Source organism: Paenibacillus sp. p3-SID867 (assembly GCF_025142895.1).
GTDB lineage: Bacteria > Bacillota > Bacilli > Paenibacillales > Paenibacillaceae > Paenibacillus_AQ.
The window spans coordinates 115,344-169,456 of the sequence record NZ_JAMBDM010000015.1; the positions used below are offsets into that span (position 1 = coordinate 115,344).

At 49.4% G+C, this 54,113-nt stretch carries 42 protein-coding genes, 1 other RNA gene, 1 pseudogene and 1 other annotated feature (1 of these 45 only partly in view); of the genes and pseudogenes, 28 read left to right on the top strand and 16 right to left on the bottom strand.

The window, feature by feature from the left end:
* Together pdxA and metG are read left to right on the top strand one after the other, a co-directional pair.
* Nucleotides 1-463, top strand: partial view of a 4-hydroxythreonine-4-phosphate dehydrogenase PdxA gene (pdxA, locus tag M4D81_RS26145; protein WP_260068549.1) — the 3' portion only. 542 nt of this gene lie to the left of the window's left edge; 463 of the gene's 1,005 nt are visible here — the last part of the coding sequence; its start codon lies off the left edge, out of view; it ends in the stop codon at nt 461-463.
* A 324-nt stretch (nt 464-787) separates the two neighbouring features.
* Nucleotides 788-1,056: a binding site (T-box leader), on the top strand.
* Between the two features lie 46 nt (nt 1,057-1,102).
* Nucleotides 1,103-2,743, top strand: a complete 1,641-nt coding sequence (gene metG, locus M4D81_RS26150) for a methionine--tRNA ligase (RefSeq protein ID WP_260068550.1) — start codon at nt 1,103-1,105, stop codon at nt 2,741-2,743.
* A 927-nt stretch (nt 2,744-3,670) separates the two neighbouring features.
* On the opposite strand, the gene M4D81_RS26155 is transcribed toward metG, so the two are convergent.
* Nucleotides 3,671-4,525 carry an alpha/beta fold hydrolase gene (locus M4D81_RS26155; RefSeq protein ID WP_260068551.1) on the bottom strand — a complete coding sequence of 285 codons (855 nt, stop codon included), beginning with the start codon at nt 4,523-4,525 and terminating at the stop codon, nt 3,671-3,673.
* Between the two features lie 353 nt (nt 4,526-4,878).
* A complete protein-coding gene (locus M4D81_RS26160; RefSeq protein ID WP_260068552.1) occupies nt 4,879-6,003 on the bottom strand; it encodes an ATP-binding protein in 1,125 nt (374 codons plus the stop codon).
* A gap of 165 nt (nt 6,004-6,168) precedes the next feature.
* Here M4D81_RS26160 and M4D81_RS26165 point away from each other — a divergent pair, with 165 nt between their 5' ends.
* Nucleotides 6,169-7,125: a GNAT family N-acetyltransferase gene (locus M4D81_RS26165; protein ID WP_260068553.1), complete on the top strand. Its 957-nt coding sequence runs from the start codon at nt 6,169-6,171 to the stop codon at nt 7,123-7,125.
* A 187-nt stretch (nt 7,126-7,312) separates the two neighbouring features.
* Here the strand turns inward: M4D81_RS26165 and M4D81_RS26170 are convergent, their stop codons facing one another.
* Nucleotides 7,313-8,371, bottom strand: a complete 1,059-nt coding sequence (locus M4D81_RS26170; RefSeq protein ID WP_260068554.1) for a hypothetical protein — start codon at nt 8,369-8,371, stop codon at nt 7,313-7,315.
* A 311-nt stretch (nt 8,372-8,682) separates the two neighbouring features.
* Nucleotides 8,683-9,447, bottom strand: a complete 765-nt coding sequence (locus M4D81_RS26175) for a DeoR/GlpR family DNA-binding transcription regulator (RefSeq protein WP_071219535.1) — start codon at nt 9,445-9,447, stop codon at nt 8,683-8,685.
* A gap of 252 nt (nt 9,448-9,699) precedes the next feature.
* On the opposite strand from M4D81_RS26175, the gene M4D81_RS26180 reads away from it, so the two are divergent.
* The 5 genes from M4D81_RS26180 (at nt 9,700) to phnX (ending at nt 15,273) form a co-directional block, all read left to right on the top strand.
* Entirely contained in the window at nt 9,700-10,452 is a 753-nt protein-coding gene (locus tag M4D81_RS26180) for an ABC transporter ATP-binding protein (protein ID WP_260068555.1), read from the top strand.
* The gene (locus tag M4D81_RS26185; protein ID WP_260068556.1) at nt 10,445-12,061 is read left to right on the top strand and encodes an ABC transporter permease subunit; all 1,617 of its coding nucleotides are present in this window, start codon (nt 10,445-10,447) and stop codon (nt 12,059-12,061) included. Before M4D81_RS26180 ends, M4D81_RS26185 begins: the two co-directional genes overlap by 8 nt.
* 284 nt (nt 12,062-12,345) lie before the next feature.
* Nucleotides 12,346-13,341, top strand: a complete 996-nt coding sequence (locus tag M4D81_RS26190; RefSeq protein ID WP_260068557.1) for an extracellular solute-binding protein — start codon at nt 12,346-12,348, stop codon at nt 13,339-13,341.
* Nucleotides 13,342-13,363: 22 nt separating this feature from the next.
* Nucleotides 13,364-14,458, top strand: a complete 1,095-nt coding sequence (gene phnW / locus M4D81_RS26195; protein ID WP_260068558.1) for a 2-aminoethylphosphonate--pyruvate transaminase — start codon at nt 13,364-13,366, stop codon at nt 14,456-14,458.
* Nucleotides 14,455-15,273, top strand: a complete 819-nt coding sequence (gene phnX, locus M4D81_RS26200) for a phosphonoacetaldehyde hydrolase (protein ID WP_260068559.1) — start codon at nt 14,455-14,457, stop codon at nt 15,271-15,273. The genes phnW and phnX overlap by 4 nt, the downstream gene beginning before the upstream one ends.
* Before the next feature lie 284 nt (nt 15,274-15,557).
* Here the strand turns inward: phnX and M4D81_RS26205 are convergent, their stop codons facing one another.
* Complete coding sequence (locus tag M4D81_RS26205; RefSeq protein WP_260068560.1) at nt 15,558-16,385, bottom strand: alpha/beta fold hydrolase; 828 nt, start codon at nt 16,383-16,385, stop codon at nt 15,558-15,560.
* Nucleotides 16,386-16,531: 146 nt separating this feature from the next.
* Between M4D81_RS26205 and M4D81_RS26210 the strand changes: the two genes are divergently transcribed.
* Complete coding sequence (locus M4D81_RS26210; protein ID WP_071219542.1) at nt 16,532-17,005, top strand: Lrp/AsnC family transcriptional regulator; 474 nt, start codon at nt 16,532-16,534, stop codon at nt 17,003-17,005.
* Nucleotides 17,006-17,145: 140 nt separating this feature from the next.
* On the opposite strand, the gene M4D81_RS26215 is transcribed toward M4D81_RS26210, so the two are convergent.
* Complete coding sequence (locus tag M4D81_RS26215) at nt 17,146-18,093, bottom strand: alpha/beta hydrolase (RefSeq protein WP_260068561.1); 948 nt, start codon at nt 18,091-18,093, stop codon at nt 17,146-17,148.
* Between the two features lie 215 nt (nt 18,094-18,308).
* Here M4D81_RS26215 and M4D81_RS26220 point away from each other — a divergent pair, with 215 nt between their 5' ends.
* Nucleotides 18,309-18,752: a DUF3888 domain-containing protein gene (locus M4D81_RS26220; protein ID WP_260068562.1), complete on the top strand. Its 444-nt coding sequence runs from the start codon at nt 18,309-18,311 to the stop codon at nt 18,750-18,752.
* Nucleotides 18,753-18,890: 138 nt separating this feature from the next.
* Here M4D81_RS26220 and M4D81_RS26225 read toward each other — a convergent pair whose 3' ends face one another.
* The gene (locus M4D81_RS26225; protein ID WP_260068563.1) at nt 18,891-20,639 is read right to left on the bottom strand and encodes a M28 family peptidase; all 1,749 of its coding nucleotides are present in this window, start codon (nt 20,637-20,639) and stop codon (nt 18,891-18,893) included.
* Between the two features lie 168 nt (nt 20,640-20,807).
* Nucleotides 20,808-21,569 (bottom strand): kanamycin nucleotidyltransferase C-terminal domain-containing protein, encoded by a 762-nt coding sequence (locus M4D81_RS26230; protein ID WP_260068564.1) that lies wholly within the window; start codon nt 21,567-21,569, stop codon nt 20,808-20,810.
* Nucleotides 21,570-21,708: 139 nt separating this feature from the next.
* Between M4D81_RS26230 and M4D81_RS26235 the strand changes: the two genes are divergently transcribed.
* Nucleotides 21,709-21,840 (top strand): hypothetical protein, encoded by a 132-nt coding sequence (locus M4D81_RS26235; RefSeq protein WP_260068565.1) that lies wholly within the window; start codon nt 21,709-21,711, stop codon nt 21,838-21,840.
* Nucleotides 21,841-22,055: 215 nt separating this feature from the next.
* Nucleotides 22,056-22,769 (top strand): class I SAM-dependent methyltransferase, encoded by a 714-nt coding sequence (locus M4D81_RS26240; protein WP_260068566.1) that lies wholly within the window; start codon nt 22,056-22,058, stop codon nt 22,767-22,769.
* Between the two features lie 97 nt (nt 22,770-22,866).
* Here M4D81_RS26240 and M4D81_RS26245 read toward each other — a convergent pair whose 3' ends face one another.
* On the bottom strand, nt 22,867-23,496 hold the full coding sequence (locus M4D81_RS26245; RefSeq protein ID WP_260068567.1) for a GyrI-like domain-containing protein: 630 nt from the start codon (nt 23,494-23,496) through the stop codon (nt 22,867-22,869).
* 88 nt (nt 23,497-23,584) lie between these two features.
* A complete protein-coding gene (locus M4D81_RS26250) occupies nt 23,585-24,568 on the bottom strand; it encodes a helix-turn-helix transcriptional regulator (RefSeq protein WP_260068568.1) in 984 nt (327 codons plus the stop codon).
* Between the two features lie 187 nt (nt 24,569-24,755).
* Here M4D81_RS26250 and M4D81_RS26255 point away from each other — a divergent pair, with 187 nt between their 5' ends.
* Both M4D81_RS26255 and M4D81_RS26260 read left to right on the top strand, forming a co-directional pair.
* Nucleotides 24,756-25,397, top strand: a complete 642-nt coding sequence (locus tag M4D81_RS26255) for a TetR/AcrR family transcriptional regulator (protein ID WP_260068569.1) — start codon at nt 24,756-24,758, stop codon at nt 25,395-25,397.
* Between the two features lie 308 nt (nt 25,398-25,705).
* On the top strand, nt 25,706-26,449 hold the full coding sequence (locus tag M4D81_RS26260; RefSeq protein ID WP_260068570.1) for an SDR family oxidoreductase: 744 nt from the start codon (nt 25,706-25,708) through the stop codon (nt 26,447-26,449).
* 156 nt (nt 26,450-26,605) lie between these two features.
* Here the strand turns inward: M4D81_RS26260 and M4D81_RS26265 are convergent, their stop codons facing one another.
* The gene (locus tag M4D81_RS26265; protein ID WP_260068571.1) at nt 26,606-27,184 is read right to left on the bottom strand and encodes an LOG family protein; all 579 of its coding nucleotides are present in this window, start codon (nt 27,182-27,184) and stop codon (nt 26,606-26,608) included.
* A gap of 217 nt (nt 27,185-27,401) precedes the next feature.
* Here M4D81_RS26265 and M4D81_RS26270 point away from each other — a divergent pair, with 217 nt between their 5' ends.
* On the top strand, nt 27,402-27,725 hold the full coding sequence (locus M4D81_RS26270; RefSeq protein WP_260068572.1) for a MazG-like family protein: 324 nt from the start codon (nt 27,402-27,404) through the stop codon (nt 27,723-27,725).
* Between the two features lie 172 nt (nt 27,726-27,897).
* Here M4D81_RS26270 and M4D81_RS26275 read toward each other — a convergent pair whose 3' ends face one another.
* The 3 genes from M4D81_RS26275 to M4D81_RS26285 all read right to left on the bottom strand — a co-directional run bounded on the left by M4D81_RS26275 (nt 27,898) and on the right by M4D81_RS26285 (nt 30,555).
* The gene (locus tag M4D81_RS26275) at nt 27,898-28,875 is read right to left on the bottom strand and encodes an electron transfer flavoprotein subunit alpha/FixB family protein (RefSeq protein WP_260068573.1); all 978 of its coding nucleotides are present in this window, start codon (nt 28,873-28,875) and stop codon (nt 27,898-27,900) included.
* Between the two features lie 283 nt (nt 28,876-29,158).
* Nucleotides 29,159-29,926, bottom strand: a complete 768-nt coding sequence (locus M4D81_RS26280) for an electron transfer flavoprotein subunit beta/FixA family protein (protein ID WP_260068574.1) — start codon at nt 29,924-29,926, stop codon at nt 29,159-29,161.
* A gap of 38 nt (nt 29,927-29,964) precedes the next feature.
* Complete coding sequence (locus M4D81_RS26285; RefSeq protein WP_071219554.1) at nt 29,965-30,555, bottom strand: fatty acid metabolism transcriptional regulator FadR; 591 nt, start codon at nt 30,553-30,555, stop codon at nt 29,965-29,967.
* Nucleotides 30,556-31,022: 467 nt separating this feature from the next.
* On the opposite strand from M4D81_RS26285, the gene M4D81_RS26290 reads away from it, so the two are divergent.
* The 11 genes and pseudogenes from M4D81_RS26290 to M4D81_RS26340 all read left to right on the top strand — a co-directional run bounded on the left by M4D81_RS26290 (nt 31,023) and on the right by M4D81_RS26340 (nt 48,126).
* Complete coding sequence (locus M4D81_RS26290) at nt 31,023-33,203, top strand: (Fe-S)-binding protein (protein ID WP_260068575.1); 2,181 nt, start codon at nt 31,023-31,025, stop codon at nt 33,201-33,203.
* On the top strand, nt 33,200-35,641 hold the full coding sequence (locus tag M4D81_RS26295; protein ID WP_260068576.1) for a 3-hydroxyacyl-CoA dehydrogenase/enoyl-CoA hydratase family protein: 2,442 nt from the start codon (nt 33,200-33,202) through the stop codon (nt 35,639-35,641). The genes M4D81_RS26290 and M4D81_RS26295 overlap by 4 nt, the downstream gene beginning before the upstream one ends.
* Nucleotides 35,642-35,873: 232 nt before the next feature.
* Nucleotides 35,874-37,064 (top strand): acetyl-CoA C-acyltransferase, encoded by a 1,191-nt coding sequence (locus M4D81_RS26300; protein WP_260068577.1) that lies wholly within the window; start codon nt 35,874-35,876, stop codon nt 37,062-37,064.
* A 570-nt stretch (nt 37,065-37,634) separates the two neighbouring features.
* The gene (locus M4D81_RS26305; protein WP_113061485.1) at nt 37,635-39,425 is read left to right on the top strand and encodes an acyl-CoA dehydrogenase family protein; all 1,791 of its coding nucleotides are present in this window, start codon (nt 37,635-37,637) and stop codon (nt 39,423-39,425) included.
* 101 nt (nt 39,426-39,526) lie between these two features.
* Nucleotides 39,527-41,202, top strand: a pseudogene (locus tag M4D81_RS26310) (long-chain-fatty-acid--CoA ligase).
* A 98-nt stretch (nt 41,203-41,300) separates the two neighbouring features.
* Nucleotides 41,301-41,750, top strand: a complete 450-nt coding sequence (locus M4D81_RS26315; RefSeq protein ID WP_260068578.1) for a PaaI family thioesterase — start codon at nt 41,301-41,303, stop codon at nt 41,748-41,750.
* 265 nt (nt 41,751-42,015) lie between these two features.
* Nucleotides 42,016-42,246 carry a preprotein translocase subunit SecG gene (secG, locus tag M4D81_RS26320; protein ID WP_009593367.1) on the top strand — a complete coding sequence of 77 codons (231 nt, stop codon included), beginning with the start codon at nt 42,016-42,018 and terminating at the stop codon, nt 42,244-42,246.
* Between the two features lie 195 nt (nt 42,247-42,441).
* The gene (gene rnr / locus M4D81_RS26325) at nt 42,442-45,087 is read left to right on the top strand and encodes a ribonuclease R (protein WP_260068589.1); all 2,646 of its coding nucleotides are present in this window, start codon (nt 42,442-42,444) and stop codon (nt 45,085-45,087) included.
* Nucleotides 45,088-45,235: 148 nt separating this feature from the next.
* A complete protein-coding gene (gene smpB, locus M4D81_RS26330; protein WP_071219562.1) occupies nt 45,236-45,715 on the top strand; it encodes an SsrA-binding protein SmpB in 480 nt (159 codons plus the stop codon).
* A gap of 338 nt (nt 45,716-46,053) precedes the next feature.
* Nucleotides 46,054-46,418, top strand: a transfer-messenger RNA (tmRNA) gene (gene ssrA, locus M4D81_RS26335).
* A 178-nt stretch (nt 46,419-46,596) separates the two neighbouring features.
* A complete protein-coding gene (locus M4D81_RS26340; protein ID WP_260068579.1) occupies nt 46,597-48,126 on the top strand; it encodes an Eco57I restriction-modification methylase domain-containing protein in 1,530 nt (509 codons plus the stop codon).
* Nucleotides 48,127-48,175: 49 nt separating this feature from the next.
* On the opposite strand, the gene M4D81_RS26345 is transcribed toward M4D81_RS26340, so the two are convergent.
* A complete protein-coding gene (locus tag M4D81_RS26345) occupies nt 48,176-49,243 on the bottom strand; it encodes a BsuBI/PstI family type II restriction endonuclease (protein WP_260068580.1) in 1,068 nt (355 codons plus the stop codon).
* A 468-nt stretch (nt 49,244-49,711) separates the two neighbouring features.
* Here M4D81_RS26345 and M4D81_RS26350 point away from each other — a divergent pair, with 468 nt between their 5' ends.
* The gene (locus M4D81_RS26350) at nt 49,712-50,947 is read left to right on the top strand and encodes a putative phage abortive infection protein (protein ID WP_260068581.1); all 1,236 of its coding nucleotides are present in this window, start codon (nt 49,712-49,714) and stop codon (nt 50,945-50,947) included.
* A gap of 108 nt (nt 50,948-51,055) precedes the next feature.
* Here M4D81_RS26350 and M4D81_RS26355 read toward each other — a convergent pair whose 3' ends face one another.
* Nucleotides 51,056-52,825 (bottom strand): hypothetical protein, encoded by a 1,770-nt coding sequence (locus M4D81_RS26355; protein WP_260068582.1) that lies wholly within the window; start codon nt 52,823-52,825, stop codon nt 51,056-51,058.
* 550 nt (nt 52,826-53,375) lie between these two features.
* Here M4D81_RS26355 and M4D81_RS26360 point away from each other — a divergent pair.
* Nucleotides 53,376-54,098 carry a helix-turn-helix domain-containing protein gene (locus M4D81_RS26360; protein ID WP_260068583.1) on the top strand — a complete coding sequence of 241 codons (723 nt, stop codon included), beginning with the start codon at nt 53,376-53,378 and terminating at the stop codon, nt 54,096-54,098.
* The last annotated feature ends 15 nt before the right edge of the window (nt 54,099-54,113 follow it).

Sequence of the window (54,113 nt, forward strand, 5' to 3'; positions counted from 1 at the left end):
GATTAACCCTGAGCGCGTGTACCATGTTATTAAGCTTGCTCATGAGACGCTGCAGAAGTCCGGCATCGCCGCTCCGCGGATTGCCGTTTGCGGAATTAATCCTCATGCAGGCGAGAACGGACTGTTCGGATATGGTGAAGAGGAAGAGAAAGTTATACCGGGCGTCGAAAAGGCGCAGGCGGAAGGAATCCAGGTCGTAGGCCCGCTGCCGGCCGATACGCTGTTCTTCCGGACGGTTCGCGGTGACTTTGACATTGTAGTGGCCATGTATCATGATCAGGGACATGGTCCCGTCAAAGTGCTCGGCTTGGACGCAGGCGTCAACATTACCGTTGGCCTTCCGATTATCCGCACCAGTGTCGATCACGGTACGGCGTTCGACATTGCCGGTCAAGGCATCGCCGACGAGAAAAGCTTGATGGAAGCCATCCGTCAGGCGGCGGAGCTGGCGCCTAAAGTGTAAAGATGTTGTTGCTTGGCGGTCATAGCGGCCGCCATTATCTTTTTATCGAAGTGACTGCAGAAGATTCCGCAGGAATCAGCTGTCCATGGCAAAAAGATGACTCCACCTGTGGGGTCATTTTTTTTATTCCTCAGGTTTCTTCGATGTAGCGGGATTCGTACCTCTTGACTGGGATAATCCGAATACGAAACAGAGGAGAATGCTGGGGAAGAAACTGGGGGCGATACGAGATGGCCGAGAAAGAGCTCAAAAAGCTGCTTATTCGTCCCCTTGACTTCATCCGTGATGTTCGGGTATGATTTCCAGTAACTTGAATAACGTTAGATAAAAGCAATGAAGAGAAAGAGTACCTTGGCGACGTCTTTGAACAGAGAGCCCCGGCCGGTGAAAAGGGGTAAGGAAAGAACCAGGGGAATATGGTCTCTGAGCTGTGCACCGAAACCCTGTAAGGGTTGTAGGCTGTGCCGGATCCCGCACCCGTTAACGTGCTAGGGTATACACGCGATATATGCGTCGTACCCGAAGAGGTGAATGCCGCAAGGCATGAATGAAATTGGGTGGTACCACGTGAGCGGCAAGCTCTCGTCCCTTTTGGGATGAGGGCTTTTTTTGTTGTCTAAAAAAAGGAGGAAGATTGACATGACGAACATTTTTATCGGTGGTGCCTGGCCTTACGCTAACGGGTCCTTACATTTGGGGAGGCTTGCAAGCCTCTTGCCCGGCGACGTATTGGCACGTTATTTCCGCGCGAAAGGCGATCAAGTCCTGTACGTATCCGGTAGCGATTGTCATGGAACGCCTGTGGCGGTTCAAGCCATTCAGGAGGGCGTAGCTCCCGGGGATATTGCGGATCGGTATCATAGGGAGTTTGTGGATTGCTTCGAACGGCTGGGTTTCTCTTACGACTTATATACGCGAACCGATCAAGCGTTTCATCACGCGGTGGTGCAGGAGTTGTTTCTGAAGCTGCTGGACAACGGACATCTGTACCGTAAAATCGTGCTGCAAACGTATTGCGAAACCGATCGACGATTTCTGCCGGACCGCTATGTGGAAGGAGACTGCCCCGTATGCGGCAGTAGGGCCCGTGGCGATCAGTGCGATGCCTGCTCCACGATACTTGATCCGTCCGATCTGACGAACAGGGCCTGCAAAATTTGCGGGAACCCTCCGGTGGAGCGTCCTACCGAGCATTTTTACGTATCGCTGTCGCATTTTCAGGATGAGCTGACCGATGGTCTGAATAACGCTCAAGGCTGGCGGGACAATGCGGTGCAACTGACCCGCAGATATCTGGAGGAAGGTCTTCAGGATCGGGCGGCTACAAGGGATCTGACCTGGGGCGTAGATGTGCCTATTCCGGGATTTGAGGATAAGAAAATCTATGTCTGGATCGAAGCGGTAAGCGGCTACTTATCCGCCAGCAAGCAGTGGGCCGCAGAGACGGGCGGCGATTGGGAATCCTTTTGGCTCAAGGGGAGGGATGAGATTACGGCTTACTATGTTCATGGGAAGGATAATATTCCGTTTCATACGCTGATCTGGCCAGCGCTGCTGAAGGGTGCCGGTGACCTGCATTTGCCGGACCGAATCATATCTTGCGAGTACATGACGCTGGAAGGGAAGAAGTTCTCGACCAGTCGGAATTGGGCGATATGGGTGCCGGATGTGTTGAGCCGCTATCAGCCGGATTCCATTCGTTACTTCCTCATTGCAAATGGCCCTGAGAAGCGGGATACCGATTTCTCCTGGAGGGAGTTCATTCACAGTCACAATGGCGAGCTGCTTGGCGCATTTGGGAATTTCGTCAACCGTACTTTGGTGTTTGTGAACAAATCGTTTGAGGGGAAAGTGCCCGAGGGCTGTATATCCGAAGAGTGGCAGAGCAGAGTTGAGGCACTATACCGCGAGGCTGGGGCGCTTATAGAGGGTGGGCGATTGAAGGAAGCGTTGGAACTCATTTTTAGCACAGTCCGCCTGGCGAACAAATATTTTGATGAACAGAAGCCTTGGATTCAGGTCAAGGAGGATCATGAAGCGTGCGCGACAACGCTGTACACCTGCGTTCAGATCATAGCCAATTTGGCGAATCTGCTGCAGCCGTTTATTCCGTTCTCTTGCGATAGGATACGTAGTTTTCTCTCGCTGGAGAAGCCTTCGTGGGAGTGGTGCCACGTTCCGGCGGGCAGGCCGATTCATGAGGTGGAGCTTTTGTTCGAGCGGATCGATCCAAGCCGGATTGAGGAGGAGACGCGCAGGCTGGGGGAGTTGTCCCACTAATGATAGGGCTCTTCGTTTCTCAAACACCAAAAGGCGAGTCAGATGGAGTTGGGAGGGCGCGAGGAGCTACTGTCGTTATGATGCAAATCGTACGATACCCTGCGAGATAAAATAGGAGCTGCATCAAGGGATCTAGGGATCTGGAGATCAAGGGTGGAGGGTTGAAGTCGAGGAATTAAGGTATCAAGGTAACGAGAGTGTAGGATTAAGTAATTAAGGTATGGAGAATCGAGAATCGAGAATTGAGGATCAAGGAGTCAAGGACTCGAGAACTCGAGAACTGAGGATCAAGGGATCGGTAACCAAGGATCGAGGAATCAAGTAATTAATGTATCGAGAGTTGGGGATTGAGGAATCAAGTAATTAATGTATCGAGAGCTGAGGATTGAGGAACCCAAGTATCAAGGCACCTAGAGCGAGAATCGAGAATCAAGGAATTAAGGCACCGAGAGTCGAAGTAAGGCATCAAGGATCGAGGACTCAAAGAATCGAAACATCTAGTTTTTTTGATGGGTCTGGTTTGTGTTTTAAAGGACACCTGTTCCGCTATTTCTGTGTTTTTGGCCATTTCGTAATGGTTTGAGGACATGAGATCCGCTATCTTGAGATAATCCGGGATGTATCCGTGATAATTGTTGTATTAGCGGATCCTGTGTCCGCTTAGACTCAAAATTAGACTGATTTTAGCAAAATAACGGATCCTCTGTCCATATGAAATCAAAGAAGATGAACATCAGTCAGTAATGGATCTTGTGTCCGTCTCTTGGACTCAAAATAGCTCAAAATCAGCAAATAACGGATCCAGTGTCCGCAAGGTCCTCCAGCAAGACGTAAGAAGAGCCTCCAGCAAGAACGCCAGAGGAGCCCCCAGCGGAATGCTGAGGGCTCCTCTTCATTACAGTAACGCATACGTTGTATCTTCACGGGTTAGTTGTCTGTTTCATGAATCCAATCCGTCAATAGGGCGTTAAACAGGTCGGGCTCTTCAAACATCGGATTATGGCCGCATTTTTCAAAAATGACCTTCTTCACGTTGGCTTGCGAGCCGTTTATCGCATCCCAAAGCGATACGGGACTAACCAAATAGTCGTACCGTCCAAGACCAAGGAAGACAGGCTTGGTGACACCTTTCAGCGAATCGATCAGATTGAGCCGCGCGAAGGCCTCTCCCCATAAATGATCGATGACGGGCATGTTGGTGAAGACGCCTTCCCACATCCAAGCCGCATCATAGGCATAGTCATAGAAGCTGTGCGCTCCCATTCGGATGCACATATGAGCAAACCGCCGGTTAGGCTCCCTCTGGATATCACCCTCCAGCAGGGCGATATCCGCTTCAAACTTCCGTTTCCGCTCAGGACACGCCGTCTCATTGAAAAAAGCAAAGCTCTGCTGCTGCCGCTCCGGGCTGTTAGTCGGGGCGGTGTTCAGCAGGACTACCTTCCGGACGTGTTCCGGGTATTTTTTGGCATACTCCAGTGCCATGAATGCGTGCCCCGAATGCCCCAATATTATAAAATCCTCCAGTTCCAGCGTTTGTCTTGCCGCTTCGATATCATCCAGAACCTTATCCAGTGTGTATTCTTCCGGCTCCAGTGTACGAGGGGGCTTAACAAATCCTGAATGGTCCAGGAAAATCAGTTGAAATGAAGTGTAGAGTTGTTCCGAAAACAAGCGGGGGTAGTAAATACTGCTTCCTACCACCAAAATGGGCCTGCCGTTTCCACGAATGGAAACATTCATTGCAAATCCTTCGCTCATTACCGTACTCTGTATGTTCATGTTTATCGTCCTCGTTTCATTTTTTAAATTAAACGCACCATCCCCTTTCCTGTTCAGATTCCATTACATTCTCCATAGAACGTTCCAGCATTCTATCTCACCTCGATTAGCGTTCGTTCAAGCACAGTATAGCACCAGACATGCGCTCGGTCGACAGCCATTCAAGCATGCCCCGAACCATACACTGCGTCTCTACACCCGGACCGGTATTCGTTCCAGGGCCATTGGTTCAGCCACGGTTTGCATAGGGAGCAGTACCCTCGTTGCGGCATCTGCTCGTATCGCTGCTGTGAAAAACGCTGCTGTAAAAAGCATGGTGCAATAACTCCGAACTGCCTTTTCTCCAGCTCCCTTTATTCAGCCGTATCGCGGATCGTCAGGTTGATTCCAGGATAATCCGCGGCAATTGCGCTCTTACGCTCGATGATGCGGTTAAAATCAAAGGCAGAGCTGAATAATTCGGGCTCAGGCTTGAATGTCACGCTGGTGCCCGTCTCTTGAGTCATGCCGACAATCAGAAGCCCGGTCTGCGGAATGCCGTGCCTGTACTCCTGCCGGTATATGCTACCGTCACGGCGAATTTCAACGGTCAGATGCTTGGAGAGGGCATTGACTACTGCGATGCTGATGCCCTTCTCCGCGCCGGGGGCCAGAAAGTGTGCGCTGGTGTTCAACCGGTGGACATCGGTTAGTACCGATTGTACGACAGGGATGTTGGAATTCGGAAGGGCCTGCACGGGAATGCCTCTCCCGTTATCGGTAACCGTCACGCTGCCATCTTCATGCAGGTAAATGCCAATCTGATCACCATACCCGCTCGTGTGCTCCAATATCGAATTTTCCACGACGGCCCAGAGCAGCTGATGAATATCGAAGCCGTGCGAAGTCCCAAAATACATCCCTGCATTGTTGCGGGTTTCGGTCATCTCCAGGTAATCGCTTGTATCGAGCAGATCGCCTGCAGCAGAGAGCAGCAGTAGGAACGGCAGGCTCCGATGCTTAGGAAGAGCGTACCTTCCGCCTTGCTCCTGTACAAGGAGATCCGCGCCGAGCAGCGCCTTGAGATGGTGATACAGCTGACCCGTCGTTCCCATATTCAAACGTTCCACCAGCTCCGCGCCGGATAGGGGCTCTGCCATGACGGCCTTTAAAATATCCAGGCGCTGCTTGTTGCCCAGTGCTGCGAGGATTTTGGCGGCCTTCTCGGTGTTCATGTCCAGCAATTGATCCATTCGCCGTTCCTGCGGCTCCCAGCGGATGTTTTGTCCATTCAGATGCACTTGTCCGGAGTAGAAGACGGAGCCGTCCTCGGAGGCTGCTTCATATATCGCAGGTGTTGTGGCGATTTCTTGGCGGTGTTGGCTTTGGTTTGATGCGGAACCAGGTTTGCGTTCCATAAGGGCTTGATAGACAAGCTGCTGCAGCTCCGTCATTTGATTCTTTAAGACATCCATCTCATAAACCAGATCACGTGTCATGGGGAATCATCAACCTCGCTTTATCATCATTATGTTATTACGTAATTATTATATTACGTAATTTAAACATTGTAAACCCATAATAAGGAAAATGGTGCATGGTTAAGCGATTTGTTCGTTTATAGTTGTTTTTTATCTATTTTTATCATTCAGGGTCGTCTTACAATGAACGCAAAGGCTGGTGACATTCATTTGGGTGAAAGAATCATTCGGAATTTTAGGCAGGGCGATATGCCTCTGCTGGGGGAGCTGTATCAGGCGGTATCCGCAGCGGATTCGTTGTTTTGGTGGGTAGGTGACCAGGAGAATTGGGGCAATGTGTTCTGTGCTATTGAAGACGGGAAGATGGTGGCCAAGGGACAGGTGGGCATTTTTAACGTGATCCCGCCGGGATGTGCGCCTAACTGCAAGCATCATATTTATGTGAATCTCAAGGCTGTACCTCAGCGGGAGCGGGATTATGATCTTCTAGGTGAAATGTATAAGATGCTCTATGAACATGCCCTTGTGTTAAAGAGGACGCTGCCGGAGACATACGGGACGTATTTGTGCGTGGGCAACTATGCCCATGAGACCGGCAACAACACTTTTTTTACAGAGGAAATCGGATTTCAGCCGCTGGAGAAGCTGTATTCCATGAAGCGGTCCCTTGAGGAGCCTTTACTTGCCTTGCCGTTAGATAATCGCTATCGCTATCGATTGTGGAAGATGGTGTCTGCGGAAGAGGAAGAGATGTATCTAAAGCTCGAGGCTGAGGTTTGGCCGGAAGCGCCGCTGGGGCTTGAACGCTTACGGGAATATAAAGAGCATCCCGGCTGGATTGCGATGAATGTCCTGGAAGGGGACATGATTATAGGCAGTACCATGGCATGGCTGGAAGAGGGGGACGTCGGCGTGATTGAAGATGTGTTTGTGAGAGAGCCGTGGAGACAACGGGGAATCGCCAAACATCTGCTCTACCGTGCCATGTCCTATCTTCAGGCTCAGGGATCCGCCTCGGTAAAACTTGAAGTGAAGGCAGCCAATGAAACGGCGTTGTCACTCTATCAGTCGGTTGGCTTTGTCAAAGACCGAGAGGAGCACCGATTTTATCTGCCTCTGCAGGAGGAAGGCCACGGATAGGTCGTTCGACGGCCATGCGTGCGTCAAGCATGTAGGACGGTCATCCAAGCATGTTGGCTGACAGCCATCGAAGCATTCCCCCGTCCTCGTACACGTACGCACAGGATGTCATACGCACGATGGACCAAACAAAAACCACGCACGGATCAATCCTGGCGTGGTTTTTGTTATATGAAATTTAGAAGAGTTATGAGGTCGATTCCCGCCCGCCTGTCACATTCGGATTGGCATCCAAGATGCTTTCCGTGACGCTCCACAGTTTCGGCAGGAAATGGAGAACATCGTCTGCCCGATGCAGCAGGTCATCGGTGGAGGTTATGCCGAGATCCGCAAGGATCGCATCAAAAGCAGGGGTATACTGCTCCTGAAATTCAGGAGTCCCGTCGACCTCCAATATGTTGTGGCAGCGAGCGAAGGTAGCCACCATCCAGAAGACGGCTTCCCTATGGCTTCCGTTTAGGATCAGCTCGCGGCTGCCGTCAATGGCAATGGCTCTTGCATCCGGCGTAATGTCACTGCTGAAGAAGAAAGGGGTCTTCGCAATCGCAGACGCGGCATCGAAGGTTCGGGTCAATCCATTGAGATGAATCATGGCTTGTTCGGCACTCATGTCTTTACAGCCCAAAAGTCGTAATAGCTCCTCATATATCTCCTCTTGGTTATACTCCTTGAGCACATCGCGAACCGCTGCATAGCGGAGCCTGACCGTGGGGTTTCGAAGAGCGGCGACCAGGAGCATATGGGTAGTTACGCCGGTAGGGAACAGCCAGGAGGTAACCTGGCGATGCCAAGGGCCAGAAGGATCTATGGATCGGAGTCCGGTTATGATTCGTTCGCGCACGTTCTCACAGCGGCGGGTAACCCATATCCGGTCGGCAAAATGACGTGAAACCTCCGCCTGCAGCTTGCGCAGCTGCCCAGTCGGATCGGACATCAGGGTGTCTACACGGAAGCTGCCGGCAAGATGATAGGACGTTAATACCTGCTCGGGCGAGGCGAGTTCCCGCCAGGACAGATAGGTGGCTTCGATCAAGGCGTCCTGGTAGATAAACTTTCCCAGCTTAAGAGGGGGTTCCGCATCCTGGGTAACGATAACGATGTCAATATCCGAGGACGGGTCCATCTCCGCCTCATCCGGCTTTCCGACTGTGGAGCCGCTAAAATAGGCACCCATGTATCCAGGCTCCCTGCTGGCATGCTGCAAGACCCAGTCCGTTGCCGCAGCGCGTGCTGATCCAACGTTCATAATCAGTTTCCTCCTCTACCTGCATGGTGTCGCAGAAAATAACAAAAATATCCTGTTTCCCATTCATTAATCATTATATGGACTTCCCTTCTAATGTACAACCGCTTACAAAAGGGGGGCCCGTCATGCACATAATAAAGATGCATGGAGAAAAAAGATAATCCGTATGGATGCAGGATACTGGAAAAGGCTCGACACATATAAGCTGGCATCGGTCTTCGCCAGTGAATAAAAAAACGGACATTCCAATACTCGCTGACGTTCGGCGATCGGTAATGTCCGTTTTTTGGCGTGCTCTATTCTATTTTATTCTATTCATCCGCAATGACTAGCGTTGTATTGGTTTTTTTGAATTTTGGAATGAAGCCTGCATGGACGTTCGCATCGGTCACGATCGTATCAATCTTGTCGAGCGAAGCGATGGAAATGGTGACGTCTTTGCCGAACTTGGTGCTGTCCGCCATGACAACCACCTCTTTGGACAGCTCGATCATTTTTTTGCGCGTAATGGCTTCTTCCAGATTGTAGTCGGAAATGCCTTTTTCGATGGTGATGCCGCTGCAGCAGATGAACGCCTTCAGCACATTCAGCTCATGAAAGTTGAAGATGTATTCATAGGCGACGACGGATTGTTCCTCCCGCCGGATTTTGCCGCCGATCATAATCAGTTCTACATCGCTGTCCATCAGCTCAATCGCAACCGGCAGCGAATTCGTGACCACCGTCAGCTTCTTCTTATGCTTCACGTATTTGGCCATCTGATACGTAGTCGAGCCGCTGTCGATATAGATGCAATCGCCGTCATGGACGAATTCGCCGCATTTGCGGGCAATCCGGTCCTTCTCTTCCAACTGGCTGACCATGCGCTCGTCCATGGACGATTCGCCGAACCGGGACTCCACGAGCTTAACCCCGCCATATATTTTCTCGATCCGCCCCTGCTTGGTCAAGGTGTTCAAATCCCGGCGCAGCGTATCCACCGAGACGTTCAGTTCTTCCGTTAGCTCCGTGATCTTCAGCACTTTTCGAATCGTAAGCAGCTCAAGTATTTTCTTTTGCCTCTCCAGTGGAAACATTCGCTCACCCATTCAATCCGCATTAGTAGTTGGTGCCTGCATTCATGTCTAGTTTACCGATTCGCTCGGCCATGTTCAATAGAAATACCCATATTATTCGTAAGTTGGGCAACTAATGTGGATGAATATGGTCAATAGTTGGTCTTAATTTATGAATGATATATGCATAATTTACTTACATTTAACAGTTTTCATGATTCTTGTTTACATATGGTTTCTATACTGAGGATGTGTTTAAGGGAGGTGAGCCGTTTGCTGAAGCTAGAGCATATTAGCAAACAATTCGACGATAAAGTGGTTTTGGATGACATCAACGTAGAAATCGGTTCGGGCGAGATTGTGTCACTGCTCGGTCCGAGCGGCAGCGGGAAAACCACATTACTGAATATTATTTTGGGACTCACCCGGATGGATCAGGGAAAAATCGTGTTCCAGGATCAAGATCTGAGCAACGTGCCGATGAAGAAGCGGGGGTTTAATATCGTTTTTCAGGACTATGCCTTATTCCCCAATCTGAATGCCTACGACAATATCGTATACGGCCTGCGCAACAAGAAGGGGAGCGCGAGTCAGCAGGAGGTACAGGAATATATCGACTTTCTGGAGCTTCAGCCTCACTTGAACAAGCGGATCGGCGAATTGTCGGGGGGGCAGAAGCAGAGAGTGGCCCTGGCCAGAACGCTGGTCACGAAACCGAAGATCCTGCTGCTCGACGAGCCGCTCAGCGCGTTGGACGGCGTGATCAAGGAGTCGATCAAGCAGCGGATTCAATCGATTGCAAGAGAATTCAAACTGACCACGATCATTGTGACGCATGACCCGGAGGAGGCGCTGACGCTCTCGGACAAAATCCTGATTATCCATCAGGGACAGATTGCCCAATTCGGCACACCCCAGGAGATTGTCCATCATCCGAGCAATGATTTTGTGAAGCAGTTTATTATCAAGCAACTGCACATCAAAAGGCAGAACATCTACAACCTGTTCGGTGAGCAGTATGCATAACGTGAAACCCGAAATGCGGATTATCTTTACCGTCATCCTGTTATTGTTCGCCGTGTTTCTGTTCTTGCCGCTGCTCATCCTGCTAATTCGTTCCTTCGAATCCGATCAGGGGTTTACCCTCGGGCATTATGTATCCATAGGGTCGAGCAGGGAATTCATCACAGCGATTGGCAACAGTGTGAAGATTTCGGGCATCACGGCGGTGATCACAACCGTCCTGGGGTTTATACTCGCGTATTCCATTCATTGCACCAAAATATACCGGCCTGTTAAAGGCCTGCTGAAAACCGTCATCATCATCCCCATGCTGCTCCCGACCATTACATATGGGTTCGCCATTATGTATTCGTTCGGTAATCAGGGATTGATTACCCGGCTTGCCGGGCGCAATTTGTTTGAAATCTACGGATGGAACGGACTGCTCATAGGCTACGTCATTTACACGCTGCCACCAGTATTCCTGTTGATCCATAACGCGTTTAAGTACATCGATAAAAAGTTCATCATCGTCTCCAAGTTAATGGGTGACGGTACGATGAGAAGTTTCCTGAATACGATTTTGCGCCCCCTCGCGGGAGCGCTTGGCGGAGCCTTCGTGCTTTCCTTTATTTTAAGCTTTACGGATTTTGGCATTCCGGCTTCGGTTGGCGGTACCTATCCGGTCGTGGCAACGCAGCTGTATCAGGTGATGCTGGGCTCCATTCCGGACTTCAACCAAGGCGCTGTCATTGCGGTGATGATGCTGATCCCCGCCGTGTTCGGCATCTGGCTGCTGAACTACCTGGAAAAGTGGAATTTCCACTATGACAAGCTGTCGGATATCGAGCTGCCGCGGCAGCGCATTCGGGATATCGCCTTCGGCATAATGTCATCGGTCATCGTGCTTGGCATGCTATCGGTTTTTGTCGTGATGTTCATTGCGCCATGGCTGAGCAGCTACCCCTATGACCTGACGTTTACGCTTAAGCATGTACGGGACGTCTTTCAATCGGGTGATTTGACGGGGGTATACCGCAACTCGCTCTGGGTCGCCTTGCTGACAGCGCTGTTTGGCACCTTGATGGCATACGGATCAGCGCTGCTGAATGTGCGTACGTCGTTAAAAGCCCGATCAACGGTGGATATGGTATCGATGATCACGAATACGGTGCCCGGCATGGTGCTGGGGATATCCTACCTGCTCTTCTTTAATGGAAGCAGCCTAAAGGGAACCTTCATCATTATCGTTCTGTGCAATATCGTTCATTTCTTTACGACGCCGTATCTGATGGCCAAGAACTCCCTGTCCAAGATGAATCCATCATGGGAAACCACGGGAGAACTGCTGGGGGACAGCTGGTTCAAGACCGTTTATCGGGTGATCCTGCCAAACTCGGCTTCAACCGTCATTGAGATGTTCAGCTACTATTTTATCAACGCTATGGTGACGATCAGCGGCATTATCTTTCTTGTATCTGCACAGACGTCGCTCGTAGCCAGCAAAATCAAAGAGCTGCAGCATTTCGCCAAGTTTAATGAGATTTTTGTGCTGTCGATGCTGATCTTCTTCACGAATCTGATCATCAAGCTGGTGTGCGACGCATTGCAGAGGAGAACGGCGCAGCGCTAAAGCCGGCATTACGTTCATGCCCGCTGCGATGCCGGATCGTACTTCCGATCGCTGTTGTCTTCAGATTTCTCGGATTGAGATGATTTCAAAGTAGAAATCCGAAGACAAAGGCGAACGCATTCGCTTCTCCAATACGATTTCGTCCTCTCCGCTGGGTATTGACACTGGAAGCGAGGAGCTCCCTGCTTGAAATCGCCACCAGCCATTTTGACGCAGGAATGCGCAGGCTAATTCATTTTTTCACATCATTACTAAATAAAAAAATTCAAGGAGTGGAGTTAATCATGATGAAGACGCTTAAGGGAATGCTGCTGTCATTGATCGCAATCAGTATGGTGTTTGCTCTGGCTGCCTGCGGAAGCGGAAGCGCGGGGGAAGCCAAGAAGGTGGTCATCTACACCAACGGGGATGAAGAGGCCGTCGCCGCCATGGAAACATCGTTGAAGAATGCCGGTTACGAAGGGCAGTATCTCATGCAATCCATGGGTACATCCGAACTTGGCGGGAAACTGATGGCCGAAGGGAACAAAATCGAGGTGGATCTCGTCACGATGAGTTCGTATTTTATCGAAAGCTCGCAGACCAATCACTCCATGTTTAAGGATTTGGCTTTTGACGCAGGCGCTGTCGGAACTTATCCGAAATATTACACGCCGATTCTAGCGAATACCGGCTCCATCTTCGTGAATACGCAAGTGCTGAAAGACAAAGGGCTACCGATGCCAACCTCCATCACGGACCTGACCAAACCGGAATTCAGCGGACTCGTATCGATTCCGAACATTATGGATTCCTCCACCGGCTGGCTGCTCGTCCAGGCGATCATCACGCAATACGGCGAAGATGCGGGACGCCAAGTGCTCCATGATCTGATTGCCAATGTGGGACCGCATTTGGAGAGCTCGGGCTCGGGTCCGATCAAAAAAGTACAAGCTGGAGAAGTGGCTGCGGGCTTCGGACTCCGCCATCAGGCGGTAGCGGCCAAAGCTGACGGTGCACCGATTGATTACGTGGATCCGGTCGAAGGAAACTTCTCCCTGACCGAGTCGGTTGCGGTGGTGGACAAGAAGAATGCCACGACGGATTTAGCGATGAAAATGGCAGAGACCATCGTGAAGGATGCCAGAAAAGACCTGATCGTGAACTATCCGGTGGCCCTGTACGAAGGGGAGACCGTGGATGAAGTCAACAAACCTGCATACTCGATGACCTTTGAGAAGCCGCTGACCGTAGAGCTGCTGGAAGAGCATCAGCAATTCTTCAACGGATCCAAAGAATAAGCCAGCATAGGAGCGATGTGAAATGAATACCTACAAGCTTTTGACCCCAGGACCTTTGACGACAACCAAGACGGTGAAAGAGGAGATGCTCTTTGACCGCTGTACATGGGATGATGAATATAAATCGATTACGCAAAAAATCAGATCGCAGCTCCTGGCACTCGCCGGGGCGGATCAAGAGCGATACACCGCCGTGCTGATGCAGGGAAGCGGCACTTTTGCCGTAGAAGCGGTCATGACGTCAACCATCTCTAAAGAAGATAAAGTCCTGATCGTAACGAACGGCGCATATGGTGAGCGGATCGTGAAAATGGCGAAGTATATCGGACTGAATTATGTGGAGTACAGAGTGAATTACGACGAACATCCAAGCGAGGATGAACTGCGAGCCATACTGCACAAGGATGTGAGCATTACGCATATCGCGATGGTACATTGCGAGACGACAACCGGGATTCTGAATCCGCTGGAGATGGTTTCGTCGTTGTCCAGAGAATACGGCAAAACCCTCATCATCGATGCGATGAGCAGTTTTGGCGGCATGGAAATCGATGTTCAGGGACTTGGCGTCGACTACCTGATCAGCAGCGCGAATAAATGCATCCAGGGCGTTCCGGGGTTTGGCTTCGTGATTGCCAAGCTGGAGAAGCTTGCAGCCTGCGAAGGGATTGCGCGCAGCCTGTCGCTCGATCTGTACGATCAGTGGAAGGGCATGGACAAGGACGGCAAATGGCGTTATACTTCGCCGACCCATGTTGTGGCCGCCTTCTCCAAAGCGTTGGATGAGCTGAACGAAGAAGGCGGTGTACCGGCGAGATTCAGCCGCTACCGGAATAACAATCGCCTGCTGCGGGAGAGATTGGCGCAAATCGGTATCCAGGCTTATATCACCGATGACAAGCAATCTCCGATCATCACCACGTTCTTATGCCCGAGTGAAGGGTTTAGCTTCGAGCATTTTTACGCTTACATTAAAGAAAGAGGCTATGTGATCTACCCGGGCAAGCTGACCGACGTGGATACCTTCCGCATTGGGAATATCGGAGAAATTTATGAGCGGGATATCGAACAGTTATGTCATATTATTGAAGAATATATGGGGGTGACGGCACAATGAGCCGAATCGAAGGCGTTATATTGGACTGGGCCGGAACGGCTGTGGATTTTGGATGCTTTGCACCGGTGAACGTGTTTGTCGATATTTTTAAGAATGCGGGCATTGAAGTGACGATGGATGAGGCGAGAGCGCCGATGGGGATGCTGAAGATCGATCATATTCGTGCCATGCTGTCCATGCCAAGAGTGTCGGCGTTGTGGGAAGCGAAGTACGGAAGAGCTTTCGATGAGCAGGACGTAGAGCGGTTGTATGCGGAATTCGAGCCGGCCTTGATGGCATCCTTATCCGAGTACACGGACCCGATCCCGGGTGTCATCGAAACGGTTGAAGTTTTGAAGAGTCAAGGCTTGAAGATCGGTTCCACGACGGGCTATACAAGCAGCATGATGGAAGTCGTGGTCGCCAATGCCCGGCAAAAGGGCTACAGCCCGGATGTCTATTTCACGCCGGATGACACGAATTCCCAAGGAAGACCTTATCCTTACATGATTTATCGGAATATGGAGTCTCTCCGGTTATCGGCATCCTGGAAAGTCGTTAAGGTAGGGGATACCGTCTCGGACGTGAAAGAAGGCGTGAACGCAGGCGTATGGTCGGTTGGCGTTATCATCGGCAGTTCGGAAATGGGCTTGAGTGCAGAAGAGTTCCATGCCCTGTCAGAATCAGACCGGAGTGCTGCGATCTCGAAAACCGAAGAGACGTTTATTCGTAACGGGGCGGACTTTACGCTTCGGACGATGAACGAGCTGCCGGTATTAATCGAGAGAATTAACGGTACGCTGGCTGAGGGGAAAAGACCGGGGCTTCAACGCTAGGAAGCCATTGAGGCCTATCGATATGCCGGTAAAGCATTGCGGGAATATATAACCCGAGAGCTGAAGGAAAGGGGATGGTGCTATAGGTTACCCCTCACCTGCTAAAAAAGAGCAGTCCACATGGACTGCTCAGACTGTCGGGAAAAAAGAACTCAACAGCCATCGTATGCGTGTGAAACGAAACGAATGGTGAATCGCCCCAGTAATGATAGAAGAACCAAGTATACGATCCCATACTTGGTTCTTTGTGATATCAACGTATACCCACCTCGTAATTCACTTTATTATTCCGACTGCAAAAACTCCAGCACAGTACTCAGGAACTCGGATTGATATTCCACATTCGTTAAGTGTACGGATGGGAACAAGACGAACGTGGAATTCGGCACCGTTTTAGCGATCAATTCACCGTGGCTCGGAAGCGTCACGGTATCATACTGCCCGCTAATGACGAGTGTTGGGCTGCTGATCAGGGAAGCCGTCCGGCGCATATCCATATCACGGATAGCAGCCCAGCTTCCTGCGATTCCATGTGGGCGGGTCGTCAGCACCATCTCCCGAAAAGAAGCAACGATCGCGTTTTCTGACTCCACCATATGTGAAGGAAACCAGTTCTTAATGAATGTATCGGCAAACTCTGGAAGGTTCTCAGGTTGCAGCACAGATGTGATTAAACCTTGCCATTGCTCAGCCGGTCCCAGATAAGAGGACGTATTGCTTAGGACGAGCCGGTCGATCCGCTCAGGAGCGTGGATCGCAAGCCATTGTGCGACCGCACCGCCTAACGATAGCCCAAGGAAATGCACGCGCTCAATGTGAAGCGAGTCAAGCAGTTCAATGACATCCCGTCCCAGTCGGTCGAACGAATAGGGAGCCTCAGGTGTATCCGATTCGCCATGTCCCCGATAGTCGTAGCGAAGCACGAGGAAATGCTCCGAAAGATCAGCTATTTGGCCGTCCCACATGTGCATTGAGGTTGCAATTGAGTTCGCCAGCATCAGTACCGGTTTACCGGTTGGACCATCCATTCGATAAGCAATTCTAACTCCATCAATGGTCGTGAAAAAGTTTAACCCATTTATCATTGTGCTCTCATGTAATTTCGTAGTCATATTCTCCATCTCCCTTGTCGGTTTATAATGAAATTATATTTGAATTATTTTACAATCGAAATGGAGTTATAAAGGAATTTGGGGTCAAAAAACTTAATAATTACGTTGCTTACGCCATTAACTTTAAAAAATGAGGTGCATGGATTATGGATCACATAGACAATAAAATCTTATCGATCCTTCACGAAAATGCTCGAATTACGATCTCCGAGATGAGCCGATTAATCGTGATGTCCCAGCCGGCCGTGACAGAACGGCTTCGGAAACTGGAGGAGCAGGGAGTTATAACGGGGTATCGTGCAGTGCTTGCCCCATCGAAACTCGGCAAGTATACCACTGCGTTCGTACTGTTTAAATCGAATAACTGCGGGGAGTTCGAGGCATACGCAGAGTCGGCTCCGGAGATCGTCGATTTCTACAGGACGAGTGGGGAGTACAATTATTTATTGAAGGTCGTCACCGCGACGAGTGAAAGCTTGGAAACCTTCCTTGAAACGTGCAACACGTTTGGCCATTCATCGACGCTTGTCGTTCTGTCCACACGATTCGAGGATAAAAGTCTGGTCTCAAGCCAGGATGCATCGAACACCATTCCACGCATTAATCCGCCGGGTATTTGAGCTGCATCGTTGGAGCAGCAAGATCTCTAGTAATAGAGCAAGAATTACCAAGTAAATGATATTTCCGGCACTGCTTGTACACTATCACCTAACACAATTCCGCTAAAAAAGAGCAGTCCACATGGACTGCTCTTTTCCTCTTATTGCACATACGCACCAATAAACTCCGTCACTTCGCGGTCATACCCCTCGGGATCGAACTGGCGCGCCATGCCGTGACCTGCTTCGGGGACGATGAACAGCTTCTTTTGCTCCGGACCATTCTCGTACAGCTCATACACCATCTCGGTAGGTACGAACAAATCGCCACCGCCGTGAATGAACAGCGTTGGTGTTTTGGATTTCTTCACCTGTTCGAGTGCGGATGCTTCGCCGAAGGAGTATCCGGCGCGGATCTTGGTCAACAGGCTCGTGGATTGAACCAGCGGGAAGGACGGCAGCTTATACATGCGCTTCAGCTGATATTTCAGCTCATCTGTCACCGAGGTATATCCGCAGTCCTCAACAATGGCTTTTACTTGGGGAGGAAGCTCTTCGCCGCTGGTCATCATGACCGTTGCACCGCCCATGGATACTCCATGAAGGACAACTTGCGTGCTTTCACCCGTATGCTCGATGACTTGATCGATCCATTTCAGATAATCCTTGCGCTCCGGCCAGCCGAAGCCGATGTAATCGCCTTCGCTTCGTCCATGACCTCGCGCGTCGGGCAGAAGCACGTTGTAACCCAGGTCCTTATGGTACATTTGGGCGAATCCGCTCATCTGCTCCGAATGCCCGGAGTAGCCATGAGCAATGATGACGGTTTTATCCGTCGATACCTCGGCAGGTAAATAGTAAGCATGCAGCTTCAGACCGTCGTCTGAAGTAAGGTTCCATTCCTCGAAGCTCTGCTGGGTCCACCAATCCTTGCTGTCCGCAAAGGGATTGTCGATATTCGAATTGGCTTCCAGGTCCGGGTTGCCGTTTAGAAAGCCCTTGTCGGCGCGGGCAATAGCGACGTTATAGAAGTAGAAGCTTGCTCCGACAATAGTGAGAACTAGAAATGCGATGATTGCTGTTGACATGATCATAATCCTTTTTTTCATGTTGATGGTTATCCTCCCTGTGTATCCATGGGACAAGCACGATGAATGTGATAAGGAAGGCATAGCTGATACGATATCGTTCCTTCCACCTATCATATCGCACGTCCCCTGATTAATCTATATCGCGGATCACGTTCGTTTCATGGGTGTTACATCAATTGTATCGGTTGGGGTAGCCTAAAGATAAAGAGCTGCAGCAGGAGGCGAGGGAGAATATGAACAAACGCTTCATCAGCCTAATTCTTGCCGTCGTTATGGTTATGGGTTTAACGCTGCCGTCCTATGCCGAGGAGACCTATTCTTCACCGAAGAAGGATAGTGCGCAGCTGCAATATCAGGATATGCTGATGCTATTTTTGCTTCCTCATATCGATGAGGCGGTTCGCGGGCATTATATCCACACGTTGAAGGAGCAGCCGCTTGTTTATCCATACTTTGTGGATGTGACCGAAGTGAAGAGGGTTAATGGATTCCGCGGTTTTCATTTCATCATCACGCTTGAGGCCAATCCAACGGTTGGTCCCCATATTTCGGTTGGAAAGGATCGGCTTGTGTTTGAAGTGGCTCCGACGATTCCCGGCGATATGGTCAAGCTGGTGGAATACAAACATTTGAAGACGTATGAACTACCTCCGCATTGGCAAAATATCGTGAAGTAACGGCGGCGAAATCGATCCAATGACAAAAAACAAGCAAACGCAATTCGCGCGTTTGCTTGTTTGGCATGGAGATCATGGTGCGTTTATCGGGTCTCACACCCTCAAGCATTGAAGCAGCAGGTAGTGTACCTGCAATGCTTACCAGCTCTCGTAAACCGGCCGATCCGGTCCCGGTTCGGCCTGGATCCAGCCGATGGCGAGCAGAACGATGATGGCGATGAAGGCAGCCGGCAGTACCCATTTCCAGGCATATGCGAGCATTCGCACAGCAGGGGACATTAGGGCTAGAATGAGCCCGATCAGCACCACGCTGAATAGGTGTATTCCTGGCGGCAGCATAAGGAACACAATATGAAAGACCGAAGTGAACATCAGAACAGGGATCAGGGACGTTCCCAGTACGACAGCCGGATGGTTTAAGGATTCGATCGGGTCCCGGGTAAATGCCGCCCATGTCAGGGCTGCGTAATGGACCAGCAGCGGAATCGCAAATAAATAGCTTGCGCCCGGCAGGAACCCGGTTGAGCCGACAAGCAGCAGCAGGAACAGGAATGAGCCTCCCAGCAGCATCTCCAATTCATTCACTTTCCGCACGATCCAGCGGGTGAGCGCAACATGAACGATGAAGGTTACCAGGATGAAGCTGACACTGTACAGAAGCGAATCATAGGTTGCCCCTGTGGGCTGCGTCATTTTGCCGGCCCACAACGTATCAACCAGCGACCACAGGCCAAAGCTTAGCGCTGCCGAGAGCACGATGGCTGCAATCGGGGTTAGCAGGCCTAGCAAACTTCCCTTGAGGGAGAGTCTGGAGATACGGGCAAACAGTACCGCGAAAGCCATCCATATCGCCGCGAACACCACGGTGATCGGGATCGCCCATTTTGCAGGGTAATGAACCAGCAGGCCAAATAGATTGAAATAAATACGGTCGTCTGTTGAAGCCAGGTCAGTCAAATCAAGGTTGCCAAAATGCTTTGCCACGGCCAGCGCATTCTCGCCTTGATGCTGCATGGTTTCAAGGGAGACGTTCTCCGTGTTGTCCATCGGGGTATGATAAGCGACCCACCCATCGCCATAGGCAAAGTTTAGTCCCGGGAGACCATGCTCAAGCGCCACCGTCAAATCGGTATCGTTCGGCAGTTGTTTGTAGAGGTCCACCAAGAGCGAGTTGCTGACAGGATTGGATACGGCTTGTGCGTATTCTTCAATGATCCGACTATTGCTGTCGCTGGTCTGAAACATGAAGGAGGAACCCTTCGATCCCCGGGCTTCAAAATTCGCAATCATGCCAACCTCAAGGTGCTGCGGGTCACGGAAGAACACTTCCGCCCCCAGCAGACCCCTCTCTTCCCCATCTGTCAGCAGAATCCATATGTCATTCTGCGGCGGAGGTCCGGCTTGGATCGCTCTTGCCGTCTCCAGCAACGAAGCTACGCTTACCGAAGCATCATTGGCCCCGGGTCCGGTAGGGACCGAGTCATAATGGGACATAAGCAGGAGCGGTTTGCCCGATCCGGTGCCCTTAATGACGCCCAGAATGTTCGTAAGCTGAATGTCGGCGTCGATGTACTTGGTTGTCAGTCGGCCATTGAATTCTTGGACGTCCGGGTTCAATCCGAGCTGCTTCATCTGTTCCACCAAGTAAGCTCTGACTTCCGCATTGGCAGGCGAACCCATCGGATGGGGCTCTTGTGCGATGCGCTCGACATGCGCCATCGCGCGTTCGGCAGAGAACTCGGTTGCGGGCGCATCGATATTTCTGGCTTCTGGCGGCTTCTCGAACCACAGCATGAGAGAGATAACGAGTATGACGGTGAGGATGGTTGTAAGCGGCAGCCAATAAGGAGGTCTGTAATCCGGCGGTCTACTCAATTGAATTTGCATGGTAAGTACTCACTTCCTTTTTATGATCATTCAGGCGTTTCGTAAAGCGATCTTTCATCGTATGTAAGAAATCGGCTCTTACACAGCGTAGTTCCAGAATATGACATGTGTCAATATAAGATTGAGAATGATCAGCATTCCATGCATAACACAAAGCAAGAGCCTCCATTAGAATGGAAGCTCTTTTGATTTATATTCAATATTCATTTTTTCATACCATGCGTTCAGACCGGTCCAGAGCTGCTCGCAAAGCTCATACACATGATCGATCTGGAGAAGCTGACCCCGCATCACCAATTGTGCCAGCTCATCGTATCCCGAAGGCCTGGATTTCAGGGACAGTGATTCCTCCAATGTCTTGGCTCTTGTATTGTAAAACGTTCGGTTGGCAAGTCCAATCAGCTTCGCCGTCTGCCAGGTCAGGTCCTTGGCTCCAAGCGGGAGGTAGCCTAAGTTACCGGATTGGACGTTGTTTCGTATTTTGCCCATCGTTTCGTAGGGTTCCCAGATCATGAATTCCCGCATCGTTTCTTTGATGGCTTCGTCTGAAACCTGGAGGGGCAGCTTCCGAATCTCAGCAAGCAGGTTCGCCGGATCGTAAATTTCCTGTAGATGGACATAAGCGCCCGCTGTAATCGCCCAGGAGTCGTCCACTGACGCCGCATCCTTGAGTATATCCTGTTTTTGTTCCATGCCGATTTCGATTTTGAAAGGGGGGTATATGAATTCGTGTCCGGGCAGGGAGACGCCGTCCTGTGTAACAACCCGAAGTTCAATGTCCGAGTAGGGACCATCAATCTTTTGTGCAATCGAACCGTACAAGCCAATGGCCAAAATGCTATCGCCGTGCAACTGAAGCAGTCGGTCTTTGATTTGATGAATGATGTTCATTTTCTCTTCTCTAGTCGTAGCAGCAGGATAAGGCAGCATAAGGAAATCCCCTCCGAAGAAAGTTAGTTATCTATATTATAGTATAAATAGAACGGTTGTATTAGGGGGTGACGGGTTTTTGAAGTTTAGGAGAGTTCTAGCCTGGTTCGTCTTGGTGATAGTGATTGGTTGTTCTGGTTTGAGCAAGATAGCTGTGCCTGAGGAACTGCTCGCGGAGGGGGAAGATGAATTACGAATTCATTATTTCTATGAAGATGCCCATGCCGCGAATGAGCTGGATGAGCAAGCTCGGATTAGGCCGAAACTTTAGGACTTAGAAGATTTCCGTTTTTTGTAGTGGTGAACCATAAAGAAATTGCCTTGAAAACAGATGACTTGAATGAAGTTGTAGACTTCCTAAAGGAAAACAGGTAGAGATCGTAAAATCCTTATCCCCTCATTCCATCTTATGGTAATATATCCTTGCGGAGGTGGGGAAGTAGCCATCATACCCGCTCCCGCAATAAATAGCTGAGGTGAGTAGAGATGAGTAGAGATGAGCAGAGTCAAGGCAAGACCAAGCAGGAACTGGACCGGGTTGTATTCATTGGCCGCACGTTTGAAGAATACACGCATATGTTTGATTTGGAAATGTCGGACCTAGCCGGCAAAAGCGTATTGGATTGCCCTTCCGGTGCGTGTTCGTTCACCGCTCACGGTGCGAAGCGTGGTCTCGATATAACGGCCAGTGATATTGCCTATGATCATAAGCCGGACGACCTGGAGGCCAAGGGACTGCAGGATATCAGGCATGCGATGGAAACGATGGAGCAGGCGAAGAGCAATTATGTCTGGGACTATTATGGAGATGTGGAGGGGCTTCGTCGGCATCGCGAGCAAGCGCTTCGTGACTGCGTTCAGGATATGAGGGAGTTTCCGGATCGCTATGTCGCTGCGGTACTGCCGGAGCTGCCTTTTGATAACGAACAGTTTCACCTGGTGCTGTCCGCCCATTTTCTGTTTATGTACAGTGACCGATTGGATTATGATTTTCATGTCCAGACGATTCGGGAGCTGCTGCGGGTTGCCTCGGAAGAGGTGCGCATCTTTCCGTTGACCGATTTGTCGGGGAGTCGCTACGCTCATTTGGAGCGCCTGATTCATGAGCTGGAGGCAGAAGGCTTTCGAGTGGCGGAAGTTAAAGTGCCTTATGAGTTTATGAAGAACGGCAATTCGCTGCTAAGCATTCGTAAGTTCTAGAAGAATGAAGGTAAGATGTAGGGAGCCGGCAATGTGCCGGCTCCTTTATTTTTAGCTGGGTATGGTGTTTGTCGTCAGGGAACAGGGTGCGCCGTATTCACTGATCCAATGAATGCTCCTGTCTTACAGGAGCGCGGAGAATGGTTTTCATGGAGGAGGAGGCGGCTTTTCGTGGATCGGACAAATAAACCTCATGATGATGCCCGTCCTGTACGTAATGATGCTGTTTCATATAAGCATACATTTTCGCCAGCGTATCAGGCTCTGTGCTGTAGGGGCCGATATGCATGATTTGGACGCATAGTCCCTCATGGATCGTTTCCAATACCACTTGCTGAATGGGCTCCAGATGATTTTTCTTGGAGAAGGCTTTGTCCCGTGCGGAATCGACGATCTCCGGGGTGACAAACGCCGGCATCCGAATGAGCAGCTTCCAATGCCATTCCTCTTTTGGAACCTCCAAACCATACCGATCCGAGTTAACCCACCATTGCCCTTCAAGCTTAGGAACGGTGAAATCCTGAATCTCCGCCTTGCAATATCCCTTAACGCCATAGGCAACGGTATACAGCGCCTCGGTTGCATTCTCGAAAAGGGAGCTTTCGGGCGCGCCTTGACCTTCGAACGACAGATAGGGCAAGGGATCAAACTGCACGAGCTCGGGGGTGTTCCCGGCTGTATAATAGGTTTTATCGCTTTTGGCCAGATCGAGTTTAGGAAGCGGCATACATGAATCTCTCCTTTGTGGACATGATTTACGCCTATCATAAACCAGCTTCACTGACAGCATAGGAGTCAGTGAAGTTGTTGAAGGATCAGTCCTCGTAATATGCGGCCAGGTCTCGGGCCGTCTCGGAGAGAACAGTTCGCAGCTGCTGCGGCTCAAGTACTTTGACTCCTTTGCCAAAAGAAAGCAGCAGATAAGGCATGTATTGCAGCATCCAATCCGGATGCATACGGAATTCGGCCTCATCGTCATTGCTTCTTGCGACAAGATAAGGCTGTAGGAACCACTGGTTGCATAACGTGTCCAGAACCTCGGGGCGACCTTGAAGGCGAACGGTTACCAACGTCGGTTCCTTCGCCTTCGACTTCGTATTGTGATCCTGATACTCATGAATACGGCTCATATAATCATGTACCGAGAAATGTTCCGGCATTTCAAATGTGCGGCCTGTTACCGACAGGCTGTTCATCCGGTCTACCCGGAATACGCGGAGGGCCTCCCGTTGATGGCAATAGGCAATCAAATACCATTTGCCGAGCCGGTAGATCAGCCCATAGGGATCAATATGGCGCTCCTCCACGGAGCCGCTGAAGGACTTCGCATATTGAAGGACCAGGGTTTCGCGTCTGGCAATGGCTTGCTCTAACTCTCGCAATCTGGGGTGAAGCAAGGCACTCTGGGATGGCAGTGGGATGTGAATGCTGCCAACATGACGCCTCAAGTCTTCCAATTGAGATTCCTGAAGCCGGTGCTCAATCTTGGTTAGTGCCTTTTCAAGAGCATCCGTAAACGGATAGTCCGCTTGCCGGGCAAGTAGCGCACTGTGTTCCATGGCTTTAAGCTCGGTTAGTTCGAAGAACAGCGGCACGCTTAAAAAAGAATCGGGCAGCCTGAATCCCCCGCCATGTCCGGATTCGGATATGATAGGGACCCCGCTCATATCCAGCGTGTCGATGTATCGGTAGACCGTTCGGACACTTAGCTCAAGCCTCTCCGCCAATTGCTCGGCCGTCATTTTTTTATGGGATCGAAGCAGCCATAGTATGGATAACAGATAGTCCAGCTTAGCCATGGACAGCACTCGCTTTCTTCATGTTATTTCGGTTATATCCGGCTTAATGAAGCTATTATAACAATCCATGAGGGGGTATGATCAAGCGAATAAAACGGGGACTCCTGGTATAACAAATAACAAAACTTCAATATTGATATTGAATGATGGTTTGTTATAATGTGTTCAACAGAGAGGGGGCGTGAAGATGGGCAGTCGGGCGGACAATGTAAGTCCCGTTTCGGTGCTCATTGAACCTATGTCACATGACCAACCACTAACGAAAGAAGCCATATTGGACGCGGCCGAGCAGACGCTTCGGCGCTATGGTCCTGACAAAACCTCGGTTGTCGATGTTGCCAAGGCGCTTCAAGTCAGCCATGGATCCCTGTATCGGCATTTTCCCAGCAAGGCCGCTCTGAGAGAAGCCGTAACGGAACGGTGGCTGCAGCGGATTGCGGATCCGTTACAGAAGATTGCAGACGGAACGGAGGGCAGCGCCACCGATCGCTTGCGGTTATGGACGGATACCCTCATCCGGGCCAAACGGGCTTATGTCCTCGAGGATCCCGAGATGTTTGCTATGTATACGACCGTGACGCTGGAAGCCGTCAAGGTAATTGATACGCATGTAAAGCTGTTAATCGGACAGGTTGCCCAGATCATCGATCGAGGGATGCTTACTGGTGAATTTAAGCCGGGCCAGTCGAAGTCGGTGGCAAAAGCCTTTTTCATGGCAACGTCCCTGTTTCATCATCCGGTGCATGCTTCTCAGTGGACCTCGCAGGAGATTGAAGCCGATTTTGACTCGGTGTGGGCCATATTGTTATCCGGAATCGCGAAACAGTAAACGGGCGAGAATCATAGTTAGAGGGAACTAAGCAGGGGTAGAGGCGGCAGTTATGCATTTCCGAACAGCACTTCGGGAGCTGGTGCAGCGAGATCACCCATTACGTTAAAAAGATGCTATTCTTGGCGATTTGCATGAGATAGCGTCTTTTTTGTATATATATCATTACAAATGACAAAAATATAAAACTGTCACTTGTAATTTGTAATGTGCAGACATATAATCAAATTACAAAAAATGACGTACAGATCAGAGGATCCGTCTGATGAGATATTCGTGCACCTAATTCATATGCGGGAGGTTGTATCATGACAAAGAGTTTATCGGGCAAGGTAGCGATCGTAACGGGAGCATCAAGAGGCATCGGGCGTGAAATTGCGGAGAGACTTGCGGAGAACGGGGCTAAAGTGGTTGTAAACTATGCAAGCAGCCCGGCTAAAGCCGAGGAAGTGGTGAGCGCCATTAAGCAAAGCGGCGGCGAAGCCCGGGCCATTCAAGCTGATATTCGTCAGGTAGCAGCGATTGAACGACTGTTTGGTGAAACGATCGAGGCTTATGGCGGTATCGATATTCTCGTGAACAATGCCGGCATCATGACAACCAAGCCGGTTGCTGCCATGACGGAGGAAGATTTCGATCAGCAGTTTGCGATTAATGTGAAGGGGACTTATTTCGCGATCCAGCAGGCTTTTCACCATATGAATTCGGGCGGCCGTATCATCAATTTCTCGACGTCGGTGGTTGGGCAGATGTTCCCGGCTTACAGCGTATATGCAGGCACGAAAGGCGCTGTAGAGCAGTTTACGCGTCAGTTGGCCAAAGAATTCGGACCGAAAGGAATTACAATTAATGCAGTGGCGCCCGGACCGATCAATACGGAGCTGTTTACGATTGGCAAATCGGAGGAGCAGATCACGGGAATTGCAAACATGAATGCTTTCGGGCGTCTGGGAGAACCGGATGATGTTGCAGGAGCCGTCCTCTTTCTGGCCGGCGAAGAATCGAAATGGATCACAGGCCAAACGATCCGCGTGAACGGCGGTTTTGTGTAATACTTACCCCATCAATAATGCAAGAACAAAAAGGCACCGGGAGTCCGGTGCCTTTCGTTACGGATACGGTCGATCTGTTGTAGAGGATCCTACAACATGGAGTACAAGACTTCCCCTGAATGTGGGGGAAAGATCGCTATTCTCCGCAAACGCTCCTTAATCCAAGTCCTTCCACTTTAAGTCCAGCGTCGGAGGGGTGTAGCTATCCATGAGCTCGAGCAGCTTGAGCGGGTCATCGGAGATGTTGATCAGGTTTAGGTGGGAGGCATTGGAGAAACCTTCCGTGATACTGTACTGAATCAGCTTCATGAACGGTTCATAATACTCCCGGACATTCAGCAGCCCGATCGGTTTCTGATGAATTCCGATTTGCGACCAGCACAATACCTCGAACAATTCCTCAAAGGTTCCAAAACCGCCCGGCATGGCGATAAACCCGTCGGACAGCTTCGCCATCGTCGCTTTGCGCTCATGCATATCCGCTACTTCAATGAGCTGGGTCAGCTCGGTATGTACAATCTCGCCTTTAAACAGTCCTCTCGGCATCACCCCGATAACTTCACCGCCATGCTGCAAAACGGCGTTAGCCACTTCACCCATCAATCCGATTTTTGAGCCGCCGTATACGAGCTTGTATTGGTTGTGGGCAATGTGTCTGCCGAGCTCGGCAGCTTTCGCTTTATAGTCTGGATGTTCCCCCATGTTCGATCCTGCAAATACACATATGGATTTCAATTCGCACACTCCTTGACAAGATGTTGATATTTCATTCGTGTAATTATACTATATATAGTGATTTGTGTCATGGCGTCGATGAACTATGTTGTTAATGATCATCAGCTGGCACCTCTTATCTTATGGCATACATGTTAGCATTATCATGAGTTTGTTCTTGAATTGTGTAAAAAGCAAAGGTTTAGTCATTCCAGGGAATCGCGGAGGTAGTAGAAGTATGGATATGAATGAAGCGCAGCAGTGGATTAAACAATTTTATGGAGAGCGAGGCTGGACCGAGTACGGCCCCTTTATTCGCGTTGGGTTTTTGATGGAGGAGACAGGGGAAACAGCGCGTGCTGTTCGCGCTTATGAGATCGGCAGGGACCGCCCCGACGAGGAGGTTCAATCCAGGGAACAGCTCAAGCAGGATTTGGTGGAGGAGATCGGCGACGTACTTGGAAACATTTCACTGTTGGCGGATCTTTATGGCATTTCGCTGGAGGAGGCGTTTATGTCCCATCAGCAGAAGCTGCTGAAGCGGTTTGGTTCTAGTAGTTGATACGATTGAGCCTGCTTTATTTCTAATTGACGAGGCTGGCCCCAGGAATGATTCATAATCGCAGGGGCACTGCTACGGCAAAACGTACGAAGAAAAAGGCTGCCCCGGATCCCTAGGACCTATTGGGCAGCCTTTTTGGATATGTTATCGTGGGATAAACGGTTAAGAAGCCTTATGATACCAGTACTTTGCGGAATTCCTGCGTCAGCATCGGAACGATGTCGAACAGATCGCCGACGATGCCGTAATCGGCGACCTTGAAGATCGGTGCCTCAGGGTCTTTGTTGATGGCGATAATGACCCGCGATTGGCTCATGCCAGCCAGATGCTGGATGGCACCGCTAATGCCGCAGGCAATATAGATCTCGGGTGTAACGACTTTGCCGGTCTGCCCGATCTGGAGCGCGTAATCGCAGTAGCCGGCATCACAGGCGCCGCGCGATGCGCCGACGGCACCGCCGAGCAGGTCCGCGAGCTCCTCCAGCGGCTGGAAGCCTTCCGCGCTCTTCACGCCGCGCCCGCCGGAGATGACGATTTTGGCTTCCGAGAGGTCGATTTTTCCCGTGGTTTTGCGGACAATGTCCTTTACCACGGAGCGGAGGGAAGGGGCAGGGTAAGGGATGTCCTCAATGCTGGCGCTCGCGCCTTCAATGGCTTCCGCGGCAGGAATATTGTTCGGACGCACCGTGACTACCCACGGTCCGTTCTGGAAGACACGCTTCTCAAAAGCTTTACCCGCATAGAGCGGACGAGTGAACACCGCTTCTCCACCTTCCGTCTCGATCGCGGTTACGTCGGAAATTTGCCCGGCATTCAGGGAAGCGGCGACGAGCGGTGCTAAATCGCGGCCGATAGCTGTATGTCCGAAAAGTACGGCATCCGGCTGCGCCTGATTGATAACCGCTTCAATGGCCGCCATATAAGCTTCAGGATTATAGCTTTCCAGATCATCATGCTCAACCGTATAGATCGTATCGGCACCATAGGCGTTCAGGGCCGATACAGCCTCCGTAATGTTGGAGCCCGCAACCAGTATGCGGATGCTGTCACCGTCACCTGCAATCAAGCGAGCCGCGCCAAGCGTTTCGAGAGCAACCTGACGCAGCTTCCCATCCCGGTTCTCGGCATACACTAATATCGTTTTGCTCATATCATAACCTCCTAGGATCCATTTGGGATTGAAGAGAAGAGATTTGACGATTTAACCAACCTGAGCAACTTAAGCGAATTCAGGGGATTTCCTCAGAAGCGCTGCTGCTCGGATTCGCGGAACGTATCAAGCGAAAAGCGTGCATGACGGACATCCCGTAAACCATACAATCAGAATACATAGGGAATGATGGCGCGGCTCTATGCCGGGTCCGTGTAACCGCATTCACTAGTACGAGTCAAAGGGGGATATTCGTACATTCGTACATTCGAATACCCGTTCATCAGATCACTTTCGACTGGGTGCGGAGCAAGGATACCAGCTCATGCGCCACTTCGGCGGGCTCGCCCTTCAGAATGCGTCCGGCGCTTCGCTCCGGCGGCAAGGACAGCTCGCTTTGCTTCGTTGCCGGCTGGATATCGACTTCCGATAATCCGAGATCATCCAGGGTCAACGTCTGAAATGGCTTTTTCTTAGCCTTCATGATGCCAGGCAGCGATGGATAGCGTGGTTCGTTCAAACCTTGTTGTGCCGTAAAGATCGCCGGGAGCTGAACCTCCAATACTTCAAGATCACCTTCGGCATCCCGGTGCACTTCAGCCGTGGTACCGTTCAGCGTAAGCTTGGTAATGGAGCCGGTATGCGAAATGCCGAGGAGGCTCGCCAGGCGAATGGCCACCTGACCCGAACCGCGGTCTACGGAGAAGTTGCCGCCAAGGATCAGATCCGGTCTTTCCTTGGACAAATACGCGTGCAGCACCTTGGATACCGCATATTCATCGTCCGGAATCCGCTCGTCGGAGATCAGCACGGCATCATCAGCACCCATCGCGAGGGAAGTGCGCAGGGCCTCTGCCGTACGATCCGGCCCGACGGACAAGAGTGTCACGCTGCCGCCGTGGTCATCCCGAAGCTTCACGGCTTCTTCCACCGCATATTCGTCATACGGATTGATGACAAATTTCACCCCATCCTCGGCAATCGATCCGTTCTCAATCGTAATTTTTTCCTCCGTGTCAAAGGTCTGTTTAAGCAATACCACAATCTTCATCGGTTAAACGCTCCCTTCAATATGAATATCAGCGGGACTTATTGTCCGCCGGAAACACCGTTCAGGAAAAAGCTAAGCGTCTCATCCGCCTGATCGGACAGAGAATACTTGCGGCCGGAGATCAGCCAAGAGGTCACCGCTTCGTCCATCGCGCCAAAAATCAGGTTGCGCACCAGCTTGACGTTCAGATCGGAACGGAATTTCCGTTCTTTGATGCCCTGTTCCAGAATATTCTCGATCAGCACAATATATGGCTTCAATGCGCTGCCGATTTCCTTGCGCAGCTCCAGATCGCTCTGCCGCAGCTCAATCTGCGTGACATAAGCAAGCTCAGGATTGCTCTCCAGCTCCGAGAAATGGATGCTGCACACCGTCCGCAGCGCTTCCACGGCATCCGTGGTTCCTTCCACGTTTTCGTGGAATTTGCCGACCAGTTCGCCAAGCTTCTCCTGGAACAGGCGGATCAGGATATCCTCCTTCCTCTTAAAGTACAAATAGATGGTGCCGTCAGCCACGCCGGCAGCTTTGGCGATCTTGGAAACCTGGGACCGGTGGTAGCCGTTCTCGGCGAATACTTTCAGGGCGCCCTGGAGAATAAGGTGGTATTTTTCATTTTTTTTACTTGTCATATGCTCACCCCGGTGTTAGAATACAGTTAAAATTGTGAATGAATACTCATTCATTTCTTGTATCCATCATAAAATACGTTCATGTCGTTGTCAACGATGGGTTACGAAGAAGCGTGAAATGGATGAAGCAGATGGATCAGAGCAGCAGAATAAGGCGTTCATATCAGAGCAATAGACGGCAGTTCAACCGGAAGTAACAAGTCACTGGGTATCCGCAGGCAAGTACAGATGAGAGCGATGTACGGATGAAGAGATGCAGCCAGAAACGATGAAGTTCGGTTTAGAGTGGTCGGCACGGCACGATGTGGAGGTCTATTTTTGTTCCTCTAATGAAAGCGCTTCATATATGTCCCGGCATGAACACATGACAAGAGGTTTCGGAAGGAGTGACAGGAGCTTCGCAAAATGGGACGCTGCACCAGACTATGAGAAGAAAGAAGGATTTTTAACGCAAGGGGCTGAGAGAGATGATTCTGACATTAATCAACGCGCTGCTCTTTGTCTTGATCACCGGTTGGGCGGTATATATGTTCGCCATCGTGGTGTATCGCCGGTACCTGTATATCCGTTTGGGCAAGCCAGCGAACCTGAGGAAGGATCTGAAGGAACGCCTGAGCCAATTCGCCATCCAGGTATTCGGACAGAGCAAGCTGTTTAAGGATCGCAAGAGCGGCATCATGCACTTTATCGTGTTTTACGGATTTATCATTTTGCAGTTCGGTGCGCTCGACATCATCTGGAAGGGATTGTCCGGCCACAGCCTGCCGATTCCGGGGCACGCCGGCTTTATCCTCATGCAGGAGATTACGGTTGCGCTGATCCTGCTTGCTATCGGTTATGCGGCTTATCGCCGCTATGGCGAGAAGCTGAAACGGCTCAAGCGGGGCTGGAAGCCAAGCATTGTCGTGTTTTTCATCACCACGCTGATGGCTTCGGTGCTGCTGACGATGGCTTTTGAACGGCTCATGGAAGGACTGGCGTGGTCGGCCATGGCACCGATCTCCTCCAGCATTGCGGCCGTGTTTGCCTGGATGCCGCCGGTGGCGGTTACGGTTTGCTATTACGCGTTCTGGTGGCTGCATCTGTTGATTCTGTTGTCGTTCCTCATCTATGTGCCGCAATCGAAGCATTTTCACCTCATTACGGCGCCCATCAATATTCTGGTCCGCCGTACCGATCCCCCGGGCAAGCTCAGCAAGCTGGATTTGGAGGATGAAGAGGCCGAGGCATTCGGGGTAGGCAAGATTGAGGATTTTACGCAGAAGCAGATGCTCGATTTCTATGCCTGCGTTGAATGTGGAAGATGCACCAACGTATGCCCGGCCTCGAATACAGGCAAGCTGCTCTCGCCGATGCACATGATTGTGAAGTTAAGGGATCATCTCACGGAAAAAGGTGCCGCGCTCACCTCCAAATCGGCGTGGATGCCTGCCTCCGTGTTTGGGTCGCCGGGCGTTCACTCCATGGGCGCAACGGATCTGGCTCTTGTCGGCTGGAAGGGCGAGGGCATTACCGATATCGGCCCGACGATGGAGGTGCAGAAGCGCTCCTGGCATCAGGTTGAGGGCGTCGACCCGAAGGACATTCAATTGATCGGCGGCGTCATGACGGAAGAAGAGATTTGGGCATGCACGACCTGCCGCAACTGCGAGGATCAATGTCCGGTCGCGAATGAGCACGTCGACAAAATCGTGGACCTTCGGCGTCATCTCGTTCTGATGGAGGGCAGTGTTCCGCAGGAAGGCCAGCGGGCGATGCAAAACATCGAGCGACAAGGCAACCCATGGGGAATCAGTCGCGCGGACCGGAGCAAGTGGGTGAAGGAGGTTGATCCGGAAGGGACTTTGGATCTGAAAATTCCAACCGTGAAGGAAAATCCGGATTTCGACGTGCTGTTCTTTGTCGGCTCCATGGGCTCTTACGACAATCGGAGCCGCAAGATCACCAAGGCCTTTGTCCGGCTTATGAATGAAGCGGGCGTCAACTTCGCCATTCTCGGCAACGAGGAGAAGAATTCGGGCGATACGCCGCGCCGGATGGGCAATGAATTTCTGTTCCAGCAGCTGTGCACGGAGAACATCGAGACATTCAAGAAGTACGATGTGAAACGAATCGTGACGGCTTGTCCGCATACCTTCAATATTTTGAAGAATGAGTATCCGGAATTTGGGCTTGAAGCCGAGGTGATTCATCATACGGAGCTGCTGGACCAGCTGGTGAAGGAGGGGCGTCTTAAGCCCAAATACCGGGTTCAGGAGAAAATCACCTATCATGACTCCTGCTACCTGGGGCGGTATAACGACGTGTATGATCAGCCGCGCAGCGTGCTTCGCGCCATTCCTGGCGTTGAGCTCCTGGAGATGGAGCGGAATCGCGAGAACGGGATGTGCTGCGGCGCCGGTGGCGGGCAGATGTGGATGGAGGAGGATGCGGGCAAGCGCGTGAATCTGGCGCGTACCGAGCAGGCGTTGGCCGTATCCCCGACGATGATCAGCTCCGCCTGTCCGTTCTGCCTGACGATGCTGGAGGACGGCACGAAGCTGAAGGAAGTGGAAGAAAGCGTAAAAACGCGAGATATCGCGGAAATCCTGGAATTATCCGTATTCGGTCTATCCGAAATCCATGAACAGGAGGTCGTTGTGCAATGAGTAATACCATTACCAAGGAATCCGTCAGCGGTTCCGGTGTCGCAAGTCGAAACATAACCAAAGCCGCCGTGATCGGCTCTGGCGTCATGGGGTCGGGGATCGCTGCCCATCTCGCCAATGCCGGCATTCCCTGCCTGCTGCTCGACATCGTTCCGAAATCCTTAACCGCCGAAGAGGAAAAAGCCGGATTGTCGCTGGATCATCCGAAGGTACGAAACCGGCTTGCGGCCAAAGCCATTGCGGCTCTGCCCAAATCAAGCACAGCTCCACTGTATAGCGCCGATTTTGTGGGCCGGATCACCCCGGGCAATACCGAGGATCATCTGAGCCAGCTGAAGGACGTGGACTGGATCATTGAGGTGGTCACGGAGCGCCTGGAGATCAAGAAAAGCATCTTCAAGCAGATAGAGGGCGTGCGCAAGGAAGGATCGATTGTCAGCACCAATACCTCCGGCATTTCCGTTAATGCGATGGTCGAGGACTGCAGCGAGGAATTCCGCAGCCACTTCCTGGGGACCCATTTCTTCAATCCGCCGCGTCATATGAAGCTGCTGGAGATTATCCCGGGCTTTGATACGGATCCGGACATTACGAAGTTTATGGTTGATTTCTGCACGAAGCGCCTTGGTAAAGGGGTTGTGCTTGCGAAGGATACGCCGAACTTCATCTCGAACCGGATCGGCACCTACGGTCTCCTGGTCACATTGCAGGAGATGGTGAAGAACACCTATACCGTAGAGGAAGTGGATGCGGCCACCGGGCCTGTTCTGGGGCGTCCGAAGAGCGCCACCTTCCGTACGCTGGATTTGGTCGGCATCGATACCTTTGTTCATGTGGCCAGAAACGTGTACGACTCCGTGCCGGACGGGAACGAGAAGGACGTGTTCACGGTTCCCGATGTCATGAATGAGCTTGTCACCCGCGGCTGGATCGGTGAGAAGGGCGGCCAGGGATTCTATAAAAAAGTAAAGAGCGAGCAAGGCAGCAAAATCTTATCGCTTAACCTGTCCACGATGGAGTACAATCCGAGCGCCAAAGTGAGCTCCGCTTCCATCGAAGCTGCCAAAGCGGTGAAGGGAGACAAGCGGAAGATCAAGGCATTCCTTGGTACGCAGGACCGTTACTCTGAACTGGCTTGGAATGTATTGAAGCAAGTGCTTGTCTATGCGGCCGACAAGCTGGGAGAGATCGCCGATTCCATTCAGGACATCGACAACGCGATGAAATGGGGCTTCAACTGGGAGCTCGGTCCATTCGAGACCTGGGATCTGATCGGACTGCCGGAATCCGTGCAGCGCATGGAAGCAGAAGGCATGACCGTCCCGGCTTGGGTGAAGGATTGGATTGCCGCCGGGAACAAGTCCTTCTATCAGCAGAAGGACGGCGAGGTGTTCCATTATTTCAAAGGCGAGTATAAGGGCGTTGAGGTTCAGCCTGAGCTGATCTCGCTGCAAGCGCTCAAATCGCAAAACCGGATCATCCGCTCGAATACGGGGGCGAATCTGATCGATATTGGGGATGGCGTTGCGTGTCTTGAATTCACTTCGCCGAACAACGCAATCGGCGCCGATATTCTGGTCATGATTCAGCAGAGCGTGGAAGAGGTCAGGGCCAATTACCGCGGGCTGGTGCTGGCGAACGAAGGCCGCAACTTCTGCGTCGGCGCCAACCTGATGCTTATGCTGATGGAAGCGCAGAGCGGCGATTGGGATGAGGTGGATGACATCATCCGTCTGTTCCAGGGCAGCATGATGAAGCTGAAGGGGCTAGAGAAGCCGGTTGTGGCTGCGCCTCACCGGATGACGCTGGGTGGTGGCGTGGAAGCGTGCCTGCCGGCTGACCGGATCATTTTCTCGGCGGAGACCTATTTCGGTCTCGTAGAAACGGGGGTCGGCCTCATTCCGGCAGGCGGCGGCTGTAAGGAGCTGGCACTCATGACCAGCAACCGTCATCCCGACAAGGAGAGCGATCTCCAGCCGGAGATTAACAAAATCTTCGAGATGGTGGCGATGGCGAAGGCATCGACCAGCGGACATGAAGCAATCCGCATGGGTTATGGGCGCAGCGGGGATACGGTGGTCATGAATCAGGATTACCGGATCTATGAAGCGAAGCAGGCGGTACTTGCGATGGACCGGGCAGGCTATGTTCCGCCGCAGCCGGGCAAAGCCCGCGTGGTCGGCCGCGACGGCCGGGCCGTGCTCCAGATGGGCGCCATCGACATGAAGCGAAGCGGTTATATCAGTGATCACGATCTGTTGATCGCGAAGAAGCTGGCGCACATCCTGACGGGCGGCGATGTTCCCGCGGGAACGGTGGTGAGTGAGCAGCATCTGCTCGACCTGGAGCGCGAAGCGTTCCTCAGCCTGCTCGGCGAGGTCAAAACCCAGCAGCGCATGCAGCATATGCTGGCGAAAGGCAAGCCGCTGCGGAATTAGGGCGATGAGTGCTTTAGAGCCAAGAAGTTCGCTATCAATCGCAACGTTCGATTCGCCAAAATAGACGCTGCATACAGTATGTCGTGGCAGGTTGTCCATGCTGGCGAAGTTTGATGCTGTCGAATCTTTAATCAGTTCCACCTGTTACGAATTCATTTCACGGCCGATTAGCGGCCCGCGCTATTATAAACGGTATTGGATCCAACCATTTCAAGTTGATGAGGTGAATGGCATGAGAGAAGCAGTCATAGTATCCCTTGCCCGTACTCCGGTGGGGAAGGCGAAGAAGGGCAGTTTTGCCCAGACGCGCGTGGAGGATCTCGGCAAAGCCGTACTGGAAGCCGTCATTGAGCGTGCACCGGGCCTGAAAAAAGAGGACGTTGAGGATATCATCCTCGGCTGCGCGATGCCGGAAGGCGAGCAAGGCCTGAATGTCGCGCGGATTATCTCGCTATATGCGGGATATCCCGTGACGGTACCTGCGCTAACCGTCAATCGTTTCTGTTCCTCGGGGCTTCAGGCGATTGCGTTCGCGGCAGAGCGCATCATGCTTGGTCATGCCGAGGTCGTCGTCGCCGGCGGCGTTGAGAGCATGAGCCATGTGCCGATGACCGGCTTCAAGCCGGCGCCGCATCCGACGATCGTGGAAGAGATGTCGGAGGTGTACATCGGCATGGGCCATACCGCGGAAGAGGTGGCCCGTCGCTTTGGCATCACCCGCGAGGCGCAGGATGCCTTCGCGGCCAGCAGTCACCGCAAGGCCGCGGCGGCCATTGCGGAAGGGAAGTTCCGGGACGAGATCGTACCGGTGAACGTAACGCTGGCTGCCGCCGATGAGCAGGGCAAGGTGCGCAGCAAAACCTTTGCCTTCGATACGGATGAAGGGGTCCGGCCGGACACAACACCGGATGTGCTGGCCAAGTTGAAGCCGGCCTTTGCCCTCGGCGGCTCGGTTACCGCGGGCAATGCGTCGCAGACGAGTGACGGCGCGGCGGCGGTAGCCGTCATGAGCCGCGAGAAAGCCGAGGAGCTGGGCCTTACCCCGCTGGCTACCTTCAAGTCGTTTGCTCTGGCAGGCGTAGAGCCGGAGATTATGGGTGTCGGCCCAGTCGAAGCGATCCCGAAGGCGCTCCGTATGGCGGGCATCGAACTGGATCAGGTGGATGTGTTCGAGATTAACGAAGCGTTCGCTTCGCAATGCCTCCACATCATCCGCGCGCTGGGTATCGATGAGAGCAAGGTCAACGTTAACGGCGGCGCCATTGCGCTCGGCCATCCGCTCGGCTGCACCGGCGCCAAGCTGACCGTCAGCCTCGTCTCCGAGCTGGCCCGCCGCGGCGGCGGCTACGGTGTCGTGAGCATGTGCATCGGCGGCGGCATGGGCGCCGCGGGGGTGTTCGAGGTGCACGCCGCTGGGGCGTAAGGAGTAGATGGTGCAGAGTTACGCTACCTTCCAAGCGCCTGGAGCGATATGGGGCGTGATTCTTGCAGCTGATTAGTTTGTGGTTTGAATTCGTTAGCTCAACAATGCTTCTGACTGTATTCGATAAACGATATTTAAGTTTTCGATATCAAGTGCACTGATCTTCTAATGATGCATGACCAGCCTATTCACTCTGAAATGTAGTCTTAGTGCCGTGTCCGCTCCGCACATGGACCGGACACCGCACCACTCACTCCAACCACAGGGGAGTGCAATGATAGCCGAAGGCAGGTGTTGAACTTAGGAAATTCACTAGTGTGCGCCAGCCCAGCGGAGAGAGCGGAATTGTACTGGAGAAGCGGCAGCGGTCGCCTTTGAGTTTGGATTTCTACTATGGATAGATTCATTCCCGGAAATCCAAACTCAACAGCGATCGGAAGTACAATCCGCACGCGGAGCGGACATTTGTGCACCTCCCTTAAGCATTACTGCATCTAGGGGTCAATCCAACATAACACCAAGGCAGTCCTTGCACTCCAATATTCCACATTCCGAAAGGGGAAACCAATCATGAGCGATAACCAAACCAAAGAACCGAAAATCAAAGGCGGCAGCTTTGTCATTGATAATCCCGATAAACAGCGCATCCTGACACCGGAGGATTTCACGGAAGAGCACCGCATGATCGGCGAGACGGTGCGCGATTTTATCGACGGCGAAGTCGTACCGCATGATGAAGAGCTGGAGAAGCTGAATTATGAGATGACCGTAGACCTGCTTCGCAAGGCAGGCGAGCTGGGTCTGCTCGGGGCCGATGTGCCGGAGCCGTTCGGCGGGATCGGGCTGGATAAGGTCAGTTCCACGATTATTAATGAAGCGTTGGCAAAGGGATCGTCCTTTGCGCTCTCCTTCGGGGCTCATGTCGGGATCGGTACACTGCCGATCGTGTTCTTCGGCACCACCGAGCAGAAACAGAAGTACCTGCCGGATCTATCGACCGGCGCTAAAATCGCCGCTTATTGCTTGACGGAACCGACCTCCGGCTCGGATGCGCTGGGTGCCAAAACGACGGCACGCCTGTCGGATGACGGAGACTATTATATTTTGAACGGATCGAAGCTATATATAACTAACGCCGGATTTGCGGATATCTTTATCGTCTACGCCAAGATTGACGGGGAGCACTTCACCGCGTTCATTGTCGAGAAGGAGATGGAGGGCTTCACGCTCGGTCCGGAGGAGAAGAAGATGGGCATTAAGGGATCGTCGACGCGTCCGCTCTTTTTCGAAGATGTCAAGGTGCCGAAGGAGAACCTGCTCGGCGAGATCGGCAAAGGCCACCGGATTGCCTTTAACATCCTGAACATTGGAAGGTATAAATTGGCAGCCGGCACGGTCGGTGCAGCGAAGGAATCGATCGAGCTGAGCGCGAAATATGCTAACACCCGCAAACAGTTCGATACGCCCATCTCGCAGTTCCCGCTCATGCGCAAGAAGCTGGCCGAGATGAACATCACCACCTTCGTGATGGAGAGCATGGTGTACCGTACGGCAGGATTGCTGGACGAAGCGATGCAGGACATCGATTACAACAGCGAGGATGCCGGAATCCACTCGGCTGCGGCCATTTCCGACTATGCCATCGAATGTTCGATCAATAAGGTGTTCTGTTCGGAAGGACTCGATAACGTGGCAGACGAGGCGGTACAGATTCACGGGGGCTATGGGTATATCCAAGAGTACAAGGTGGAACGCATCTATCGGGACTCCCGCATCAACCGTATCTTTGAAGGCACGAACGAGATCAACCGGCTCCTGATTCCGGGCACGCTCGTGAAGAAGGCCATGAAGGGTGAGATCGCGCTCCTGCAAAAAGCACAAGGTCTCCAAGGTGAGCTGCTGCAGCTGGTACCTGGTCAAACCTTTGAAGGCACACTGGAACAGGAAGCGCACTTCCTGGAGATGAGCAAGAAGATTTTCCTCCTTGCAGGCGGTATGGCGGTACAGAAGTTCGGCACGAAGCTGGAGAAAGAGCAGGAGGCCTTGTCCAATCTGGCGGATATGATGATTGATATTTATGCTCTCGAGAGTGCGCTGCTGCGTACCCGCAAGCAAATCGAACGCACCTCCGAGGAAAAAGCAGCCAGCATGATCGAGATGACGCAGGTGTTTGCATACGAGGCGTTCCAGCGCATCGAAGCACTCGCAAAAGAGACGTTGGCCTCAGTCGAAACCGGGGATATGCTGCGGATGCAGCTGTCGGTGCTCAAAAAACTGACGCGTTGCACGCCGGTCGATACGGTGGCCCTCAAGCGCAGCATCGCAGCCCGCGTGGTCAAGAACGAGCGGTACACGGTGTAACACGCGTCAACGCCAATAAGATGCGTAAGTAACCGCAAAAGAGAGAGATTTTTCTTGGAGTAGGAAAGAAGGAGCATTCCTTAGGAAAGGGTTGGTTTTGTATGGATACAAAGCCTTGGCTGCCGTTTTATCCGCCCGAAGTAGCCCCCGCTTTTGATTATCCGAAACAGAATTTGGCATCATTTCTCGTGACGTCGGCACAGAAGTTTCCGAATCGGCCGGCCATGTATTTCATGGGCAAGACGATCAACTATAGAAGTCTGCTGGAGTCGTCCTATCGTATGGCGAACGCACTCCGCAGCAAAGGAATTAAGAAGGGCGACCGGGTAGCGATCATGCTGCCCAACTGCCCGCAGGTGGTGATCTCGTATTATGGCGTGCTGCTGGCCGGAGCCGTTGCCGTCATGACCAACCCGCTCTATATGGAGCGGGAAATTGCGCATCAGATGAAGGATTCCGGTGCCAAGATCATCATTACCATGGATATGTTTGTGTCCCGCGTTGAAAAAGTCATCGAGGAGACGGAACTGGAGCATATGATCGTCACGTCCGTGGCGGATTATCTGCCATTCCCCAAGAATCTCCTCTACCCGATCAAAGCCAAGAAGGAGGGCCCTCTTCCGGTCGTCAATTACGGGAGCCGCGTCCATGCCTTCAAAAAGCTGCTTGCGAGCTCACCGAATGACCCGATCTGCGAACCCGTGAAGGCGGAGAAGGATCTGGCCCTGCTCCAGTACACAGGTGGCACGACCGGCGTTCCCAAAGGCGTCATGCTGACGCATATGAATCTGATCGCCAACACCTTGCAGTCCGCGAACTGGTGCTTTCAGGTGGAGGATGGGAAGGAGCGCTATTTAGCGGTTTTGCCCTGTTTTCACGTGTTCGGACTGACCGTGCTGCTGAACCAGGCCATCTACCGTGCCGGCATGCTGATATTGGTACCGAAATTCGAAGTGACGATGATTCTGAACCTGATCAAAAAAATGAAGCCGACGCTCTTCCCGGGCGCACCGACCATGTATATCGCACTGATTAATCATCCCAAGATCAGGGAATATGACCTCTCTTCGATTAATGCTTGCGTCAGCGGCTCTGCCGGGCTTCCGGTGAGGTGCAGGATAAGTTCGAGGAGCTGACCAAAGGCCGGCTGATCGAAGGCTATGGCCTGACTGAAGCTTCCCCGGTTACTCATGTGAATCCAATCTGGGGAAGGCGCAAAATCGGCACCATCGGCGTACCTGTTCCGGATACGGATGCTAAGGTGGTCGATCCCGATACGGGCGAAGAAATGCCCGTCGGGGAGCCTGGTGAGCTAATTGTAAAAGGACCGCAGGTGATGATGGGGTACTGGAACCGGCCGGAGGAGACGTTCGACACGCTGCGAAACGGCTGGTTGTTCACAGGGGATATGGCAACGATGGACGAAGAGGGGTATTTTACGATCATCGACCGCAAGAAGGATATGATCATTGCAAGCGGTTTCAATATTTACCCTCGGGAGATCGAGGAAGTGCTGTATGAGCATCCTTCCGTCAAGGAAGCCGTTGTTGTCGGAACGAAGGACGATTATCGCGGCGAAACCGTTAGAGCTTATATCGTGCTGAAGGATGGCGCGTCTCCGGACCCTTCGGGCCTTGAGAAGTTTTGCCGCAGTCAGCTGGCCGCCTATAAGGTGCCACGCGAGTACGTGTTCCGCGATTCGCTGCCGAAGACGATGGTAGGCAAGGTGCTGCGCCGCAAGCTGCTGGAGGAAGAAGAGGAAGGCAGAACAGGCTGAAGCGCAGATAGCGGAGTAGGCACGTTAAGTGATTCATGTTATCCCGCTGGAATGGATACAGTACTAACGACGTCATAACAAAAAAAGGAGGCGGCCTGATGAATCATACCAATGCCAATCCGGATACGAAGACCGGGCAGCCGGAATTCGACCGGGAGGCGTACATTGAGGCTATGACCCAAGCGGCGGAGCCCACCTTCTGGGGATATCTCGGCTGCAAGCTTGCGTCTGCCAGCTCGGAGGCGGTTGTTGTAACGCTGGATGCCAAGCCACATCATATGAATATGATGGGCATCGTGCATGGCGGCGTACTCTCCTCATTGATGGATAACGCCATGGGAATTGCCGTCATGCTGGAGCGCCCCGGCGAATCCACGGTGACGAGCAATCTGAACGTGCATTTTGTCATGCCGGCCAGAGCGGGTCTCCTTACCGTAACGGCAAGCATCGTGCATCAGACGCACCGTTCGGTAACGACGGAATGCCGAATTGCGAACGAGAAGGGCGAGCTTGTGGCGATCAGCACAGGATCCTTCCGAGTGAAATAAAGCAGCCTTGGCTGCTATGAAACAGGTGGTCTGCCAACGCTGGAGGGGCAGGCCATTTATTTTTGGGGTGAGCTGCAGCTACTTCAAAGGGAATACAGAAGAAAAAGGTGAATCAATGACATGATTCTGGTTGGAGTGATTCACCCGTACTCCTTGTCAGCTCGATAAAGCTGTGGTACAATAAAAATGCTGTTTTTCATGTAGAATCTAGAATGTCTCTTCAGATAATAAATTTAGATGTTTACATACGTAGGAGGTGGAAGTCATGGTTGTATTTTTTGAAGTGTTGCTTGTTATTTTCTCCATCGGGTTGATTACTGTCGTTCTTCTCCAAAAAGGGAAAAGCGCAGGTCTTGCCGGTGCCATCTCCGGCGGTGCGGAACATCTTTTTGGTAAAACAAAGGCTCGCGGTATGGATCTCGTACTGCAGCGTACAACGGTAGGTCTTGCAGCAGGATTTATGATTTTGGCCATCGTTGTTGCTATGTTGAAATAACAATTAACGTTACCCTCGCTTTTTCACTCTTGGAAGAGCGGGGGTTTTTTATTGCCTGAATTTTGGAATACATAGGTTAAGACGGTGTTCGGAAGGATACCGAGGATTAAATTCGTGTATACTAGGGTATGAGTATATGAAGGTAAAGAATGGATAGCGGAACGATGAAATTGCAGGTTCCCCGAGGTGATAATGATGATAACTGAAGAAATATTACTGAATTTTATGCGGGAAACTGCATACAAGCCGATGACGTACCAGGAATTGGAGCAGCATTTTGCCATTAAGGATGCCCATGAATTCAGGGAATTCTTGAAGCTGCTAAATGAGCTTGAGCAATCCGGAAAAATCATTCTGACCAGCACCCAGCGATATGGCGTGCCGGAACGGATGAATTTGCTGCGCGGACGACTGCAGGCTCATGCGAAGGGTTTTGCCTTTCTGATTCCTGATGATCGCGAGCACCCGGATGTGTACATTCATGCCAATGACTTGAAGAGTGCGATGAATGGAGATATCGTGCTTATTCGGATCAGTTCCCAAAGCAGCGACGGCGGCAAAATGGAAGGCGAAGTGGTCCGTATCGTGACGCGCGCCGTCACCCAAGTCGTGGGTGTATTCCAGAACCATGAAGCCTATGGCTTCGTGCTGCCGGATGACAAGCGGATCAACCGGGATATTTTTATTCCGAAGCATGCGATTAACGGAGCCGTTGATGGCGTGAAGGTCGTGGTGAAGCTGGTCAGCTATCCGGAAGGAAGAGCGGCGGCCGAGGGCGAAGTGGTGGAGATTCTGGGTCACAAGGACGATCCGGGCGTCGATATCCTGTCCATTATCCGCAAGCATCAGCTGCCGGAAGGGTTTCCCGAGGAAGTGCTGACTGAGGCGGATGCAGCCCCGGATGCCATTACGGAAGAAGAGATTGTGCAGCAGGGACGCCGAGACTTGCGTGGCTTGAACATTGTGACGATTGACGGCGAAGATGCCAAGGATCTGGATGATGCGGTGAATGTGGAACGTTTACCGAACGGGAACTACCGTCTGGGCGTTCACATTGCCGATGTCAGTTATTACGTCCGTGACCGCTCCGAGCTGGATAAGGAAGCTTACAATCGCGGCTGCAGTGTGTATTTGGTGGATCGGGTTATTCCGATGCTCCCGCACCGTCTGTCCAACGGCATATGTAGTTTGAATCCGCAGGTGGATCGTCTGACGATGTCCTGTGAGATGGAATTCAACGAGCAGATGAAAGTTGTGAAGCACGATATTTTCACGAGTGTTATTCGTACAAAAGAACGGATGACGTATAACAATGTACGTAAAATCCTGGTGGACGAGGATCCGGAGCTGATCGAGCGTTACAGTGACCTCGTGGAGGATTTCCGGTTGATGCGCGAGCTGGCCCTGAAACTGCGGAACCGCCGGATGCGCCGGGGGGCGGTGGATTTTGATTTTGTGGAATCCAAAGTCATCGTGGATGAGAACGGCAAACCCGTGGATATCGTCAAAAGAGAACGCTCCATCGCGGAGCAGATCATTGAGGAATTCATGCTGGCGGCCAACGAAACCGTGGCTGAGCATTTCCACTGGCTGAAAGTACCGTTCATCTACCGGATCCATGAGGACCCGGATCAGGAGAAGCTGCAGAACTTTATGGCGTTCGCGGCCAATTTCGGGCATCAGGTGAAGGGACGGGGCAACTCGATCCATCCGCGTGCGCTGCAAAACCTGCTGGAAGCCATTCAAGGCACGAAGGAGCAAACGGTGCTCAGCACGATGATGCTCCGTTCGATGAAGCAGGCGAAATATGACGCGGAGAGCACGGGTCACTTCGGCCTTGCTGCGGAATATTATTCTCACTTTACGTCTCCGATTCGGCGTTACCCCGATCTGGTCATTCACCGGGTCATCCGGGAAGTGCTGGAGAACGGCGGTGCGCTGGATGAGAAGCGTCATGAGGTGCTGGCGGGCCGGATGGCTGACATCGCTCAGCAATCCTCGGAGCGCGAGCGTGTGGCCGTGGATGCGGAGCGCGATACGGAAGCGCTCAAGAAAGCCGAGTTCATGCTGGATAAGGTCGGCGAAGAGTTCGAAGGCATTATCAGCAGCGTGACCAGCTTCGGTATGTTCATCGAGCTGGAGAACACGGTCGAAGGCTTGATTCGTCTCAGTGCGATGACCGACGACTATTATCATTTCGATGAGGGCCATATGGCACTGATCGGGGAGCGGACCTCGAAGGTATACCGCATCGGTGATGATGTGAAGGTTCGCGTGGCGAAGGTGAACATGGACGATCACACCATCGATTTTGAGATGGTGGATATGAAGCCGCGCCGCCAAGGGCGCGGCGAGGGCGACCGCGGCGGCAACGGCGGCCGCGGGTTCGGTGCCCGCGATGGCGCAGCCCGCGGGGGTAAGGGCCGCGGCGGTAAGCGCGGCGCGGCCGAAGGCGGCGCGCCAGGCGGGCGCCGCAAGGACAGCGCCGGCGGCCAGGGTGGCCGCGGCGATACCCCGCCGAGCGGGCGTGGTGCGCGCGGTGGCGGTGAAGCAGCTGCTGGAGCTGGCGAGCAGCAGGCGTCGAATTTCGCCTTTGGCTCCGGCAAAGGCGGATACAGCTCCGCCAGCGGCGGCGCCCTGGGATTTGACCGCAACGCGCGCTCCGGTGGTGCCGGCGGCAAGGGTCGACGCAAGAAGACGGCGGGCAGCGGCATTTTCATCGGCGAAGGTCCAACACCAGGCGGCAATGCTGGTGTCAACTCCGGCGGCGGCGGTGGCCGCAAACGGAAGAGCAAGGGCGGAAACGGCACGGCCGCTTTTGTCCGCAAGAAGAAAAAGTAACATTCTCCTCCTGATCTATCGCTGGAGGCGCTTGCCCCACCTTGCTTTTGGAGGCTGACGTTTGATACAATGGACTTCTGGTGAGATTGCATTGGCGGTCTGCCGGAAGTCCTTTTTCCATTATCATTGTTGATCAAGGGGTGAGACCATGGGTAAGAAAAGTGACGGGAAGGTTCTGGCCCAGAACAAAAAAGCTTCCCATGATTATTTCATCGAGGATACGTATGAAGCCGGGATGGTGTTGACCGGAACGGAGATCAAATCCATACGGAACGGCCGCGTCAATATCGGAGATGCATTCGCTACCATTCGGAATGGCGAGATTCATATCCATAACATGCATATCAGCCCGTTCGAGCAAGGAAACCGCAACAACCCAACGGATCCTACGCGGACACGGAAGCTGCTGCTGCACAAGGAGCAGATCCGCAAGCTGCTGGGCCTGTCCAAGCAGGACGGTTACGCGATCGTACCGCTGAAGATCTACGTTCGTAACGGCTATGCCAAGTTATTGCTGGGCCTCGGTAAAGGTAAGCGTCAGTACGACAAGCGTGCCGATGCCGCTAAGAAGGATGCACAACGCGATATCCAGCGTGCGCTGCGCGAGAAGCAGAAGATTGCAAGGTGATGGTAATTGGTAATTATCATATTGGTGATGAAAGCTAAGTTTGATCTCCGTATGAGATATTTGCCTAGAAATGATGGAGCAGCTTGCCCGATGGCAGCTTTTAGCTGTGTTACCTGCAATGTATATATCATTTTGATGTAAAATGTGATATACTAAGTGATGTAAGAGAGATCAACAAGATCTTTGACAATCAGCATACAGCCTGCGTATTCCTTTCTTGGAGGGAAAGAATGCGCAATAGATGGACTGCTATGACTGAATACATTCTTTGATTTAATCCGATAGCCCTTTTTGGCAGGAACGCCAAGGTGCGAAGCACCGGCATTTCTCCAACTTAAGGGGGCGTTTTTGGATTCGACGGGGATAGTTCGGGCATGAGTAGCGGGTAGTGGGGACGCGTCCACTTCATCAACGCTAAAGCCAATTAAACGGCAAACAACAAAACAACTACGCTTTCGCAGCTTAATAACCTGTGAGCGTGCTCTCGCTCTGTATCGCCCATGTACCGGGATGAGGGCTCAACTTTAGTGGGATACGCTGTCTAGTCTCCGCCTGGGGCTAGCTGAAGAAGATAATCAGGCTGACCTGAAGGGAATCCGGTGACAGGGAGTTCCTAGGGTGACATCAAATCTGTCACTACACCCGTAGAAGCTTGTGTTGTCGTTATCTTCGGACAGGGGTTCGACTCCCCTCGCCTCCATACATAAACCCCGCTCATTGAGCGGGGTTTTCTGATTTAACTTAAAAAAAATCGACCATTTGTAGACATAAATATTCATTAATGAAATATGAAAGATTTAAGTTGGGTAATATAGCACGTATGTTCTTATTGATTTATAATGATCCTTAAGAGAATTTACTTGAGTGGAGGCAAGGCTGTAATGTTGATAAATGATATTGAATTGCCTAATATATTCAATTCTATATTTAATAATATTGATACAACACGAAAACAAGTTAGTAAAGAGACTGTTAAAAAAGTAAAATCAGATTTAGGACAGTATTTTACTGAACCACAAATAGCCCTCTTTATGGGAGGAATGTTCAACAATCCTGTACGCCATGTGAAATTACTTGATCCAGGAGCAGGAATAGGAATGCTGACATTAGCTGCGATCGCTCATTTCTGTAAAATTGCTAACAAACCAATAAGTATTGAAGCTACTGTTGTTGAAATCGATGATAAGCTTTTACCGTATCTTATACAATCATTAGAACAATGCAAACAGATGTGTCTGACTCATAATATTTCTTTTGAATTTAATATTATTAACGAAGACTTTATCGATTATGGTTCTTCATTAATCAGAAACAAGAGCCAACCTTTTAATAAAGTTATTCTAAATCCACCTTACAAGAAGATAAATAGCAACTCAAAAACTCGATTAACATTAAAAGAGATTGGAATTGAAGCAAGTAATTTATATGCTGCATTTTTGTCTCTTTCTAAAAGGATTTTGATAACAGAAGGGGAATTGGTTGCTATTACGCCACGCAGTTTTTGTAATGGGAGTTATTTTAAGCTATTCAGATTAGATTTTGTTAATGATATGAGCTTTAGAAAGATTCATATTTTTGATTCTAGGAAAGATGCTTTCAAGGATGATGATGTCCTCCAAGAAAACATCATTTTTCTAGCGAACAAAACATATGATTACAGACCGGTCCTGATTTCCTCGTCTTCAACAATTAGTGACCCAATGTCAAAAACCTTTTTAAATTACGAAGAATTAATACATCCTAACGACCCGGAAAAGTTCATTAGAATTTTATTAGATGAATCTGATATAAATGTCAAATCCCTAATGAACAAGATGAGTAGCACATTAGATGATTTGAATTTGAAAGTTTCTACCGGAAAAGTGGTGGATTTTCGAACGAAAGAAAACCTCAGGCATGATATAACTGAAGAAAATAAAGAAGTAATGCCTCTTATCTATCCTCAACATTTTAGTCAGGGGTTTATAAAATGGCCTATTATTCCAGGGGTGAAGCCTAATGGGATTATTCTGAATAATTTCACTTTGAAATCACTTGTACCAAACGGGAATTATGTATTAATTAGGCGTTTTTCTTCCAAAGAAGAGAAGAAACGAATAGTACCTGCAATTTTGGAAGCCTCTAAGTTCGATGTCAATTATATTGGGCTAGAGAATCATTTGAATTATTATCATATTAACGGCCAAGGATTACCATTAGATTTAGCAAAGGGGCTCGCAATATATTTAAGTTCAACAATAGTCGATCGATTCTTCAGACAGTTTAATGGAATTACACAAGTTAATGTTGGAGACTTAAGAAGTTTGCCCTACCCTAGCTATGATCAATTAATTAAATTAGGTTCGATAATGAAGGATAATTTCCCCTCACAGCATGAAATAGATAAAAATATTGAAAAATTAATAGAATGAGTGATTTTCGATAAAAAGACAACCCTTAAGGTTGTCTTTTTATCTTTTTCTATGCTAGTAATTCAGCTAACAGTTTTTTATTGTTATTATTGTCAATTAGTTGAATTATACTTTTTGGATCATCAGCAAACCACACGAAAGAGCCCCAAGCTAAATTACTTTGTGCCTTTCGATAGGCGGGGTCTGAACGTGAAGAAAATACAGTTACAAAAGCACAGTCTTCTTCCGATAAATTACTTGCTTCTGCAATTCGAACAAGTTGCTCCTTTCTTTCTCCTGTGATAGGACCATCAGTATGAACAATTTCTATAAATACTAGGAGAAATTTATTTCCTGTATCAGCTATGATAACATCGGGCAGTATTTTTTTGGGGTTAATCGTTAGTCGAAGAAACTCAAGTAGTTTTCCAAATTGCCAATGAACCTTATCTGCTGATTCACTTATCAGTAACACTTCTGGCTTTGATAGAAACTCTTTAGCAAAAACTTCAACAGTATGCTTTGTTAACACTGAGCTTTTCCCTGTGTCAAGAAATGTTTTACTATTACCGTGATTAATTTCAATGACACTTCGCTTTTCAAGGGCACGTAGCTGTTGTATTATTATTGCGCCTTGATGTAGATTTTTTTCTTGCCAAGCTAAGAAAGAATCAGTAAGATCAGTTACATTAACTAGAGGATTTAGAAGTTCAATGAAATTGCGATTTAAGTAATATCTTGGTTTTGAAGAGGTGGTCGGAATCCCTTCTTCTTCTTGAACTATGCCTAATCTTTTTAAAGTTGAGATGGTGTCATCTCTAATTGACTCTCGCGTATTTTCACTATACCATCGTTCTTTAATTGGTGGCTTTTTATGGGCCTGCATGGATTTAACCCAAAACCGCCGTTCTGCTTCATTTAATTTAGTGGCTTGTTCATCATTCATGACTGTAACGGTAGAAGGACGAATTCTTTCAGTCTCTCCTTCAATAGCAAAACTGTATAGCATAACGAAAATTGTTCTTGCTGCTACTATATTCCTGGCATAATTCGCATTCTCGACATTCTCAGGAATTAATAATTGCAAGCGTTGCTTTATTTCTTCTACTGATGGAATAACATTATTGTACCAGTTCATTTTTTATCCTCCTTAACTAATAGTCCTACTTTCTGAAGTATAACATTAATGGTTGTTTTTCTGCAAGTACGAAATTATACCTTCAGAATAATATTATAACCTCCAGATAAATACAGAGGATTTCAAATGTGGGAACTTACGGTTAAAATCTTAGATAACAACTGATTGAATTTAATTTTTTTGTGAGATTTTTAGTTTTAAAATAGGGTTCACATCCGTCGAGAAAATTCTTTTAACAATGAGCTGAGGTTTTGTAGTAGCACTATAAGTTTTTTGTGTTTTGTGCTAAGTTTATGAATATTAGCATCTAGTAGCATTGTGCATTTAGAAATCAAAATAACAATCTTATTAACTAAGGTGTCTAAAAATTATAGTAACAACAAGCCAGTTATGGCACTGCTGGGGCGCTCTGGTCAATCGTTTTGATATTACCTATGCTCAAACGGAGGCAGATTTTTGGGGGAGAACATGAATAAAACTAAACAAAAGAATGAGAAAGAAACTCGATGGTTACATAGAAAAGAAAATTGGTGGATTGGCATAGGATTTATAATAGCTTCTAGTGCTATAAGTCTCCCGTTTATATTAATGTGGGTATTCAAAAAGGACTTCGCGCTTGATAATTTCGAGGCTTTGGGAGTAGTTGGTGATTTCTTCGGAGGTACTACAGTAGGGCTTCTGTCTTTGGCAAGTATCATTTTTGTGACAGCAGCAATTATCATGCAAAAGGAAGAGCTAGGGTTGCAGCGTGATGAAGTAAAAAAAGCCCGAGAAGAGTACGAGGTAACCAATGCAACAATGAAAAAGCAACAATTTGATAGTACGTTCTTTAATATGATCAATCTTCATCATAACATAACAAAAAATATTGAAATAGGAGAGATCAGAGGAAGAGCAGCTCTAGAGGAAATTCTTAAAAAGATAAAATTCACTTATAATAGTGATATTTATAGCAGCTACGTCCAAACTTTAAAAAAAGAGGCTATTTCAGGGGATAAAGCATTATTAGATGAGCTTATTAAGAATGAGTTTTTTAATTCCTATAAGGCTACTTTTATACAAAAGAATCTTGATGAATTTAGTTACCCTTTTATAGAGGAAGACGAAGAACCAGATACTAGCATCGAGGATAACTTTTTTAAATCTTTAGAAATGGGTACAAATATCGAATGGAATGATCGAGAAGTAGAGTTAAAGAAAATTTATAAAGATGAAGTCTACATGAAAGATGGGAGCTACGAGACTTGGTTAGATGACCTTAATTTTATGAGTTCATGTGAAATGTACTCTTGCCATTATATGACTAAGTTTAATAAAGAATTTAACCAAGAGCCCTTAAAAGAATTGAAAGTTGCAGCCTTCAAAAAGGTATACGATGCTTATGAAAGCCAACTGGGGCACTATTTCAGGAATTTGTATCATATTGTTAAGTTGATTCAAGATGAGAAGTTTAGTGAAGATCATCAAGAAAATCGTAGGGAACAACAAAAATACCGAGGCATACTTCGAGCACAGCTCTCATCTTTTGAATTATTATTAGTATTTTACAATTTGGTTTATTCTGAGAAAGGTGAAAAGTTTAAATCGATATTAAAAAATACATGCTTTTTTGATGATCATCTAAGTAATTTTATATGGCCCAATGATTTTTTAGAGTTGAGAGAAATTGATGCAGGTAAAAATTATAGTGAAATTCCTTCATAAGTAAAGCTTGATGATGAATGCTCCAATGAGGTAGTGACTACCTCGTTGGAGTTATTTTAATAAGGAAATTAATGAAATAGGGATCAATAGTTAAACTGAAATCTCATTTTATGAGTTGATCATAGTTCGTCCGTTTTTTATATAACTAGACTTTACGTAATGATATGTTGCAGATTTATTGCTTTGCTCAAAGGGGATAAAAGTAACGCTAAGGGAATCTCCCTCCGACAAAACCTTTACTTTGTTCTTAATCATTTCGACATTTTTTATACCTACAGGTGGTAGTTGAATATCAATTTCAATAACAAAAGTAATACCAAATATTGAAAAGTCCCTATGTCCTTCGCCTTTAAATAATATTGGGCTACCCGATTCCAAACTATCAATGAACTGGTTCAATAGTTTAAAATCATTTACCACTATTGTGTAATCTTCCAAATCTATGGTTTCCGAATTCGTTGAGATAATCCTTTCAAGCTCGGCAATTATTGTTATGTCGTCCGTACCTATTTGTTCTGGCAGTTCAAATGTAACACCGAAAAAAGTTTCAATATTAAACAACATCTCTAAAACCTTAATCAGTTTATCATCTAGTTTGCCTTGATTTGAGATACTGATTTTTGAAGAAAAGCAAATATTCTGAATATTATCTGCATATACCATTTTCAAAGATGTACCTTCTTGAGCCAAGACTATGCCTTTTGTATATTGAAGGTGAGCATTAACATCTTGCTTTCTCTCTTCGGGTATACAAATATCAAAATTCGAGCTCTCTTGTGTTTTTATATTATACTTAAATTTATATTCGATCTCTCTTTCCGGTTGATTCTTATTACTAATTAGGATCACATCATCTTCTATAACTTCAATTATCTGCATCCAAACATCGAAACGGACCTCATCTCCGATGATTAACGTTGTTTTTATGATCGGGAATGGAATAGGTGGAATTGACATTACAAGTTGTCTTTCTAACGTAGACTTTTTTTTCTCAAAGAGATGGTCCCCTGCATATAGTTTGAATTCCTGAAGTTCCAGCTCTACTGTGACCTGCTTATTACGTCCATATTGAATTATTTCACCAAGATTCTGAAAGTGTTTGTATTCCTGTGGTATTACGATCTTTACTTCCATCCGTTTTTCAAGCCCTTCAATTATGTCTACATTTTGTGGCTTTTCCAAAATAGTAACTTCTGAGCCGTCTATGGACACTTCGTAATTCCAATCTTGATCTTGATGGGCGTTAGATAGCATTCGAATTATTGAGGCTAATTGTCTTTCTGCTGACTGCAAATTATTACTTTGGAGCATACTTGTCAATTGTGCTAAAAAGGTTATGTTAGGATCAAACAAAGAGGCCTTTATTTCTTCGACTGTTTGATTAATATTATTGCTTATTTCAATAGCTTGATTTTGTTGATCCTCTATTAAACTTAAACCTTTATGGAGTTGGGCCATACGATTAATTAACTCTAGATCTGAAGGGTCCCAATGTATTTTTTTATATTCATTTAATTTATCAAGAATAATTGAGAAGAAAGGAACTAACTGATCCTGATATCGAGGAAAACGCTCGATGTAAGGATCCAATACAAGTCGATCTTTATTGATTTTGCCAGGCTCAGTCCCCTCAAAAATCCATCGAAATATTTCAGCCCTATTATCAGGGTCCTCCAGAAGTTCAACCAATAAATTATCAGGTAATTGTATCGTTGCCTTTGCATCGGCAATTGCAGCAGAAAAAATATTCAGTGTTTTCTGAGAGTAGTTATCCTTAGACCAGGTAGCTTTTAAATCGCGGAATGTTTTTGAGTTTGTAACTTGTGATACAAATTTGTTACTTAAACTTTTTATGATAGGTGAAAGTATTGGATCCATATGCTTATTATCCTCCTTGAAAACACCAATGAATATCCGTGTTTTTCTCTATCTTATTAGCGGTGACTACCTTTGGAGAATTGCGAATCAATGTGGTTTATTAAGTTATATTTAAATTTCTTTTAAGTGTTCCCATTCTTCTGTCAGTTTTGGATTCAATTTTTGAAAGATCTAATTTGATAGTGAAATCCCCATACTGGCCTTTGTCAGCCCTTCTTGGCAGGTTAATACTGGGAGTATACGATCCAAACTTGAATTGATCAACTACATTGTCGGCAAAATAAGTAGAGACTTTGTTTGATAGCGCAGATAGAAGTGTTGATTTTAGTTTTTTCGTCGTCTTTTATAACGAGCTTGCTGGCCAGGTCTTCAAGATAAGATTGAACAGACATCAAGTACCACCACTTTACAAAATAATACAAATTATAACATGAAAGATACACCTCGTATTAGAAAGTTGCTTAAACATTCCTTTTTCATTCCTTTACAAAAGGAATGTTACAGGATATTATACTGAATGTAAGGGTAGTTAAAAAGGAGTTGGTACTTAATGGCTAGGTATTTCACGGAATTAATTCGCAATGATCGTAATCAGCTGGGGTATACACTTGATGAATATGCTTGGAAAATAGGATATACTGGACATTATTTTGGGAAGATAGAAAGAAATGAAGTTACTCCATCCCAGAAGTTGTTAACGATTTTATCAAACGAATATGGTTATTCTCTGTATACGTTGATTGCTTCATTGAGAGGGATAAGCGGAATTCCTATACAGTTTGGAACTGATATTAGAGCTCAACTATTAGATGATACTGAAATGAAGCAATTACTATTAACACAGTACTATGAAATTAAGGCTAACAGTAAATTGAAGTATGATAAAGAATTTCCTCATTTGTCTGCTGTTACAGGAATATCTGAAGAAAGATTAGAACAGATAAAATCTAGTTTTGACAAGCCTGGTGCTAACATAAGTCTTGATGAAGCGACTCGCATATGCAGTGCATATAATATGAGGTTTAGTGAAGTTTTTGTAGTGTCATGTTGTGATATTCGGAACCAAAAAATAGGGGATTTAGCATTTACAATTGAGAATTATATCGAGCGCCATCGTACAGAATTTATACGGTCTTTTTCAGAGTTTGATGATAATCTAACAGAAGACGAAAAGGTGTTTCTAGGGGAAATGCTAAAGTCTTATCGTGCACTTAAACTTAAACCTCAAAAAGACAATGAGTTTTTAGAGCCGAGCCATTCGGATCAGCGTTAGAGATAAGTGTCATCA

Bases quoted from the DNA above. Each gene is read 5' to 3' on its own strand.
- metG (WP_260068550.1), top strand. From the start codon at position 1,103: ATGACGAACATTTTTATCGGTGGTGCCTGGCCTTACGCTAACGGGTCC.
- M4D81_RS26155 (WP_260068551.1), bottom strand. From the start codon at position 4,525: ATGAACATACAGAGTACGGTAATGAGCGAAGGATTTGCAATGAATGTT.
- M4D81_RS26160 (WP_260068552.1), bottom strand. From the start codon at position 6,003: ATGACACGTGATCTGGTTTATGAGATGGATGTCTTAAAGAATCAAATG.
- M4D81_RS26165 (WP_260068553.1), top strand. From the start codon at position 6,169: ATGAACGCAAAGGCTGGTGACATTCATTTGGGTGAAAGAATCATTCGG.
- M4D81_RS26170 (WP_260068554.1), bottom strand. From the start codon at position 8,371: ATGAACGTTGGATCAGCACGCGCTGCGGCAACGGACTGGGTCTTGCAG.
- M4D81_RS26175 (WP_071219535.1), bottom strand. From the start codon at position 9,447: ATGTTTCCACTGGAGAGGCAAAAGAAAATACTTGAGCTGCTTACGATT.
- M4D81_RS26185 (WP_260068556.1), top strand. From the start codon at position 10,445: ATGCATAACGTGAAACCCGAAATGCGGATTATCTTTACCGTCATCCTG.
- M4D81_RS26190 (WP_260068557.1), top strand. From the start codon at position 12,346: ATGATGAAGACGCTTAAGGGAATGCTGCTGTCATTGATCGCAATCAGT.
- phnW (WP_260068558.1), top strand. From the start codon at position 13,364: ATGAATACCTACAAGCTTTTGACCCCAGGACCTTTGACGACAACCAAG.
- phnX (WP_260068559.1), top strand. From the start codon at position 14,455: ATGAGCCGAATCGAAGGCGTTATATTGGACTGGGCCGGAACGGCTGTG.
- M4D81_RS26205 (WP_260068560.1), bottom strand. From the start codon at position 16,385: ATGACTACGAAATTACATGAGAGCACAATGATAAATGGGTTAAACTTT.
- M4D81_RS26210 (WP_071219542.1), top strand. From the start codon at position 16,532: ATGGATCACATAGACAATAAAATCTTATCGATCCTTCACGAAAATGCT.
- M4D81_RS26215 (WP_260068561.1), bottom strand. From the start codon at position 18,093: ATGAAAAAAAGGATTATGATCATGTCAACAGCAATCATCGCATTTCTA.
- M4D81_RS26220 (WP_260068562.1), top strand. From the start codon at position 18,309: ATGAACAAACGCTTCATCAGCCTAATTCTTGCCGTCGTTATGGTTATG.
- M4D81_RS26225 (WP_260068563.1), bottom strand. From the start codon at position 20,639: ATGCAAATTCAATTGAGTAGACCGCCGGATTACAGACCTCCTTATTGG.
- M4D81_RS26230 (WP_260068564.1), bottom strand. From the start codon at position 21,569: ATGCTGCCTTATCCTGCTGCTACGACTAGAGAAGAGAAAATGAACATC.
- M4D81_RS26240 (WP_260068566.1), top strand. From the start codon at position 22,056: ATGAGTAGAGATGAGCAGAGTCAAGGCAAGACCAAGCAGGAACTGGAC.
- M4D81_RS26245 (WP_260068567.1), bottom strand. From the start codon at position 23,496: ATGCCGCTTCCTAAACTCGATCTGGCCAAAAGCGATAAAACCTATTAT.
- M4D81_RS26250 (WP_260068568.1), bottom strand. From the start codon at position 24,568: ATGGCTAAGCTGGACTATCTGTTATCCATACTATGGCTGCTTCGATCC.
- M4D81_RS26255 (WP_260068569.1), top strand. From the start codon at position 24,756: ATGGGCAGTCGGGCGGACAATGTAAGTCCCGTTTCGGTGCTCATTGAA.
- M4D81_RS26260 (WP_260068570.1), top strand. From the start codon at position 25,706: ATGACAAAGAGTTTATCGGGCAAGGTAGCGATCGTAACGGGAGCATCA.
- M4D81_RS26270 (WP_260068572.1), top strand. From the start codon at position 27,402: ATGGATATGAATGAAGCGCAGCAGTGGATTAAACAATTTTATGGAGAG.
- M4D81_RS26275 (WP_260068573.1), bottom strand. From the start codon at position 28,875: ATGAGCAAAACGATATTAGTGTATGCCGAGAACCGGGATGGGAAGCTG.
- M4D81_RS26280 (WP_260068574.1), bottom strand. From the start codon at position 29,926: ATGAAGATTGTGGTATTGCTTAAACAGACCTTTGACACGGAGGAAAAA.
- M4D81_RS26285 (WP_071219554.1), bottom strand. From the start codon at position 30,555: ATGACAAGTAAAAAAAATGAAAAATACCACCTTATTCTCCAGGGCGCC.
- M4D81_RS26290 (WP_260068575.1), top strand. From the start codon at position 31,023: ATGATTCTGACATTAATCAACGCGCTGCTCTTTGTCTTGATCACCGGT.
- M4D81_RS26295 (WP_260068576.1), top strand. From the start codon at position 33,200: ATGAGTAATACCATTACCAAGGAATCCGTCAGCGGTTCCGGTGTCGCA.
- M4D81_RS26300 (WP_260068577.1), top strand. From the start codon at position 35,874: ATGAGAGAAGCAGTCATAGTATCCCTTGCCCGTACTCCGGTGGGGAAG.
- M4D81_RS26305 (WP_113061485.1), top strand. From the start codon at position 37,635: ATGAGCGATAACCAAACCAAAGAACCGAAAATCAAAGGCGGCAGCTTT.
- M4D81_RS26315 (WP_260068578.1), top strand. From the start codon at position 41,301: ATGAATCATACCAATGCCAATCCGGATACGAAGACCGGGCAGCCGGAA.
- secG (WP_009593367.1), top strand. From the start codon at position 42,016: ATGGTTGTATTTTTTGAAGTGTTGCTTGTTATTTTCTCCATCGGGTTG.
- rnr (WP_260068589.1), top strand. From the start codon at position 42,442: ATGATAACTGAAGAAATATTACTGAATTTTATGCGGGAAACTGCATAC.
- smpB (WP_071219562.1), top strand. From the start codon at position 45,236: ATGGGTAAGAAAAGTGACGGGAAGGTTCTGGCCCAGAACAAAAAAGCT.
- M4D81_RS26340 (WP_260068579.1), top strand. From the start codon at position 46,597: ATGTTGATAAATGATATTGAATTGCCTAATATATTCAATTCTATATTT.
- M4D81_RS26345 (WP_260068580.1), bottom strand. From the start codon at position 49,243: ATGAACTGGTACAATAATGTTATTCCATCAGTAGAAGAAATAAAGCAA.
- M4D81_RS26350 (WP_260068581.1), top strand. From the start codon at position 49,712: ATGAATAAAACTAAACAAAAGAATGAGAAAGAAACTCGATGGTTACAT.
- M4D81_RS26355 (WP_260068582.1), bottom strand. From the start codon at position 52,825: ATGGATCCAATACTTTCACCTATCATAAAAAGTTTAAGTAACAAATTT.
- M4D81_RS26360 (WP_260068583.1), top strand. From the start codon at position 53,376: ATGGCTAGGTATTTCACGGAATTAATTCGCAATGATCGTAATCAGCTG.